Annotated in this window: 45 protein-coding genes and 2 tRNA genes; 25 read left to right on the plus strand and 22 right to left on the minus strand. The window is 49.8% G+C overall.

The window, feature by feature from the left end; translation table 11 throughout:
* Positions 1-68 precede the first annotated feature (68 nt).
* The 4 genes from BOC67_RS24405 to BOC67_RS24420 are packed head-to-tail and all read right to left on the minus strand — an operon-like array spanning position 69 to position 5,196.
* Complete coding sequence (locus tag BOC67_RS24405; RefSeq protein WP_291914713.1) at positions 69-1,136, minus strand: hybrid sensor histidine kinase/response regulator; 1,068 nt, start codon at positions 1,134-1,136, stop codon at positions 69-71.
* A gap of 18 nt (positions 1,137-1,154) precedes the next feature.
* Entirely contained in the window at positions 1,155-3,326 is a 2,172-nt protein-coding gene (locus BOC67_RS24410; protein ID WP_291914715.1) for a 7TM diverse intracellular signaling domain-containing protein, read from the minus strand.
* A gap of 11 nt (positions 3,327-3,337) precedes the next feature.
* On the minus strand, positions 3,338-4,456 hold the full coding sequence (locus tag BOC67_RS24415; protein ID WP_291914717.1) for a ThiF family adenylyltransferase: 1,119 nt from the start codon (positions 4,454-4,456) through the stop codon (positions 3,338-3,340).
* A 17-nt stretch (positions 4,457-4,473) separates the two neighbouring features.
* Complete coding sequence (locus BOC67_RS24420; RefSeq protein WP_291914719.1) at positions 4,474-5,196, minus strand: hypothetical protein; 723 nt, start codon at positions 5,194-5,196, stop codon at positions 4,474-4,476.
* A gap of 501 nt (positions 5,197-5,697) precedes the next feature.
* Between BOC67_RS24420 and BOC67_RS24425 the strand changes: the two genes are divergently transcribed.
* Positions 5,698-6,435, plus strand: coding sequence for a superoxide dismutase (locus BOC67_RS24425; RefSeq protein WP_291914721.1), 738 nt, complete (start codon positions 5,698-5,700; stop codon positions 6,433-6,435).
* 98 nt (positions 6,436-6,533) lie between these two features.
* On the opposite strand, the gene BOC67_RS24430 is transcribed toward BOC67_RS24425, so the two are convergent.
* Genes BOC67_RS24430 through BOC67_RS24440 form a run of 3 tightly spaced genes read right to left on the minus strand, consistent with a single transcriptional unit; the run spans position 6,534 to position 10,313 of the window.
* On the minus strand, positions 6,534-8,162 hold the full coding sequence (locus BOC67_RS24430) for a glycosyltransferase family 39 protein (RefSeq protein WP_291914724.1): 1,629 nt from the start codon (positions 8,160-8,162) through the stop codon (positions 6,534-6,536).
* Between the two features lie 19 nt (positions 8,163-8,181).
* Entirely contained in the window at positions 8,182-8,856 is a 675-nt protein-coding gene (locus BOC67_RS24435) for a phosphatase PAP2 family protein (RefSeq protein WP_291914726.1), read from the minus strand.
* 11 nt (positions 8,857-8,867) lie between these two features.
* Positions 8,868-10,313 (minus strand): LptF/LptG family permease, encoded by a 1,446-nt coding sequence (locus BOC67_RS24440; RefSeq protein ID WP_291914728.1) that lies wholly within the window; start codon positions 10,311-10,313, stop codon positions 8,868-8,870.
* Between the two features lie 81 nt (positions 10,314-10,394).
* Between BOC67_RS24440 and BOC67_RS24445 the strand changes: the two genes are divergently transcribed.
* Positions 10,395-11,009 carry a hypothetical protein gene (locus BOC67_RS24445; RefSeq protein ID WP_291914730.1) on the plus strand — a complete coding sequence of 205 codons (615 nt, stop codon included), beginning with the start codon at positions 10,395-10,397 and terminating at the stop codon, positions 11,007-11,009.
* On the opposite strand, the gene BOC67_RS24450 is transcribed toward BOC67_RS24445, so the two are convergent.
* Complete coding sequence (locus BOC67_RS24450) at positions 11,006-11,386, minus strand: START-like domain-containing protein (RefSeq protein ID WP_291914732.1); 381 nt, start codon at positions 11,384-11,386, stop codon at positions 11,006-11,008. The two genes, BOC67_RS24445 and BOC67_RS24450, sit on opposite strands and share 4 nt — an antisense overlap.
* Before the next feature lie 364 nt (positions 11,387-11,750).
* Between BOC67_RS24450 and BOC67_RS24455 the strand changes: the two genes are divergently transcribed.
* From BOC67_RS24455 to BOC67_RS24495, 9 genes are all read left to right on the plus strand, one after another.
* Complete coding sequence (locus BOC67_RS24455; RefSeq protein WP_073083942.1) at positions 11,751-12,620, plus strand: RNA polymerase sigma factor RpoD/SigA; 870 nt, start codon at positions 11,751-11,753, stop codon at positions 12,618-12,620.
* A 225-nt stretch (positions 12,621-12,845) separates the two neighbouring features.
* Positions 12,846-14,174, plus strand: a complete 1,329-nt coding sequence (ffh, locus tag BOC67_RS24460) for a signal recognition particle protein (protein ID WP_291914733.1) — start codon at positions 12,846-12,848, stop codon at positions 14,172-14,174.
* Between the two features lie 104 nt (positions 14,175-14,278).
* Positions 14,279-14,731, plus strand: coding sequence for a 30S ribosomal protein S16 (gene rpsP / locus BOC67_RS25420; protein WP_073083937.1), 453 nt, complete (start codon positions 14,279-14,281; stop codon positions 14,729-14,731).
* Positions 14,732-14,805: 74 nt separating this feature from the next.
* On the plus strand, positions 14,806-15,327 hold the full coding sequence (gene rimM, locus BOC67_RS24470) for a ribosome maturation factor RimM (RefSeq protein WP_291914735.1): 522 nt from the start codon (positions 14,806-14,808) through the stop codon (positions 15,325-15,327).
* Between the two features lie 14 nt (positions 15,328-15,341).
* Positions 15,342-16,013: a tRNA (guanosine(37)-N1)-methyltransferase TrmD gene (gene trmD, locus BOC67_RS24475; protein ID WP_291914737.1), complete on the plus strand. Its 672-nt coding sequence runs from the start codon at positions 15,342-15,344 to the stop codon at positions 16,011-16,013.
* Positions 16,014-16,131: 118 nt separating this feature from the next.
* Complete coding sequence (rplS, locus tag BOC67_RS24480) at positions 16,132-16,479, plus strand: 50S ribosomal protein L19 (RefSeq protein WP_291914740.1); 348 nt, start codon at positions 16,132-16,134, stop codon at positions 16,477-16,479.
* A gap of 159 nt (positions 16,480-16,638) precedes the next feature.
* Entirely contained in the window at positions 16,639-16,896 is a 258-nt protein-coding gene (locus BOC67_RS24485; RefSeq protein WP_073083929.1) for a twin-arginine translocase TatA/TatE family subunit, read from the plus strand.
* A gap of 59 nt (positions 16,897-16,955) precedes the next feature.
* Entirely contained in the window at positions 16,956-18,401 is a 1,446-nt protein-coding gene (gatA, locus tag BOC67_RS24490) for an Asp-tRNA(Asn)/Glu-tRNA(Gln) amidotransferase subunit GatA (protein ID WP_291914742.1), read from the plus strand.
* A gap of 10 nt (positions 18,402-18,411) precedes the next feature.
* Positions 18,412-19,707: a lytic transglycosylase domain-containing protein gene (locus BOC67_RS24495; protein ID WP_291914745.1), complete on the plus strand. Its 1,296-nt coding sequence runs from the start codon at positions 18,412-18,414 to the stop codon at positions 19,705-19,707.
* Between the two features lie 348 nt (positions 19,708-20,055).
* Here BOC67_RS24495 and BOC67_RS24500 read toward each other — a convergent pair whose 3' ends face one another.
* The 3 genes from BOC67_RS24500 to gap form a co-directional block, all read right to left on the minus strand.
* Entirely contained in the window at positions 20,056-21,474 is a 1,419-nt protein-coding gene (locus BOC67_RS24500; protein ID WP_291914746.1) for a cation:proton antiporter, read from the minus strand.
* 118 nt (positions 21,475-21,592) lie between these two features.
* Positions 21,593-22,786 carry a phosphoglycerate kinase gene (pgk, locus tag BOC67_RS24505; protein ID WP_291914748.1) on the minus strand — a complete coding sequence of 398 codons (1,194 nt, stop codon included), beginning with the start codon at positions 22,784-22,786 and terminating at the stop codon, positions 21,593-21,595.
* A 157-nt stretch (positions 22,787-22,943) separates the two neighbouring features.
* A complete protein-coding gene (gene gap, locus BOC67_RS24510) occupies positions 22,944-23,960 on the minus strand; it encodes a type I glyceraldehyde-3-phosphate dehydrogenase (protein WP_291914750.1) in 1,017 nt (338 codons plus the stop codon).
* A gap of 140 nt (positions 23,961-24,100) precedes the next feature.
* Between gap and BOC67_RS24515 the strand changes: the two genes are divergently transcribed.
* The 5 genes from BOC67_RS24515 (at position 24,101) to BOC67_RS24535 (ending at position 29,096) form a co-directional block, all read left to right on the plus strand.
* A tRNA-Glu gene (locus BOC67_RS24515) sits at positions 24,101-24,172 on the plus strand.
* Between the two features lie 226 nt (positions 24,173-24,398).
* Positions 24,399-24,860 (plus strand): helix-turn-helix domain-containing protein, encoded by a 462-nt coding sequence (locus tag BOC67_RS24520; RefSeq protein WP_291914753.1) that lies wholly within the window; start codon positions 24,399-24,401, stop codon positions 24,858-24,860.
* Positions 24,861-25,442, plus strand: a complete 582-nt coding sequence (locus BOC67_RS24525; RefSeq protein ID WP_291914755.1) for a PIN domain-containing protein — start codon at positions 24,861-24,863, stop codon at positions 25,440-25,442.
* A 235-nt stretch (positions 25,443-25,677) separates the two neighbouring features.
* Positions 25,678-25,749, plus strand: a tRNA-Glu gene (locus tag BOC67_RS24530).
* A gap of 158 nt (positions 25,750-25,907) precedes the next feature.
* The gene (locus tag BOC67_RS24535; RefSeq protein WP_291914757.1) at positions 25,908-29,096 is read left to right on the plus strand and encodes a sensor histidine kinase; all 3,189 of its coding nucleotides are present in this window, start codon (positions 25,908-25,910) and stop codon (positions 29,094-29,096) included.
* A 30-nt stretch (positions 29,097-29,126) separates the two neighbouring features.
* On the opposite strand, the gene BOC67_RS24540 is transcribed toward BOC67_RS24535, so the two are convergent.
* From BOC67_RS24540 to BOC67_RS24560, 5 genes are read right to left on the minus strand one after another with little or no spacing between them, the layout of a single operon-like run.
* Positions 29,127-30,530: an MBL fold metallo-hydrolase gene (locus tag BOC67_RS24540; RefSeq protein WP_291914759.1), complete on the minus strand. Its 1,404-nt coding sequence runs from the start codon at positions 30,528-30,530 to the stop codon at positions 29,127-29,129.
* Between the two features lie 26 nt (positions 30,531-30,556).
* Positions 30,557-31,027 carry a DUF4442 domain-containing protein gene (locus BOC67_RS24545; RefSeq protein WP_291914761.1) on the minus strand — a complete coding sequence of 157 codons (471 nt, stop codon included), beginning with the start codon at positions 31,025-31,027 and terminating at the stop codon, positions 30,557-30,559.
* 45 nt (positions 31,028-31,072) lie between these two features.
* Positions 31,073-31,576 (minus strand): thioredoxin family protein, encoded by a 504-nt coding sequence (locus tag BOC67_RS24550; RefSeq protein ID WP_291914763.1) that lies wholly within the window; start codon positions 31,574-31,576, stop codon positions 31,073-31,075.
* A gap of 24 nt (positions 31,577-31,600) precedes the next feature.
* The gene (ppk1, locus tag BOC67_RS24555) at positions 31,601-33,577 is read right to left on the minus strand and encodes a polyphosphate kinase 1 (RefSeq protein ID WP_291914765.1); all 1,977 of its coding nucleotides are present in this window, start codon (positions 33,575-33,577) and stop codon (positions 31,601-31,603) included.
* Positions 33,578-33,584: 7 nt separating this feature from the next.
* Positions 33,585-34,865: a Pycsar system effector family protein gene (locus BOC67_RS24560; RefSeq protein WP_291914767.1), complete on the minus strand. Its 1,281-nt coding sequence runs from the start codon at positions 34,863-34,865 to the stop codon at positions 33,585-33,587.
* A 71-nt stretch (positions 34,866-34,936) separates the two neighbouring features.
* Between BOC67_RS24560 and BOC67_RS24565 the strand changes: the two genes are divergently transcribed.
* Positions 34,937-35,788, plus strand: coding sequence for a hypothetical protein (locus BOC67_RS24565; protein ID WP_291914769.1), 852 nt, complete (start codon positions 34,937-34,939; stop codon positions 35,786-35,788).
* Complete coding sequence (locus BOC67_RS24570) at positions 35,785-39,432, plus strand: BamA/TamA family outer membrane protein (protein ID WP_291914771.1); 3,648 nt, start codon at positions 35,785-35,787, stop codon at positions 39,430-39,432. Before BOC67_RS24565 ends, BOC67_RS24570 begins: the two co-directional genes overlap by 4 nt.
* Here BOC67_RS24570 and BOC67_RS24575 read toward each other — a convergent pair.
* The 5 genes from BOC67_RS24575 to BOC67_RS24595 all read right to left on the minus strand — a co-directional run bounded on the left by BOC67_RS24575 (position 39,415) and on the right by BOC67_RS24595 (position 45,651).
* Complete coding sequence (locus BOC67_RS24575; RefSeq protein WP_291914773.1) at positions 39,415-41,757, minus strand: GAF domain-containing protein; 2,343 nt, start codon at positions 41,755-41,757, stop codon at positions 39,415-39,417. The two genes, BOC67_RS24570 and BOC67_RS24575, sit on opposite strands and share 18 nt — an antisense overlap.
* A gap of 197 nt (positions 41,758-41,954) precedes the next feature.
* A complete protein-coding gene (gene lysA, locus BOC67_RS24580; protein WP_291914774.1) occupies positions 41,955-43,178 on the minus strand; it encodes a diaminopimelate decarboxylase in 1,224 nt (407 codons plus the stop codon).
* 101 nt (positions 43,179-43,279) lie between these two features.
* Positions 43,280-43,675: an RNA-binding S4 domain-containing protein gene (locus BOC67_RS24585; RefSeq protein WP_291914775.1), complete on the minus strand. Its 396-nt coding sequence runs from the start codon at positions 43,673-43,675 to the stop codon at positions 43,280-43,282.
* A 73-nt stretch (positions 43,676-43,748) separates the two neighbouring features.
* Positions 43,749-45,119 (minus strand): dipeptidase, encoded by a 1,371-nt coding sequence (locus BOC67_RS24590; protein WP_291914777.1) that lies wholly within the window; start codon positions 45,117-45,119, stop codon positions 43,749-43,751.
* Between the two features lie 67 nt (positions 45,120-45,186).
* Positions 45,187-45,651 carry a response regulator gene (locus BOC67_RS24595; protein ID WP_291914779.1) on the minus strand — a complete coding sequence of 155 codons (465 nt, stop codon included), beginning with the start codon at positions 45,649-45,651 and terminating at the stop codon, positions 45,187-45,189.
* Positions 45,652-46,046: 395 nt separating this feature from the next.
* On the opposite strand from BOC67_RS24595, the gene BOC67_RS24600 reads away from it, so the two are divergent.
* The 4 genes from BOC67_RS24600 to BOC67_RS24615 all read left to right on the plus strand — a co-directional run bounded on the left by BOC67_RS24600 (position 46,047) and on the right by BOC67_RS24615 (position 48,913).
* Positions 46,047-46,625: a LemA family protein gene (locus BOC67_RS24600; protein ID WP_073083892.1), complete on the plus strand. Its 579-nt coding sequence runs from the start codon at positions 46,047-46,049 to the stop codon at positions 46,623-46,625.
* 66 nt (positions 46,626-46,691) lie between these two features.
* Positions 46,692-47,147, plus strand: coding sequence for a TPM domain-containing protein (locus BOC67_RS24605; protein WP_291914783.1), 456 nt, complete (start codon positions 46,692-46,694; stop codon positions 47,145-47,147).
* A gap of 39 nt (positions 47,148-47,186) precedes the next feature.
* Positions 47,187-47,966 carry a YgcG family protein gene (locus BOC67_RS24610; protein ID WP_291914785.1) on the plus strand — a complete coding sequence of 260 codons (780 nt, stop codon included), beginning with the start codon at positions 47,187-47,189 and terminating at the stop codon, positions 47,964-47,966.
* Between the two features lie 23 nt (positions 47,967-47,989).
* A complete protein-coding gene (locus tag BOC67_RS24615) occupies positions 47,990-48,913 on the plus strand; it encodes a hypothetical protein (RefSeq protein ID WP_291914787.1) in 924 nt (307 codons plus the stop codon).
* A gap of 59 nt (positions 48,914-48,972) precedes the next feature.
* Here the strand turns inward: BOC67_RS24615 and BOC67_RS24620 are convergent, their stop codons facing one another.
* Positions 48,973-51,516, minus strand: coding sequence for a M1 family metallopeptidase (locus BOC67_RS24620; RefSeq protein ID WP_291914789.1), 2,544 nt, complete (start codon positions 51,514-51,516; stop codon positions 48,973-48,975).
* A 133-nt stretch (positions 51,517-51,649) separates the two neighbouring features.
* On the opposite strand from BOC67_RS24620, the gene BOC67_RS24625 reads away from it, so the two are divergent.
* From BOC67_RS24625 to truA, 3 genes are all read left to right on the plus strand, one after another.
* Complete coding sequence (locus BOC67_RS24625) at positions 51,650-52,147, plus strand: biotin/lipoyl-containing protein (protein ID WP_291914791.1); 498 nt, start codon at positions 51,650-51,652, stop codon at positions 52,145-52,147.
* Positions 52,148-52,184: 37 nt separating this feature from the next.
* Positions 52,185-53,675 carry a DUF4476 domain-containing protein gene (locus BOC67_RS24630; RefSeq protein WP_291914793.1) on the plus strand — a complete coding sequence of 497 codons (1,491 nt, stop codon included), beginning with the start codon at positions 52,185-52,187 and terminating at the stop codon, positions 53,673-53,675.
* A gap of 65 nt (positions 53,676-53,740) precedes the next feature.
* Positions 53,741-54,496, plus strand: coding sequence for a tRNA pseudouridine(38-40) synthase TruA (gene truA / locus BOC67_RS24635; RefSeq protein ID WP_291914795.1), 756 nt, complete (start codon positions 53,741-53,743; stop codon positions 54,494-54,496).
* Positions 54,497-54,993 lie beyond the last annotated feature (497 nt).

Genomic DNA, 54,993 nt, shown 5'->3' on the forward strand with positions numbered 1-54,993 from the left:
TTCTTGTTGTTCCATAAAAAAAAACTGTGTTAAAGGTCTTGTTTTTTTAGCCTTTGACACAGTTTATTTTACAGTCTCAATTGAGTGCCTTCGCCGTATTTGGACTCGACGTTTATCGTGCCGCCGATCTTATTCAATGCTTCTTTTACAATATATAATCCTATTCCACTACCCGGTTTATTATTGTTCTTGGAACGGAAGAACATTTTGAAAATGTTGTTCAGGTGTTCGCTTAATATACCTATACCATTGTCCCGGATGCAGATAGTAGCCTTGTGTGGTTCTACTTTCACTGAGAGATGTACCATTGGGTGGGCCTCTTCCGGTTTTTGATACTTAACAGCGTTGGAAATAAGATTGTTCAATATAACGCTGATCCGGAAGGTATCCCCCCGGAAGTCGATCTCCTGCTCCACCTGCGTCTGGAATCGTATATCCGTGTTCTGCGGCTGGAATACGGTGATACAATCGTTCAGCAGGGTGTTGAAATCGATTTTCTCGTATTCGATCTCCAGCCTGGAATTGCGGTAGTATTCAATGATCTTCTGGATAAAACCGTCCAGCTTCAACACGCAGCTTTCCACCATGTTCAGGTAGCCGTTGGGGTCAGTTACGCTGTTGTCCAGCCGGGAGAGGTTAATGATCCCCAGTACGGACATCAGCGGCGACCTCAGGTCGTGCGAGGTGGAGTAGATAAACCGGTTGAGTTCATCATTGGTTTTCTCCAGCTCCTGGATCTTCTCCTTCAGCTGTCGCCGGGTGGAGTAAATCTCGTAGGCATTGTTGATGGTACGGTGCAGCTCATGCTCATCCCATGGTTTTTTTACATAGGAAAAAATATGGCCTTTGTTGATCGCATCGATGATATCGTCTACATCGGTGTAGCCCGTCAGGAGTATGCGCATAGGGTCCGGCAGCACATCCTTGATTTCGTTGAAGAACTCAACCCCTGTGGATACCGGCATCTTCTGATCGGCAATAATGATATGCACCATTATCTCCTTCAGCAGCAGCTTGCCTTCCTGGGCTGAGGTAGCGGTATAGATTTCATAACTTCTGCGGAAGCTGGCCTTGAACGCATTCAGGTTATGGATCTCATCATCGATATATAATATTCTGATTCGGTTCTCTTTCATCTGGTAGTTATGGTTAAGCTACAGGTGACTGGAAAGGTCGAGTGGTAAATATATAATAAATTCGGCTCCTTCTCCGGGCGCGGAGTTTACAATTATCTTGCCCCGGTGCTTTTCAATGATGCTGAATACGATAGAAAGTCCCAGACCGGTACCTTCTCCCACATCCTTGGTCGTGAAAAACGGATCGAAAATTTTCTCTTTCACCTCGGCAGACATTCCAATACCTGTATCGCGGATAGTAATGACAACAAATTCTCCTTCCTGGCGGGTGGCAATCGTAATAGATTCCTGCCCCTGCTCTTTTTTGCTCTTGATCGCATTCAGGGAATTGCTCAGGATATTCATAAATACCTGGTTCACCTTACCTGCATAACATTCAATTTTGGGCAACTCACTGTATTCCCTGATGATATTGACGTTGGAAGGAATACCGTTTCTCAGCAGCACTAACGTGGAATCCAGCCCTTCGTGGATATCGATGGATTTGACATCGCTTTCATCCAGGCGACTGAAGGTACGCAATCCTTTTACAATTTCTGCCGTTCTGGCGGCGCCATCTTCAATACCTTTTATCAGCGAGGATATTTCTTCGTGGATGTAATCAATATCAATTTCGCGCTTGAACTGTTCAATGCTGGCCAGTTCCTCCTGTACGTTTTCGACGCCTTTCAGTTGTGAATACCGGTTTAGTACTTCCTGGAGGTCCGCTATATCCAGCTTCAGCGGTTTGATATTTGAAGTTACGAAATTGATCGGGTTGTTGATCTCGTGGGCAATACCGGCCGTAAGCTGACCGAGGGACGCCATTTTCTCCTTCTCCACCAGCCTGGTCTGCGTTTCCTTCAGGTTCGTGAGGGCGATGTTCAGGTCCTTGTTACTGTTTTGTAATTCCTCTGTTCTTTCCTGCACCTTAGCTTCCAAAATGATATTTTGCTCCCTTACCAGTTGCTCGTTCTCCTTGGAGATCTGCAGGGCGAGGGCCTGGGAAGCTTCCTTCTCCGCCTTGAAAGTATTGATCTTATCGGCCAGGGCAAAAGACAGTAATACGACCTCCATGCCGGAGCCGATCACAAGGATATGACTGGTGAAAATATTATACGGGATAATGCCGATGTCCTTCAGCACAAAAGTGATCACCGCGAGGATGAAGATCGTCCATGCAAACACGAATATCCGCGCTGGTTTTGAATGGCGGAATGCCTGGGAAATGGCAAACAGCAGGATGAAGCTCACGCCGGTAATCGCCAGGAAGTCGATCATGGCATAGGCGATGGAGTAATACCCTAACAGGCTGAGTACTAACGTGCTGGAATATACGATGATAAACAGGGTGAATATCCGGTAAGCCCATGGGGCTTTTTCCTTTACATGAAGGAAGTTTTGCACAAACAGCAGTACGGAAATGCCGGACAATGCTCCCGCCCAGTTCACGCTTTGTTCGGTAATAAACAGGTTGTCGTGCCAGAAGAAGCGGTAGCCGAACCCGTGGATGATCATCTGCGTCAGCCCTACAAAGAGGATGTACAGGATGTAATAGAAATAACTCCAGTCCCTTACCGAGAAGAAGATAAAGGTATTATAAAACACCATGACGAGGATGATCCCGATGTACAGGGATAGGAGCAGGTCGTCGTTATAGAGCTTATTGTAAATTTCCCGGGTGGTGCCTATGTAAATCGGCACCAGGATGGTTTCCCGGCTTTGGATACGGACGTAAAACGTTTGGGCCGTCGCGTTAGGGATACTGATATTGTAAATAAAGTTCTGGTGGATAACAGGCCTGGATTTGAACGGCCGCAGCTCCCCGCCGGGGATCATCTGGTAATGGCCGTCCGCATCGGGGAAATAGAGGTCGATCAGGTCCAGGATGGGATAGGTGACGTTAAACATCAGGTCATTTTCCCCTGAATTATTGAGCACTGTAAACCGGAGCCAGATGGCGTCTTTGGTGAGGCCGAAGTTGGGGATCTGCTTTTTCAGCTTTTGGAAGCCGTTGCTCTGCACGGCGTCTTTGAACTGCATTTTCCCTGAGGGGTCCAGCAAAAACTCCAGCTGGCCGTATTCTGCCAGCTGGAGCGGATAATTTTTGGATATGTGGATGGTATCTGCCCAAGCTGGTAAACGAAATAGCGTTACTAACAGTAACAGGCATACGAACTTTGAATATACCGGTTGGATCAGATGTCGCATTTAAATTGATGTCACTTTATTTGTTTGAAAATTTGTTCCAGGTCTACATAATATCTGCCTGACTCAATATTTCCACCCAGGCTCAGCTCCCGGCATACATGGCCGATTGCCGCCCCGCCCAGCATCACTGCCGAGGCCAGCTGGGGCCAGGTGGTGATTGTTTTCCCTATTTCCTGCAAAGAGTGCTGCATTTTCGGAGATAACGAACTGAAGTCGACGATACTATCTACCAGTGCCATTCTTTCCGGCCCCTGCATATTGCGTACAGCCGCTGGGGTGAGGGTGGCCGGCACTCGTCCATGCAAGATAGGTAAATCGGGCTGGAGATCAAATCTTTCAACGTCTACCATTCCCCGGTCGCTGGTATCCATCAGCACGGGGATTTGCAGGCTGCGGGCCTGCTGCCGGGCCAGTATCTTCACGTCCAGTCCGTCGCATTCCTCTACTAGTATATCCAGTTTTCCACCTTCGGTGAGAAACCGGTGTATATTTTCTTCCGTGATTCCTTCATCATAACAGGTCACCGGCAGGAAAGGATCGATTTCTGCGATTTCCCTGGCTACGATCACCGTTTTTAAAACGCCTATATTGTGGACGCCGGTGCGGATGCGGTTCATATTGCTGAGGTCCAGCCGGTCGAAGTCGGCTATACGAAGTTCCCCGCAGAGGCGTTCTATGGCTAGTGCCATTGCTACGGACTGCCCTACGGACAAGCCAATGACCCCGATTTTCTTTTTACTGAGTATATCGCGTTGTTCGGTGGTGATTTTTTGCTGGTTCCTGCTGGTGCGCAGTTCAATGAATTCCGCTTCGTCCAGGAGGTGTACGACCTTTGCGGACCAGGGGTAGTACACCCATACGCCATATGCTTCCGGCGGGGTGCTGCCCAGGTGGGCGGCTGCCAGTTCCCGGATCTGCTGATCGGTCAGTCTTTTGGATGGGTGACGGAGCTTCATGAGTTCTGCCAGCTGTGCCTGCAATTCGTCGAACACGGCGATGGCCGGATTTTGCTGCAATAGCGCTGCCAGTGCTGAGGCTTGTCCGGGGTCCTGCAAGCGGTAAAAGGTTACTTTCCTGTCCTGATTTTGTTGCCTGCCTGCTGCTAGTGCCTTAGCTAACGTTGTGTTCATTTCTCTGGTGTTTTATGCTATCGGACCATCGGCATATCGCTGGTGGCGGCGGACATGATGCGGAGATCATAGTCGACCTGCATTTCGCCTTTGGGTCCTTTTTCAATAATCGTCTGAACCGGGTTGTGTCGCAGACTCAACATCCGCTCCCTGTCTTCCGGGTGCGCACTTTTAAGTTCCAGCGGATCTTTGAGGATAAGTGCAGTAGCGATGAGGTCTTCTTTGGGATAATAAAAAGTGCCCTGGTTACCGATATTGGTCATGATCTGGTAACCGGTGCGGATACTGTTACGGAAAGTCGTCTGGGCGCAGAAGCCGAGGAAGGTGGTAACGGGTAACTGGTTCAATACGGCATTGACTACACGGAAGAGTACGATACTGCCGATACCCCATCCTGCCACCTCGCGGGAGTTCCACAATCCGCAAAACTCGCCGGTGCCGCCGGCTGCCGCCAGCTCCTTCACGATATCAAATATCCTTGGGTCCATGGTGTTGATGGCCGTTTCGATGGGCAGCGGTACGGAGCCGCCTGCCAGCTGAATACGGCATCCGCCATACATTTTGGTATAGTCGTCGTTGCTTACGGTGATGATATAAGTATGAGGCTCGTACATCCAATCCACGTTGGCGGAAGTCACTTTTGTAACGCCATACGCTTCCAGTACTTTCCGATGCCCTGCAATGTACTGCAGGCATTCTTCCGGATACTCTATCGCCTTGAATACTCTAACCTTAAGCATGTAACTGGGATGCTTTATAAAAAATTTATAACCTTATTTACCGGGATTGGTCATGCTGCTCGAACAAAACCGGAATAGTTTTTATTATTACAGTTTTCCACTGATATTGGTCATACTAACAACGGAACCCGCCAGCACAGGCTTTGCACTTTACAATTATTGTTGGTCATAGTAGCAAGGGTTGCAATTCTATCTCCGCAGTTAGCAGCGCCCGGGATAAACAGTTTCATTAGCTGAAAAAGATTAAAATCAATTCATCTTCACATGAAGGTAATGGTAAAATAGTATTATTTCCAGAATTATCCATAAAGTCAACCCGTATTTTTCACGGCAGAAACGGGTAAAATCACCTGGGGCGCTGGTTCTCAATAAAATAGAGCGACCGAAATATTTTAAGGAAATCGTAAACGTAACAAGCTGGTGCAAAATTTGATAAATTTTTTTACCGGTTAACAAGTAGATTTGTATGCCCATCAGTTATAACAAATTCAATCTTTTTATATGAACAAAAGAGAATTTATCAAGCTTACCGGCCTTGCCGGCGCCGCGGTGTTAAGCGGCCCGCTTTCAGGTCTGGCTAATACGTCAGCTACCGTGAAAACCAATTACGACGATCCTAAGGCGCCATTTACCCTCCCGCCACTGCCTTACGGTTTCGACGCGCTCGAACCGAATATCGACAAGCAGACCATGGAAATCCACCATGATAAGCACCATGGCGCTTACGTGAAAAATCTCAACGAGGCCATTGCCAATACGCCATATGCTTCGCTCACGCTGGAGCAAATCCTGAAAAAAGTAGGAAATGCGCCAACTGAGAAGGCTATACGAAACAATGCCGGCGGGCACTATAACCACAGCCTTTTCTGGACCTTGTTATCTCCCCAGAAAACTACGCCTTCCGAAAAGCTGAAAGCTGCCATCACCAAGGATTTTGGTTCCTGGGAAGCCTTCCAGCAAAAATTCAACGACGCGGCCAAAACGGTGTTCGGCTCTGGCTGGGCATGGCTCATCGTGACGCCGGGTAAAAAGCTGGCGGTGATCAACACCCCCAACCAGGACAATCCGCTGATGACCAATCTGGTGAAAGACCAGGGCGCGCCCATCCTCGCGCTGGACGTGTGGGAACACGCTTATTACCTGAAGTACCAGAACAAACGCCCTGATTACATCAACGCATTCTGGAACGTCATTAACTGGAATGAAGTAGAGAAGAGATATAAAGCTGCGGTTTCCTGATAACCGGGTAATTAATTTTTTTACGGGGAGATATAAACGCCGCGGCATTTATATCTCCCCGTAATTTTTTAACCCCGTATCAACCCTATGCCGGTGGTCTATTTCCGCTTAAAGAACACAAACCCGTTTTTTTCCCCTATCACTTCCAGGTTCGGATGCTGGCGGTAAGGCGTTGCATCGGTGATCCTGCAAATGAAGTAAGCCGGCTTGTCCAGCTGCCCGTTCAGCAGCCATTCCGTATCGTAATAATTTTTATTACTGTGCGGCATTTCGCGGGAATAATAGTGTTGGGCATAGCTATGATAACTCAGCGCTTTTACATATACATCCTTACCCTGTAAGGATTCAAAGAACTCGATGGCGGCGCGCTGGGAGTAACCTTCTATCTTCGGTACAAAATGCACCACCGTTACCTGTATGGCGAGGATGGTACTCACAAACAGCATGATGAGGCCCTGCTGCATTTTCTGCCTGGCCAGTAATACGCCGCTGATCACCACCAGCAGGGCGTAACCCAGCCCATAAGCCGCTTCCGCTGCGGACCATGGCACATCCGCCTGCAGGTTTGCCACCGCAAACTGATCATGAATGTAAGGGATTAGCTGCTCCTTGTACACGCCCACCAGGGGGAGTGCGCCAATGGCCAGGCCCAGTACGATCCCGATGAACAGCAGCAGGGTCAGGTTCCACCAGCGGAAGGTCGTTTTGCCTTCTGCCAGCCGGTACACCTGCACTGCCGCCAGGAAGGTGAGCGGGAAATAACAGAGCGAGGAGTAGTGGACGATCTTTGTTTTTACGATGGAAAAGAGGATCAATACCACCCAGAAGAGTACCCACATCCATTTGATGAAGTCCTTCAGTTCAAAAGACAGGGAAGCCGAGGTGTATATCGACTTCTTACGATTCCGCTGCAGGTAGTTGAACAGGAACACGCTTGCCGGGAAGCAGCCCACCAGCAATACTATCCAGTGATAGAAGAAGGGGCCGCCATGGCCGGCGTCTTCCGTTGTCAGCAGGCGGATCTGGTATTTTACGAACTCGTTGACAAACCACCAGCCATGCGTCAGGATTTCGTACCCGAACCAGAGCAGCGTGGTGCAGCAGGCGAGCAGGGCAATGATCCCGATATGCGAAAAGCGGATGGCGATGCGGCCTTTGTTGGCTATCCAGTACACGATGAGTACTAAAATAGCCACCAGTATGGCTACCGGCCCTTTGGTCAGTACGGCCAGGCCCAGGAATAATCCGCTGAGGGCGGCCGTTGCAAAGGTCTTTTGCGTATAGGCGATCCGGTAAGCAAAGTAGATGGCCAGGAAAATGAAGAGGTTGAAAGTAGGGTCAATAATGCCCGACTTAAAATAAAAATGCGGCAGCCAGGAGCCGGCGTACACCAGTACCCACCAGAGGCCCAGTTTGGCGTCCCCGTGTTTTTTGCCGATGGCGTAGACAGACAGGAGGGTCACAATACCGATGATGGCATTGGGGAACCTGGCTGCGAAATCGTTGACGCCAAACAGCATCATACTGCCGGCCTGCATCCAGATGAACAAAGGCGGCTTTTCCCAGAAGGGTCTGAAATCAATTTGAACTTGGCTGAAATTGTGCGTTACAATCATCTCCCTGGCAGCTTCGGCAAAGTTTATCTCATCCCAGTCGAAGAGGTGCGCCTCCCCGAGGAACGGTATAAACAACAATGCCGCAAATAGGGCAATCAACAGGTATCTCATTATAGTAGTCTATGTTTTTCTATGCTGGTGCATTGGCGCTGATAACAGCTTCCGGGCAAAGCTCCGGTGCCGATGTGGTGTTCCTGAACCGGAAAATAGCGAACACCGCAACTGCGCTGAGGGTGCCAACTATACTACCAACGTAAACATCAGCAAAAAAGTGCTGCGCGAGGTAGATTCTTGTGTAACCCGCTACCAGTGCCAGTACTGCAAATCCAAATCCCCAGCGCTTTTCCGGCGAAATGAGGGAGAGGAAGCAGAACATGCAAAAGGCGCCGGCGGAATGGCCGGACGGAAAACTGTTGCTACTATGAACAGTTACCCATTTTACCGTATGCACCAGTATGCTGGCTTCATCGCCAAAATAGCTGATGGGCCGGGGTGCATTGAAATAATGTTTGGCTACCTGGACAATCAGCACTGCCAGCAGAAATGACGCCAGGCCGATAAAGAACAGCCTGAATCGTTGCAGGATCAGCATCATTAACAGTAATAAACTGAACATGATGCCATCTCCCAGGTAGGTTAATACAGAAATCAGTACATCAGCCCATGGGGAATGAACTCCATTGATTCCAAGAAAGATCTCCCGTTGGCTGAAGCTGATTATTGTTACTCCGCCTATGACAAGCCATAGGAAGAACGGCAGAAAGAAGTAGGCGTTCTTTCTGAACAGTGTAAACAGCGTTTTCACGTTTGTAGGTTTTAAGTTGTAGGTTGCTTTTTAAGTCTGAATCTTTGTAAGAACTTCTTTATATTTTGATATAAGCGAAAATAAAATTCTTTATTGAAAAGCTGCGAATCATTCATGGCTTTATAGATTAAAAAAGCCGCGATTGGCAACAAGACCATGTTGGAGAGCCACATACCTGACCAGGTTTCCATCACGCCGCTTCTGGCCATCTTTTCTCCCACCATGAAAAATACGTTAAATATTACGAAAAATATAACTGCAAACACCAGTGGCGTACCGAGGCCGCCCTTGCGGATAATGGAGCCCAGTGGCGCCCCGATGAGGAACATCACGATACAGGCGGCTGCCAGCGTGAATTTGCGCTGCCATTCCACTTTGTGCATGAGTACTGATCCATGTTTGCTTTCATAATCTTTTGCGGGTGTTTCGAGCGAAGAAAGCGCTTCGCGGCCTGTTTGCTCTGCTCTTTCCAATACGTTCCGGCGCTGATCATCGGGGATGATGTCCTCGAAACGCTGGGTTTTCAGCGGAAGCGCCTGTGCCAGCCATGCACTGTCTTTCCACTTGGAAAACGTATAGCGGCTGCTCACATAGGCATGAACGGTTTTGCCGTAGCCGGCTTCCACCTTCTTCAGGGAGTCGATGGCAAAGTCGAGCTGCCGGATGTTCAGCATCTGCTGGTTGGAGGCAAACAGGTCCATGTTGAGCCGGTTGAAGGCGAAGGCGCTCAGGTCAAATGCTTTGCTGTACTTTTTAAAGCCGAGGCGGATCATATCCTGCGGCACGCTGAAACCGCGGTTGCCTCTTTCTTCATATCGCCATCCGTTTTCCAGGATGAAGTACAGGTAGCGTTTGTTGGCGGTGAGCACCATCTGGCCTCTTTCCGCCAGGATTACCTTATCGCCGCCACCGCCGGAGGAATGATCGAAGATCATTACCTGGTGGATGGTCTGGTTATCTTTATCTTTCTGCGCTACTTTTATCGTGTAGCCGGGAATGTCCTTATAGAAAACGCCTGCTTTGATATTGAATGCCGGCTTGGCGTTGGTGATATCCCAGAGGAGGGATTTTGCCTGGAGGTTGGCCACGGGGATGACGTAGTTGGCAAACAGGAAGGCGAGTATGGAGATGATAATGGCAATGATGAGCAGGGGGCGCATAAAGCGAAGGAGCGATATACCGGACGATTTGATGGCTACCAGCTCAAAGCTTTCCCCGAGGTTCCCGAAGGTCATGATGGAGGAAAGCAGCACGGCCAGCGGCAGTGCGAGGGTAACCAGGGTGGCGCTGGTATAGGCGATCAGCTGAATGATAACGGAGGTATCCAGACCTTTACCTACCAGGTCGTCTATATACTTCCAGAGAAATTGCATGATCAGTACAAACAAGGTCACGAAAAAAGTGGCAATGAATGGACCCAGAAATGTTTTTATAATGAGTTTGTCGAGTTTTTTCACTGATAATGCTATATTAAACCGTAAAGTTAGTACGAATTCACAAAGTGGCGCAAACTGACGCTGAAATTACCGTTAAATTATATGGAAAATTTTGAATTAACAGCAGCGGAAGCGGCGATCGTTGGCAACCCGGAGCTGCTATTGCTGAAAAACCGGGTGATAGAAAAGGTGGTGGGCCTGCTGGGAGAGGTGCAGCGGGGGCTGGCGGCAACGGACAGCCATCAGCGTTTCCCGTTTGAGGAGGAGTGGCTGAAGCCTTCCGCGAAGATATCAAGAGGGGAGCAGTACCGGCAGTTGCCCTGGGTAATGCTGGATTTTCCCCGGTATTTCAGCGGAAAGGAGGCGTTTGCGTTTCGCACGATGTTCTGGTGGGGGCATTACTTTATCAGTACCCTTCACCTGGGAGGGAGTGTAAAAGCCCGTTTCAGGGATGCGCTGATCGGCAGCCATGCAACGCTGGCCGGTAATGGCTTTCAGGTGTACCTGGGAGATGATCCCTGGGAACATGATTTTGAAGGAGGCAATTACAGGCCCATAGGAAGTATCAGTTTAGCAGATTGGAGAGTAGTGACGGATCGTTATGATTTCCTTAAAATAGCGAAGCCGTTTACGCTGTCGCAATGGGGTGAAGTAAAAGACGAAGTAGTGGCGGCTTATGCGACCCTGCTTGTATTACTTAACAGCAAAGCGGGTTAGTTTCCGATCCTGTGGAATAAATCCTTTACCTGGTATTCCCACAGCTGACTCTGATCTTTAATTTCTTTCTTTTCGGCGAAATCTTTTACGACTAAAATAGTTTCGTTGGTAACTTCTGAGATCTGGATTCTGAATTCGAAATATTCATCTTTAGGGGCATGTTTCCAATGCAGGCGGATAAACTCATCTTCTTCCTGTTCCAGCACTTCAGCTTCTTCTTCTGTGCCATTCCAGGAAAAGGAGAATACATTATCTCTGAAATCAACTTTGTCAGCGAACCATTCCTGTAAGCCGGCCGGCGTAGAAAGAAATTCGTATAGTATTCCGGGTGAGCATCTAACCGGGAATTCCAGCTCGTATAGCACTTTCTTGGACATCTCTTCAATTAATTAGTAAATCAATATCATCAGGTTGCAATTATAGAAAATTATTTATTCTGTCAAAATAATTTACTGTTTTTTTTTAACTATCTCCGGAAAACTTTCTACACTTTAAATAATTTCTACTTATTAATAAAAATAATAATGTTATTTTTTGATATATGGATGTATATTAGCAATGTCGCGCCCATGCGAAATTTTTTCTGATTTTGCAAGCACTTAACCGTCAATCGATTTTGTTTGGAAATGATTTAAAATTGACAGATTTTTTTTGGGTGGTATCTAAAAAAACTTATTTTTGTCAGGCATTCATCAAATCTTAACTTTTTATTAACCTGTAACTGTTCCGACTCTTATGTCAATGCGCCAACTCAAAATCACTAAATCCATTACCAACAGGGAATCACAATCCCTGGAAAAGTATCTGCAGGAGATTGGGAAAGTGGATTTAATTACGCCGGAGGAAGAGGTAAACCTCGCCATCCGCATCAAGCAGGGCGATCAGAGAGCGTTGGAAAAGCTTACCAAAGCCAACCTGCGTTTCGTGGTTTCCGTTGCCAAACAGTATCAGAATCAGGGCCTGTCGCTCAGCGATCTTATCAATGAAGGCAACCTGGGGTTAATTAAAGCTGCTCAACGTTTTGATGAAACGCGCGGTTTTAAATTCATCTCCTACGCCGTATGGTGGATCCGTCAGTCCATCCTCCAGGCTTTGGCTGAACAGTCCAGGATCGTGCGCCTGCCGCTCAACAAGGTAGGATTGAGCAACAAGATCAGTAAAGCTTACTCCCAGCTGGAACAGGAGTTCGAGCGTGAACCATCTCCGGACGAGCTGGCCACCATTCTCGAAATCAATACAGATGAAGTGGAAGCTACGCTGGGTGTTGCCGCCCGCCACGTGTCGATGGATGCGCCGTTTATCGACGGGGAAGACAACTCCCTGCTGGACGTACTCGAAAATCCGAACGCCGTTAGCGCGGACGAGGAGCTGGATCACCACGATTCCCTCCGCCGCGAGATCGAACGTTCCCTCTCTACCCTTACCGACCGCCAGAAGGACGTCATCATGCTGTACTTCGGCATCGCCGTGGAACACCCGATGTCCCTGGAAGATATAGGAGAGAAATTTGGCCTCACCCGGGAGCGCGTACGCCAGATTAAAGACAAAGCGATCACTAAACTGAGAACCACTTCCCGCAGCAAATTGCTCCGCAATTACCTGGGAAGCTGAGTGACTCCATCAGCATATTTCGGGAAGCCTGCCCATTGGGCGGGCTTTTTTATTACGGAATAATGCCAACGCGCCAGGGGATTGTGAACGGGACCCTGTGCCGGCCGGGGCGCTGTATCTTTCCCCCCACCCAACCAAAGGGCCCCGCCCAGCCGCCTTGCGCCCCTTTACGAGAAAAAACTCGCGGAAAAAAACTACATTTGCCATCCGTTTAAAATACCGACAATGTTTGAATCACTATCAGAGCGGCTCGACTCCGCGTTTAAACAACTTAAAGGCGAAGGACGTATCTCCGAGATTAACGTGGCCTCCACCGTTAAGGAAATCCGCCGCGCTTTGGTGGACGCGGATGTGAACTACAAAATTGCCAAGGAATTTACCGACAGAGTAAAAGATAAAGCACTGGGCGAAAAGGTTATTACCTCCATTTCCCCGGGTCAGCTGATGGTAAAGATCGTAAAAGACGAACTGGCCGACCTGATGGGCGGCACCGAAGCTGAATTCGATATTAAAAACAATCCTACCATCGTTCTCATCGCAGGTTTGCAGGGTTCCGGTAAAACCACCTTCTCCGGCAAACTGGCCAACTACCTCAAAACCAAAAAAGGGAAGAAACCTTTGCTGGTGGCGGCAGACATCTACCGCCCTGCGGCGATAGACCAGCTGAAAGTACTGGGAGAGCAGATCGGTGTGGAAGTGTACAGCGAACCTGAAAATAAAAACGCGGTACAAATCGCTGAAAATGCGATCAAACACGCGAAATCCAACGGTAATAACATCATCATCATCGATACGGCCGGCCGCCTCGCGGTCGACGAAGCGATGATGACCGAAGTTGCCAACGTAAAAGCAGCCGTTAAACCGCATGAAATCCTCTTCGTGGTGGATTCCATGACCGGCCAGGATGCGGTAAACACCGCCAAGGCCTTTAACGAGCGGCTGGACTTCAGCGGGGTGGTACTCACCAAGCTCGACGGCGATACCCGCGGCGGTGCGGCGCTGACCATCAAATACACCGTTGAAAAGCCGATCAAGTTCGTCAGCATGGGCGAAAAACTCGATACCCTCGACGTTTTCTACCCGGAACGTATGGCGCAGCGTATCCTCGGCATGGGTGATATCACCACCCTCGTAGAGCGCGCACAGGCCCAGTTCGACGAAGAGCAGGCTAAAAAGCTGGAAAAGAAAATCCGCCAGAACCAGTTCGACTTCGACGATTTCCGCGAGCAACTGCAGCAGATCAAGAAAATGGGTAACCTGAAAGACCTCATGGGCATGATTCCCGGGGTAGGTAAGGCCATCAAGGATATTGACATCAGCGACGACGCTTTCAAAGGCATCGAGGCCATGATCAACTCCATGACCCCTGAAGAAAGGAGCAATCCGGACGTGATCGACGGCAGCAGACGCAAGCGTATCGCCGCCGGTAGCGGAAAGAACATCCAGGACGTGAACCAGTTCATGAAACAGTTCGAACAAATGCGCCAGATGATGAAAATGATGAACAAATTCGGCGCTGGCGGCAAAGGACTGAAAGGAATGATGAAACGCTGATCACCCGGCCAAAAATAATTTTGCAAATGTCAAATGTTGAGGTTACATTTGCATCCCTAATTAAACAATATTTCCTAACTCGCAAAAAATAACTCGACTTATTTATGCCAGTAAAAATCAGACTGCAAAGACATGGCGCGAAGAAAAGACCTTTCTACTTCATCGTAGTAGCTGACGCTCGCGCTCCAAGAGATGGTAAATTCATCCAGAAAATCGGTACTTACAATCCACTGACTGTACCTGCCTCTATCAACATCGATACTGAAAAAGCATTGCGTTGGTTACAGAAAGGTGCTCAGCCTACTGATACTGTAAGAAGAATCCTCTCTTTCAAAGGTGTATTGTATTTGAAACATCTCTTAAGAGGTGTAACCCTGGGTCTGTTCGACGAGCCTACTGCTTACCAAAAGTTTGCACAATGGCAAGCTGAACACGAACAGAAAGTTTCTGCTCGCCGCGATAGCCACAGAAAAGCAAAAATTGCTGCTCCTATCGTTAGAAAAGTAGAAGATACTCCTGCTGCTCCGTCTGCAGAAGGCGAAGGCTCAGAAGCATAAAACGGAAACGTTTTACAAATACCTGAAAAGGAAATATTTGCAACCGCAAATATTTCCTTTTTTAATTTCCAATTATGAGTAATTACTTCAGTATAGGCAAACTCGTGTCGGCGCACGGCCTCCAGGGCGAAATCCTCGTGAAGCACAGCCTCGGCAAGCGCTCCACGCTCAAAGGCGTAGAGGCAGTTTTCCTGGAAGAAAGAAAGAATAGCTTTATCCCGTACTTCGTCAGGGAAGTAAAGGCCAAAGGGCCGGATCAGTTTTACCTGAAGCTGGAAGGGATAGATACCAAGGAGGCCGCCCAGAAGCTGCTGCCGGGCCAGTTGTACCTGCAGGAAGCCGATTTCAAGGAGCAGGCAGCCTCTTCCTCGCCGCTGGCCCTGCTGGGCTACACCGTGGAGGATGCCCGTCACGGCACCCTCGGCGTGGTGGAAGAAGTGATTGAAATGCCCATGCAGGTGCTGGTAAAGGTGCAAATAAAGGGCAAGGAAGCCCTGTTGCCGATCAATGACCAGTCGCTCGTAAAAATGGATAAAAAGAGCCAGGTAGTGCATGTAGACCTCCCCGAAGGGCTGGTTGAACTCTACACCGGCTAAAGAAACGTATAGTTATGCGAATTGATATAATAACCGTGCTGCCTGAATTGCTGGAAAGCCCGCTTTCCCACAGCATTATGAAGCGCGCGCAGGCCAAAGGGCTGCTGGAAGTGCACCTGCATCACCTGAGGGAGTACTCCTCCCTGAAGCACCAGCAGGTAGACGACTACCAGTTTGGCGGCGGAGCAGGTATGGTGATGATGCTGGAACCTATTGTGAATTGCATTGAAACGCTGCAATCCAAAGTGACCTACGACGAAATCATCTACATGACCCCCGACGGGGAAACGCTGAACCAGAAAATGGCCAACCAGCTGTCCCTCAAAGGCAACCTGATGATCCTCTGCGGGCATTATAAGGGAATTGACCAGCGCATCCGCGATCACTTCATCACCAAGGAGATTTCCATTGGCGATTACGTGCTGTCCGGCGGGGAGCTGGGCGCTGCCGTGCTGGTGGATGCCGTAGGGCGCCTCCTTCCCGGCGTATTGAACGATGAAACCAGCGCCCTGTTCGACTCCTTCCAGGACAACCTCCTGGCGCCGCCGGTATATACCCGGCCGGATGAATTCCGGGGCTGGAAAGTGCCGGAGGTGCTTTTAAGCGGGGACCACCGTAAGATCGACGAATGGCGGCACCAACAGGCCCTGGAAAGGACGAAGGCAAGGCGGCCTGACCTATTGTAAATTAATGGATTAGATATTAGTCGGAAGGTATTTTGAGATTTTTGGAGAATTTATGCTGCATTAATTTGGTAAATGCTATTTCTTGACTTACTTTTGCACTCCCATAAATATTTGAAAGATGAACGCAATTTCGTTTGTTCACGAGCAACTGACAGCTAAAAAACAGTACCCGAAGTTTAAAGCAGGCGACAACGTCACTGTCAATTATAAAATCGTGGAAGGTAATAAAGAAAGGATTCAGTCCTTTAAAGGTGATGTGGTGAAAATCCAGGGTACAGGGTTTACTGCGTCTTTCACTGTTAGAAAAATTTCTGATGGTGTTGGTGTTGAAAGATTGTTCCCGCTTTACTCTCCTAACATCGATGGTATCGTGTTAAACAAAGTTGGTAAAGTTAGAAGAGCGAAACTGTATTACCTGCGTGATCGCGCTGGTAAAGCAGCCCGTATCAAAGAAAAAAGGGTTTAGTATAAATACAGGGAAATTAGTAATAAGCGGGGCCTTAACAGCTCCGCTTTTTTCATTTCCTTAAAATGATCTTAAATCTGGCCGGCGGTCATGCCAGCGGGTGAAAAAGCGGATTTAATAGCTTACCTTTGTACACTGGAACATTAAACAACTGAGAAGATGACTGCTGTTTTCGCTAAATCTACTTTTTTATTTCTTTCCGATGTAGGCGGCTCTGAATTGCTGCTGATCGCGATCGTAGTATTACTGCTGTTTGGCGGTAAGAAAATTCCTGAACTGATGCGTGGCCTGGGTAAAGGTATCCGCGAGTTCAATGACGCTAAAAACAATGTGCGCCAGGAAATTGAGGAGGGCATGAAAGAAAAACCTGCCGCTGCCACTCAGTCTTCAACCACTGACACTACTCCCAACGCTTAATTGCCGGAGTAACAAGTTACGATTCGTAAAATCATAATTTCATTTTAACTGGTTTAGCTTTGTCTGAATTCAGCAGTATAAATACTTTTCACAAAGCATTATACGCCGGCAGCATAACCTGTACGGAAAAGGTACGTTATTATCTCAACCGTATCCGGGAGCTAAAACATTTAAATGCCTTCCTGGAGGTATATGAGGAGGAAGCCCTGGAAAAAGCCCGTGAGCTGGACGCCCGCATTAAAAGCGGTCAGCCCGTGGGGGCCCTGGCTGGAGTGGTGGTAGGTATTAAAGATGTTATCTGCTATAAAGGTCATAATGTTACTGCCGCTTCCCGTATCCTGGAAGGGTTTAACTCATTATATTCTGCCACAGCGGTTGAACGCCTGCTGGAGGCAGATGCTATTATTATCGGGAACCTGAACTGCGACGAGTTCGCCATGGGTTCCACCAACGAAAATTCGGCTTATGGCCCCACCCTGAATGCGCTGGATACTACCCGCGTACCGGGAGGGTCGTCCGGAGGGTCGGCGGTGGCCGTCCAGGCCGATCTTTGCCAGGTTAGCCTGGGGAGCGACACCGGCGGTTCCGTAAGGCAACCGGCGGATTTCTGCGGTATCGTGGGGCTGAAACCTACTTACGGCCGCATCTCCCGCTACGGATTAATCGCCTACGCGTCATCTTTTGACCAAATAGGGATTTTTGGCAAGGATATTGCCGATGTGGCCGCTGTTCTACAGGTCATCGCCGGGCCGGATGAGTTCGATAGTACCGCCTCTCAAAAGGAAGTACCTGATTACCAATCCGGTCTGACACACAATAAATCCTACAAATTTGCGTATTTAAGGGATGCATTGTACCACGACGGCCTCGATCCTGAGATGAAGGATGCCTATATCGATTTCTTTGAAAATCTGGTAGACAACGGTCATACAGTCTCCGGTAGCGGATTTGACTATATCGACTACATTGTGCCGGCCTATTATGTGCTCACAACTGCCGAAGCATCCAGTAACCTCTCCCGTTACGATGGCGTGAAATATGGCCACAGAACGGAGCAGAAAAACCTCGATTTGACCGATTTTTACAAAAAAAGTAGGTCCGAAGGGTTTGGGAAAGAGGTAAAAAGACGTATCTTACTGGGGACTTTCGTGTTAAGTTCAGGCTATTATGATGCCTACTACACTAAAGCCCAACAAGTTAGACGTTTAGTAGCTGACAAATTGAACGAAATTTTAGATCAGTACGACGCCATTTTAATGCCAACAGTGCCGTCCACGGCATTTAAATTAGGGGAAAAAACAGATGACCCTATAGCTATGTACCTTGCCGACATTTATACGGTCTTAGCGAATTTGGTAGGGGTTCCGGCAATATCGGTCCCCATGAGAAAGCATTCAAACGGGATGCCATTTGGTGTACAGATCATTACAAAGAAGTTTGACGAGGCTAACCTGTTAAGCATTGCCCATCAGTTGATGGATCGCAACCAGGTAGCGACTGTTTAAAATAAATTGTATGAGAAAAATCTTTTTACTTACGCTGTTGCCAGCATTGAGTTTAGGGAGTGTGAAAGCGGGTAGCAACGGCATACCTAAAGAGATCGGCTTCGCTAATTACGCGGCCGACACAAGTGGATTGAACGCACCCAGGGTAAAAGTAAAATTACCCAAGGATACGCTCGTTCATGCGTCTCCTACCTCACTTGCGGTAAAGAAGGCGGCTCAAAGCCTTCCTAATACTGTTCGTAGCGCTAAAGTGTACGAGCAGATCAATAACAACCTCGTAGCAGGCTATGTGAATAACTACGCCTCCCGCTACAGCCAGCATCTCCAGATCATGATCGAAAGAGGTCAACCGTACTTTGCTACCGTTGAAAAAATCTTCCGTGAGCATGGTATTCCTGAAGAGATGAAATACCTGGCCGTGATCGAATCCAGCTTTAATACCAACGCCCGCTCCCGTGTGGGCGCAGTGGGCGCCTGGCAGTTTATGGCCGGCACCGCGCGCATCTTCGGATTGAGCGTGGGTAAAAAAGTGGATGAACGTAAAGACTTCTATAAGTCCACCCTCGCAGCAGCGCAGTACCTGAACCAGCTGTACGATCAGTTTGGCGACTGGTTACTGGTAGTTGCCGCTTATAACTGCGGCGCCGGCGGCGTACAACGCGCGATGAAAGCCAGCGGCCGTGAGGATTTCTGGGGCATGCAATATTTCCTGCCTGCTGAATCCCGCAACCATGTGTACAAATTCATTGCTACCGGCTACATCCTCGATCGGTTCAACAACTTCTTCGGTGTAAGCCCGGATGAAAATAACGCCGTAGTGACCAACACCGCTGATAATACCGCTACTGCGGCCATCGCAAGAGGCCCGCTCACAGAAGAGGAAATTTTCAGCACCGTGGAAATCAACATCTCCGGTAAATACCGCCTGGAAGCCATCGCTAAATCACTGGATATGGAGGTGGCCGCACTGGACCGCCTGAATCCCGGTTTCGCAAAAGGCCTGGCTTCTCCGGCAAATGCTTATGACCTGCGCATCCCGAAAGAGAAAATGAAGCAGTTCATGGCTGAAAAAGAAGAAATCCTGAAGGAGTCCGTTCAAATGACCCTCGATGATAAGGCAGTAGGAGTGGATAAATCCAGGTTCCCTGCGCCGGCTAAAATGCCTGACGCAAAACCAGCGCCTGCCAAAGCGCCTGCGGCAAAAGCCCCGGCTACCTCCGCAGCCAAGAAGAAAGCGGCTTACAGCAAAAAGAAATCTTACGCTGCCGCCAAAAAAAGAAGCACTGCTAAAAAAGCGAAAGCCTAAAGCTCAAAAAATATAGATGCGAAAGCCGGTTGTACCTACAGCCGGCTTTTTCGTTTGTGGCAGCATCCTGAAATTTTTTTAGGGAGAAGATTTAGTGCTGCATAGGGAAAGTGAAACGGAGAGGAACGTATATACCCAGGCGTTATGCCATTTTCAAAAAGCCCTTAAAAAGGCCAGGCGTTTAGGGTAAACGCATGGCCGGCCTGCCGCGGGCCGGCATTGGCATAAAGCGCTGCTAAAGGCCGGTGAAACCGGCAGCGCGTGGCGGCGCGCAGGTAAATCTCTCCCCCAAAAAATAAAAAAGGCCAGCCGTATTAAGGGCTGGCCTTTTCGATATCCGATAATTTATCAGGCGGTGGCGGCGCGGTGGGCCTTCTTCCCGGAGAAGTCCACCAGGTCGAGTACCGGGCCGGTCATAAACGTGGTGGCCAGCGCCATCAGCACGAGCATGGCAAAAATTTCAGGGGACAGGATGCCGAGGTCGTACCCGATGTTGAGCACGATCAGCTCCATGAGGCCGCGGGTATTCATCAGCGCCCCGATGGAAACGGATTGCCGCCACGTTTGCCCCATGAGGCGCGCGGTGACTGCGCTGCCGCCGAATTTGCCGCCTACGGCTACCAGCATGATCAGGCCGAACGCCGCCCAGAGGTGCCCCTGGGAAAGCAGGCCGATTTGTGTGCGCAAGCCCGTGAAGGCGAAGAAGATAGGCAGCAGTACCATTACGGAAACATCTTCCAGCTTGTCCGTAAACAGCTTGCGGACCGTATCCTGCACGGGCATGACTGCGCCGGCGAGGAAAGCCCCGAACAAGGCGTGGATACCGATGACTTCCGCCACCCAGGCGGAAATCAGCAGGGTGAGGAATACGTAGCCGGCGGCTACTTTTTCGTTATGGTTATCCAGGTGGCGTTTTAATACCTTATGCAGCCAGGGGCGTACCAGCAGTATCATCACGGTGACGAACAGGAGGGCCAGCGCGATGGTAATGATGGCGGAAGCGAGCCCGGAAGCTTTGGCGATGGCTACCACTACGGCCAGTATGCACCAGGCGGTAATATCGTCCGCAGCGGCGCAGGTGATGGCCAGGGTGCCGAGCGGGGTGCCGGTCAGTTTTCTTTCCTGTACAATCCTTGCCAGTACGGGAAAGGCCGTGATGCTCATGGCAATGCCCATAAACAGGGCGAATGCGAGGAAGCTGACGTTTGCCGGGGCAAAGGATTCGAAGATGAAATAGGCCAGTCCTACGCCGAGCGCGAAGGGCACTACGATGCTGGCGTGGCTGATCATCACGGCGTCATGCGCTTTGTTGCGCACTTTGCTCATATCCAGCTCCATGCCTACGATGAACATGAAGAAGGCGAGGCCTATCTGGCTGAGGAACTGCAGGCTTTTCAGGGACTCTGCGGGGAAGAGGAAGCCGGAGAAGGAGGGGGTGAGCCAGCCCAGGAGGGAAGGGCCCAGCAGTACGCCGGCAATGATTTCGCCCACTACGGAGGGTTGCCTTACTTTCTTGGCGAGCCTGCCGAATAAGCGCGCTACGACCATAATCACAACGATTTGCAGCAGCAATAAGCTGAGGGGGTGCCTGAAATTGTCGAGGTATTGCAACCAGGTATCCGGATGGGTTAACGGCGTGGGGGTATGCATGGTATGCTCCACTGCGGCCTGTTTCACGGGCAATGCCTGGCCTTTGTGGAGTATGAACCAGATGATAGCGCCGAAGATACCGATGATGACGGGGTACCAGACGAAACGTTTATTCATAAAAATTCCAGTTAATAATCCGGGGGAAAGATACTCAATTCCGCAGAGGCGTGGTATTATTAAAATAAAAGCGCCTCCGTGTCGGAGGCGCGTGGTGTATCAGGAGGTTATAATCATCTTACTGGATAGCAGCGATGCCTGGCAGTACTTTGCCTTCGAAGAATTCGAGCATGGCGCCTCCACCGGTTGATACGTAGCTCACCTTATCCGCGAAGCCAAACTGGTTAACGGCCGCCACGCTGTCGCCCCCGCCCACGAGGGAGAAGGAACCTTTGGCAGTAGCCGCCACGATGGCTTCTGCTACGCCTTTGGTACCGCCCTGGAAGGCTTCCATTTCGAATACGCCCATAGGTCCGTTCCAGAGGATGGTTTTGGAGTCGGCGATGGTTTGGCTGAAGAGCGCTACGGACTTAGGTCCTACGTCGAGGCCCATCCATCCGGCAGGGATGTTATCGTTGGAAACGACCTGTGTAGCGGCATCTGCGGCGAATTTATCCGCAGCGATGGAATCCACCGGCAGCAGCAGTTGTACGCCGTTGGCTTTTGCTTTTTCCAGGAGGTCGTTAGCGAGGTCGAGTTTATCGTTTTCCACGAGGGAGTTACCGATTTCCTTGCCTTGCGCCTTGAGGAAGGTATAGGCCATACCGCCGCCGATGATGATGTTATCGGCGCGTTCCATCAGCGTTTCGATGATGAGGATTTTATCGGAAACCTTTGCGCCGCCGAGGATGGCGGTGAAGGGGCGTTCTGCGTTGTTCAGTACTTTTTCCGCGTTGGAAACTTCTGCTTCCATGAGGTAGCCGAACATCCTGTTTTCGGGCGGGAAGAACTGCGCGATCACAGCAGTGGAGGCGTGGGCGCGGTGTGCGGTGCCGAAGGCGTCGTTTACGTACACGTTACCCAGTTTTGCCAGTTGTTGTGCAAATTCCTGGTCTCCTTTTTCTTCTGCTTTGTGGAAGCGGAGGTTTTCGAGGAGGAGTACTTCGCCCATTTGCAGGTGTGCGGCGGCTTCTTCGGCAACGGGGCCTACGCAGTCGTTGGCAAATTTAACGGTAACGCCATCCAGGAGGGTGATGAGGTGGTACACGAGGTGTCTTAAAGAGTATTTATCGGTAGGACCGTCTTTGGGCCGGCCCAGGTGCGACATCAGGATAACGGCGCCGCCATCTTTGAGTATTTTTTTGATGGTTGGCACGGCGGCACGCATGCGCGTATCGTCGGTGATTTCGAATTTATCGTTCAACGGCACGTTGAAGTCTACGCGGATCAAGGCTTTCTCGCCATTGAAGTTATGATCGGAAAACTTACTCATGGAGTATCAGTTTATAGAATAAGGAGGGTTGTTGCATAAAAAAACCGCGGAACCGACAGCACAAAGCATTGACATCGGTAAGACCGGTTGGCTGCTGTTATGGTGTAGTTGCGCGGAATTGAAAACAAAGCCCCTGCCGTAGCGGGGGCTTATGAGATTATTTTTGGATCTGCTCGGCGAAGTACTTAACAGTACGCACCAGCTGAGATACGTAGCTCATTTCGTTATCGTACCAGGATACAGTGCGAACCAGTTGGGTATCGCCCACGGTTTGTACTCTGGTTTGAGTAGCGTCGAACAGGGAACCGTAGTGCATGCCGATTACGTCGCTGCTAACGATTTCATCTTCGGTATAGCCGAAAGATTCGTTGGTAGCTGCTTTCATGGCTGCGTTTACTTCTTCAGCAGTAACTTTTTTGCTGAGGATAGCGGTGAGTTCGGTGAGGGAACCGGTGATGGTAGGCACGCGTTGAGCGGAGCCGTCCAGTTTACCTTTCAGTTCAGGCAGAACGAGGCCGATAGCTTTAGCGGCGCCGGTGCTGTTAGGAACGATGTTAGCGGCAGCAGCGCGTGCGCGGCGCAGGTCGCCTTTCGGATGCGGTGCATCGAGGGTGTTCTGGTCGTTGGTATAAGCGTGTACGGTAGTCATCAGACCGTTTACGATACCAAATTTTTCCTGCAGTACTTTCGCCATAGGAGCGAGGCAGTTGGTGGTGCAGGAAGCGCAGGAGATAACGGTTTCAGAACCGTCGAGGATGTTGTGGTTTACGTTGAACACAACAGTTTTCAGATCACCTGTAGCTGGGGCGGAGATTACTACTCTCTTAGCGCCGGCGGTGAGGTGAGCGGAAGCTTTGTCTTTATCAGCGAAGAAACCGGTACATTCGATTACTACATCGATGTCGTGCTCTTTCCATGGAATTTGAGCCGGATCTTTCTGTGCATATATTTTTACCTCATCACCGTTAACGCTGATAGAGTTGTCAGAATGCGTAACCTCTGCATCAAATCTGCCCTGAGCGGAATCATATTTCAGCAAGTGTGCCAGCGTTTTAGGGCTGGTGAGGTCATTGATTGCAACCACATCAATGCCGGGCATTTTGTAAATCTGGCGGTATACCAAACGACCGATACGGCCGAACCCATTAATACCAATTTTGAGAGTAGTTCCCATTTTACATCGTGATTTGAATATGAAAAAATCGAAGGCGAATTTACAATCAATAGAACTAGAAATCAATATATTTTTAGGTTATGAAAGTTTTTTTTGGAAATATCAGAAAAGGTTCTACTTTTGCAATCCCAAAACGATACGCCGCGTTGGTCAAGGGGTTAAGACGCCTCCCTTTCACGGAGGAATCACGGGTTCGATTCCCGTACGTGGTACGAAGAGAAGGCTGCTCGAGGAGCGGCCTTTTTTGTTTTTTGCACCTGCCAGGAGTTTCTCCCACAGCCTATTTCCGCTTTCTTGTTGTTAAAGTCTTTTGCTGCTGCCGGCGGCGGGATATTTATTTGGAACTGTAAAAAAAAGTTGTTTCGTTTGTTTTGTTTGTTTCGTTTATTTCGTTTGTGAGGGGAATTGCGTAACTTTAAGGAAACAAAATCCATGGCAATGGAAACACTTCTTGAGAAAACAAACAAACGGGATCAGAAAATAGTGAAGGCGCTGGAGCCGAAGATGGCAGAGCTGTTGGGCCGGATAGCGGGTTCCAGGTCGGACGTGGTAACCATGTATTTTGCCGGGCATGGAGAGCAGCTGGAAGTGCCCAAATCAGCAGTATTGTTATTTTTCTCCATACTAGAGAAAATGGGTTCCAACAGTTCCTTTGCGATACTGTTTTCCGGGAATGACGAGGAAATTAGTACGCAGCAGGCAGCGGAAATATTGGGTGTATCAAGGCCCTTTCTGGTGCAGCTATTGGAAAAAGGGGAGATTCCTTTTCATAAAGTAGGCACTCATCGGAGAGTAAAAATGGAAGATCTTATTAAGTATGAAAAGAAGCTTAAGAAAACCAGGAAGGAGAGTTTGGATTATCTGGCGGAGCAGGCACAAAAATTTAAAATGGGGTATTAGATGATGGCTGAAAAGAGATTAGTGGTTCTCTTAGATGCTAATGTTTTGTATCCAGCCCCAATCAGAGATTTGCTGTTACGTTTGTCTGAAGTAGGTGTACTCATACCTAAATGGACAGCGAGGATACAGCAGGAATGGACGGAAAGCTTGTTACGAAATAGACCAGATCTGAATAGAAACCTGTTAACCCGTATTTGTCATGAAATGGATAAGGCATTTCCTGATGCCCATGTAAATGGATTTGAGGAGCTGATACCCATGATCGTATTGCCGGACGCAGATGACCGTCATGTGCTGGCTGCAGCGGTTCATTGCGAAGCAGACCTGATTATTACCAATAATAAAAAAGATTTCCCTGCAAAGATCACTGACGATTTCAGCATCGGCGTTGTGACCCCTGATGAGCTGGTGGTGGCATTGCTCCGCATTAGTTTCTCTGCCGTTTTGGAGGCGCTCAGAGCCCAGGTTGGCGGATTAAAAAATCCGCCAATGACAATACCTGATGTCTTGAATGTATTGGAGAAATGTGGTTTAAAACGAGGCGTTGGCGTGTTGCGCGCGTATTTAACCAATATTATTTAGCCTGCTTGCAGTAAGCCTGACGCCTCCCTGGCCTGCCATTCCGGCGAAGTCAAGCCTAAATTTTCACCCCTCAAAAAAGAATCTTTAAAACTTGCTGGTTAATTCAAATTAATTCCGATATTTGCACCCCGGTTCATTGATAGCAAGACAAGTCACCAAAAGAATTTCATAAAATTCTAAAAATAAATTTGGTAGATATAAAGGTTTTCCTATCTTTGCAATCCCAAACGAAAACGCCGCGTTGGTCAAGGGGTTAAGACGCCTCCCTTTCACGGAGGAATCACGGGTTCGATTCCCGTACGTGGTACAAGAAAAAGCTGCAGTAATGCAGCTTTTTTTATTTCCTTCCCAACCGGAAATATCCTACTTTTATTACCTGGCATCAACCGACAGTAACCGAATAAAAAACTTTTCATTTTATCTCTAACCACCTGTTAAACGTGCCTGAAGCACGCCATACTCCAAATGAACCGGCTGTTCGCTGCATTTCCATATTTCTACAAAGCAGTGATATTTACGCTCCTGCTAGTGCCGTTGCTGTACATGCACAGTACCGCACAAAGCCCGTTTTCTCATAAATTCACCCACCTCGATATTACCAACGGCCTCGCCAGCAACCACGTTTCCGCTATCCTGCAGGATAGAAAAGGATTCGTCTGGATCGCCAGCACCGCACTGCAACGCTACGACGGTACCAACCTTATCACCGTCGCCAGCTTCGACCGCGTCCCCGGGTCTATCTATTACGATGATATCTGCCTCTGCGAAGACCGCTCCGGCCGCATCTGGATGGGGACGCCGGATAATATTCGTGTGTACGACCCCGTTACCAGCAAAGTAAAAACCATCAAAATCCCGGAACATACCAACACCGCAGATGGCCTTTCCTGTAGTAATGTGATGGAAGATCATAACGGCGTCATCTGGGCATCTACCACGGACGGACTCCTGTACTATGATGAAAAAAGCAACGCCTTTAAAAAAGCTATCAACATCCCCGAGCCTTTCCGCAAACAAATCAAAGATGCCATCGTGGAAGATGCAGAAGGTAATATCTGGTTCAGCGGGGAGCGGCAGGCGTTTATCCTCAGTGCCGACAGGAGCCGGCTTTACCATAAGGACTTTAATCCCCTTCACATCGCCGCGCTGAACATCAATAATTCATTCAAGAAAATATACATTGACCAGCAACGCCAGGTTTGGCTCGCCGGCCGCGGCGGATACGCGTACAGGTACGACCCCCGCAGCCGGCAGCTGGATACCTTCCAGTTCAGAACGCCGCCAGATCAGGTAACGCCCGCCTACCAGCGGGATGCTATTTTCGATATCCGCGGCGATGCCGCTGGCGACGTGTGGCTGGCCACAGAAAAAGGAGGCATCTTCCGCTATAGCAGGGCAAAACGTAAAGTGGACCTGAATATTTCAGGGAATAACAACGACCCGCAGGGACTGCATTACGACTACGAAGCTAATTGCATTATGAGCGACCGGGAAGGCCATTTGTGGATCGGTACCGATCATGGCGTGAATATCCTCAGCCTTTACAGCGAATCCTTTAAAACGCTCGACCAGCGCACTCCCTTTCTCCCCCAAAATCAAAAACTCCCCCAGGCGGAAGTAACGGGTATCTTCCAGGGTGCTAACGGGAACGTATATATTGGCTATTGGGGCAAAGGCTTTGCCTGCCTCTCGCCGGACCTGGCCACCCTCCAGACTTATTCTTACCGCAAAAACGATCCTTTGCATGCCATCCCAGAGGAGCGCAGCCTGGTATGGAGCTTCGCCGAACTGAAAGACGGGACCATACTCGTAGGCCAGGAAAACGGTAACCTCTCCCTGTTTGACCCGGTGAAAAAACAGTTTATCAAACACCTGCAAAGCGAAGCGCTGCATCAGCAAACCTTGCTGGACATCTATCCCTGCAACGATACCACCGTATTCATCGGCCTGTATAAAAAAGGACTGGCCGCCTGGAACCCGCAGACAGACCGCTTTACCTACTTCAATGCACTGCTCGACAGCCTGAAGCGTCCTGCCTCCGTGATGGACATCGTGCCGCAAACAGACGGTAAACTATGGCTCGCCACCAGTACCTCCGGCTTGCTGTTGTTTAATCCCTACACCAGGCAAATAGAGCATAAACACAGTTTTCGCTGGGATAAACGAAATATCGTAAACGTGACCTCCCTGTACAGGTATAGCGACAGCACGCTCCTCGCGGGTACGGATCACGGACTTTGGATTGTTCATACAAACAGCCGTACCTCTCTCCCCATACTCAACAGCAAACAACTGTTTGATGAATGGATACTGAGCATCGCCGGAGACCGTAACGGCAACATCTGGCTCACGACGCAATACGGCTTTTACAAACTGCAGCTGCAACAGGCCAGACTGCAGGCCTTTGTGCAGGGGGATGATATTATTGACAACGACCGCAAGGTGAGAAGGCGGATAGTGGAGCTGCAAAACGGGACGCTGCTCGTAGGCGCTTCGGATCATGTGGTGACCTTCGACCCCGCACAGTTACAGGTGGCGCCACCGCCCCCGGATGTAACCATTCTGAACATGCGCGTCATGGATAGCATGATCCAGATCGGGCAGGCGCTGCGCGACACCACGCCGATCAGGCTCAATCACCGCCAGAACTTTATCTCTATTGAATTCAAAAGCCTGCAATATCACCACGAAAAAATAAATTATTTCTACCAGCTGGAAGGCGTAGACGAAAAGTGGGTAAGCGCGGAAGGCTTGCTGGTAGCCAAATACACCAACCTTGCGCCGGGAAATTATACCTTCCTCGTAAAAGCGGCCAATGCCACCGGTACTTTCTCGGATAATGTGACGTCGCTGCAAATCCATATCCTGCCTGCATTCTGGCAAACGGACTGGTTTCGCATGCTGGCAATCATATTGATCATCGCTATCATTTACCTGTACATCCGCTTCCGCATTAACATTATCCGGCGGGAAGCCCGCCAGCGCGCCACCATCCAACAGGAGATGGCACAGCTGGAAATGAAGGCCCTCCGCTCGCAGATGAACCCGCACTTTATTTTCAACGCGCTCAACTCCATCCAGATATTCATGATGAAGAACGAAACGGAATCCGCGCTCTCTTACCTCAGCAGGTTCGCGAAGCTGATCCGCAACGTACTGGATAATTCTCAGCTCAATAACATTTCCGTCAGCCGGGAAGTGAGCATGCTGGAAAACTATATGGAGCTGGAAAAACTGCGCTTCACGGACCAGTTTGAGTATAAGATCATCGTTGATCCTAAGCTGGATGCCGATATGGTGGAAATCCCCACCATGATTGTACAGCCGTTCGTGGAAAACGCCATCTGGCACGGGTTAGTGCATAAAAAGGAAAAAGGGCGGCTCACTATTACCTTCGAAGAGGCGCCGGGCCGCATACTATGTACTATCGAGGATAATGGGGTGGGGAGAGAAAAATCGGCCGCTATTAAACAAATGCAAGGTCATTCCCACCATTCCCGGGGGCTGCAGATCACGCGCGACAGGCTCGCGATTTATAACAGCAGGTTCCAGGTACAGGCAGGCTTCGAAATCGAAGACCTGTACGACAAGGAAGGCAAGGCTGCCGGCACCCGCGTCATACTCTGGTTTCCGCAGGACTTGATGACGGAATAAAAAAAGCCGGTTGCCCGGCTTTTCGTTTTATCAGGTAAGACCAATTTCGTAATGACGGTCCGGAATTTCAATATCCAGGAAGCCCTTCTTGAATAACCATTTCTTGAAGATCTGCTGCACGTCATACTCTCCATGCACGAGGAACAGTTTCTTAATGTCCCTCGGATTCTGGCAGGCCAGCCACTGGCTCAGGTCTTCATAGTCGCCATGCGCGCTCATGGACCTGATTACGCCTACCTCCGCCCTCACTTCATAACGGGTACCATAAATAGACACCTCTTTTGCGCCCCGCATTAAACGGCCGCCGAGTGATTCCGGCTCGCAATATCCCACGATCAGGATGGTGTTTCTTTCCTCGTCAATGTTGTTGGCAATATGGTGCTTCACCCTTCCTGCCTCCGCCATGCCGGATGCGGAAATGATCACGCAGGGCTCCCTGCGGAAGTTCAGGTTTTTGGATTCATCCACCGTTTTGATATACCGCAGTCCGGGAAAATCGAAAGGATCGCTGTCTCTTTTCAACAGGTCGGATACCTGGCGGTTAAATACTTCCGGGTGCGCTTTGGTAACGGCCGTAGCCTCGGTGGAAAGCGGGCTATCCACAAAGATGTCCACCTTGGGAAGCTTGCCGGCCAGTTGCGCTTTATTGAGTGTATAAAGCAGTTCCTGGGTACGGCCTACGCTGAATGCCGGAATGATCAGCTTACCCCGTTTCTGCACGCAGGTTTCGTGGATATACCGGAGTAACTCATCGTCCGCAGGAGCGGCATCCGCGTGCAGGGTGCTGCCATAGGTGGATTCCATGAGGATGTAATCCGCCTGTGGAAATACAGCCGGCGATTTCAGGATCGCGTCGTTATACCGGCCAATATCCCCGCTGAAGCTGATCTGCTGGGTTTTGCCATACTCGGTAATACGCAGGTGAATGCAGGCCGCGCCAACGATATGGCCGGCATCAGTAAACATCACCTGTATATCCGGATCAATGGTGATCCAGTCATTGAAGTTAACCGGCTTTAAAAAGTTGATGGCGAACTTGGCATCTTCCACGGTGTAGAGCGGCTGCAGGTAAGGTGCGCCTTCCTTTGCGCGCTTTTTGTTGGAGAATTTGATATCGTCTTCCTGGATTTCCGCGGAGTCGAGCAGGAGGATCTCCGCCATGTCGCGGGTGGCATGCGTGCAGTAGATAGGCCCGCGGTACCCTTGTTTAACCAGTCTCGGAATAAGCCCTGTGTGATCGATGTGCGCATGCGACAACACCATGTAGGTAACCTCCGTAGGGTCAAATCCGAAATCTCTGTTCAGGGAGTCTGTTTCTTTTCCCATACCCTGGAACATCCCGCAATCCAACAGTATCTTCTTTCCATTCTTCAGGGTGATCAGGTGCTTGGAACCTGTTACAGTCCTTGCGGCACCATGAAATGCAATCTTCATAATTAAGGGTATTTGGTTAAACCTTGTTACCTGGCTTTAAACGACCAGGTGATATCAAACGTGGCAATTTGCATGCCTTCTTTATTCTTACCTTCAGAACGTATCGTGAGGGTAGTTGGTTCACCCGTGGCAATCGCCTTTTCAATCGCCGCTTTCATGGCAGGGATATCGGCGCAGGTAAACCAGGTAGTGCCGGTGGCCTTTTTGGTGTAGACAGCCTGCATACCGGTAACGAGCATGGATATACGTTTTTCAGCGCTGCGGGCGTACATCATGGCGGGCAAGCCGGTACTCAGTTCGCCGGCCATGGCCAGGCAGGCAAAGTAGGTGGATTTGAAAGGGTTTTGGGACAGCCATTTATAAGGCACCCGGGTCACGCAGGCCTGTTCCGAAACGGAAACCAGCCGTACGCCCGCCAGCCAGGCTGCCGGCAGCTTCATGAGCAGGAAGGCTGAAAACTTAAACGGATGCTGTGCAAATCTCATAAAAGACTGCACAGCATCCGTTTTAAAGTAAGTGATGCCATTATTCATGGTAAAACCTTATTCGTTTACATAATTGGAAGGCAGTAAAGCCGCTGGGCTCCATTGTTTGAAAAACTCGGCCACCTTCTTCGGATCGTAGGAATCGGCGGATTCCAGCAGTCCGGAGTTTTGGGTATGCAGGCGGTTGCCGTTGGCGTCCAGCACTACAAACACCGGAAAGCCGAAGCGCTGCGGATAGCCCAGTTCCTTCAGGATGGGCAGGTTTTTATTTTCCTTGCTGTAATTCAGGTGGTACACTACATAGTTGTTTTCCATGGCAGCTTTAAGCGTTGAGTCCTCCTCCACAAATTTGTAGAAGCGCTTGCACCAGATGCACCAGTTTCCCCCGATTTGCAGTAATACATGTTTTTTCTCTTTGGCAGCCTGTTTTACGGCGGCTGTAATGTCGGCCTTGGCATTGGCATCAGGATGGTAAATGTGCTGCAAATCCAGCGTTTGCGCGCTGGCGGCAGGTATCATAAATCCTACACTCAATATCAGCATCCATACGTACTTCATCATAATCAAATTTTCTATACTTGTAATTTACTGCATTTTCCCAATATACCCGGTAATGTTGGCCTGCGCATGGGTGGGATCCGCCAGTTGCAGGGCCACTATGTCTTTCAGCTGCTGCCGGATGGCCGGGTCATACACGGGCACGCATACCTCAATGCGGCGGTGCAGGTTGCGGTTCATCCAGTCGGCGGAGCCGATGTACACTTCTTCTTCCCCGTTATTGTGGAAAATGAATACCCTGGCATGTTCCAGGTACCTGTCCACAATCCGTACCACGTGTATGTTCGGGGAGGGTACCAGGCAGCAGATGCTCCTGACGATGAGGTCTATCTGAATGCCCGCATCGCTGGCCTCATATAGCTTGGCGATCATGCCTTTTTCCTGCAGGTTATTCAGCTTGATCGTGATCTTTGCCGGCTTGCCGGCTTTGGCGTTGGCGATTTCACGGTCTATCAGCTGGCTAAACCGGTTGACCATATTAAACTGGGCTACCAGCAGGTGATTGAATTGTATAAACCCGTATTCTCCCGGTTGCTCGCGGCTCTGCAGGTAGATGAAGAGCAGTTCCATTTCCCGGGTGATGCCGGTATGGGAGGTGAACAACACATGGTCCCCGTAGAAACGCGCGGTCGATTCATTGAAATTACCGGTAGCGATCAGTCCTGAATAGTCGTACTGATATCCCCGCTTACGCTTTACCAGCGCGGTTTTAGCATGTACTTTCATGCCCGGTATGCTATATACGATCTTTACGCCGGCTTCCTTCATGCGTTTGGACCAGCGGATGTTATTGGCTTCATCAAAGCGCGCTTTCAGTTCCACAAACACGGTTACCTGCTTTCCGTTTTTGGCGGCGGAAATCAGCGCCTGCGCTATCTGGGAGCTGGATGCAATGCGGTACAGCGTAACGTAAATTTCCTGTACATCCGGGTCTATGGCGGCTTCGTTGAAGAAGCGCAGCACATAATCATACCGCTGGTATGGCACGTGCACCACCAGGTCTTTTCGCTGGATCAGGTCCAGGATATGATCCGTAGCAGCGGCTTCCGGAATTGGCGCCGGCGTGTATTTAGGATAAAACGCATCCGGTATCGGCGCCGGCAGCGGGAGGTCCGCCAGGTCCTTCAGGTTGTGGTACCTGCCCCCGGCCACCATTTCCTCGGGTTTTATATCGAAGATATTGGCGAGGTATTGTTGTAGCGGCAATGGCATGGAAGCGTCGTAAAGGAAGCGGGTAGGCACGCCCAGTTCGCGTTTACGGATGAGCGTTTCCACTTCTTCCAGGATATCGCCTTTGAATTCGTCCATGTCCATTTCCGCATTGCGGGTAAGCTTAAAGCTGTAAGCGCCATTGATCGTGTATCCCGGCAGGATGTATTCCAGGTGATAACGGATAATATCATCCAGCAGCAGGATCTGGTGCAGGTCATTTTCTTTTGGCGGCTGGTAAAACCTTGGCAGTACGGAAGGTATATTCAGCACTACGTAGGTGATCAATTCTGGTTTTTCCGGGGGAGATGCTGAAACCGCGAGGTACAGGGCATTGTTTTCCGGAAAATACTTCTTTGAAGCTGCCTGCAGCCACACGGGTTGCAGATAGGCCAGCACGGTTGTCAGGAGGTATTCGCGGGTTACCGCCAGCTGTGCAGGCGTAAATGCCTCGTTATAGCAAAGGTGAATGCCTTTTTCTTTCAGCAATGGCAGTATCCCGGTAACGAGTGTACGGCCATAGGTTTCCTGCTGGCGGTTGATTTCCGTTAGCACCTGCCGGAGCGTGTCCGCGCTGACGGATTCATCGCCGCCGGCAAAAGGCTCCTGCCACAGCAGTTTGTTCACAGCCAGGATGGCGGGCATTCTCACCCTGAAAAATTCATCCAGGTTGGAAGAGTAGATGGATAAAAACTTAATGCGTTCGTATAGGGGTACCTGTGGGTCCTGCGCCATGGTAAGCACCCTGAAATTAAATGACAACCAGCTGAGATCCCGGTTAAACAAAGGAACCATGATTTACTTATGCTTTTACGGGAAAGAAGATGGCAGCCACCAGGAATGCCAATACAGAGAGTGTTAAACCAAACATGAATACGTTATAGGATATACGAAGCAGGCGGTATTTATGGCCGAGCACTACCCCGAGGTGATATACGTCTTTGGTCATGCTGCCATAGAGGAAGTCCGCATCGTTCATCATCTGTTTCATACCCCATTCGTATTCTTCCAGCGTCATTTTATGGAAGTTGCCGAAAAACAGCAGGTTAGCATCCTTGCGGGCAATATCGTCCCGGGTAAATGTACCGCTGGTCACGTTGGGGCGTGTCGCCAATACGGCAAATATGACGGTGGTAACGGAGGTGATGACGAAGAGGAGGGAAGGGATGATAAAGTTCGGGTAATCTTCCAGCCGGCGGATCAATAAGCTCAGCATGATGGAGAGGATGATGGAGTTCACGGAGATCATGATATGCGCCTTGCTGTCTGCCATGGAGCTGAGGCGGATATGATTGGTGCTCGTGATGCGGAACATGGTTTCCACGCCTCTGTCGGGCTTTTTAGCCTTTTCCTCTTTTTCTTTTTTCTTATGGTCTTTGTCCTTGTGCTTCTCACCGGCTTCCAGGAAGAGGTGAGGGGTGGCGCCATCCGGCGCGGTGGCGCTGGTGGTATTTGCGTCGGCAGCGGAACCTTCTTCAGCCAGTTTCTTGTCTAATTTTTTCTGCATTTGTCGGATGTTCTCGTCTTTCTGTTGTTTCAGTAAAGTCCTGGCATAGTCGGTCCAGTAATGATGTTCGCTAAGGAAGCGGATATTGCTCCTCAGCCATTCTATTTTGTCGATTTCTTTATGGCGTACCATTTCCACCTCGTGGCGGAGCAGTTTACTGCGCTCTGCATATTCTTTGGAACCCAGGTGGAATAAATCAGCATCACAAACAATTTGTTCAATCAAACTGTTGGGAGACTGAGGCATTTTGGTAGCAAGGATACAGCCTTTTACCATTTGCTGTAAAGGCTCCGGTGCGTTTTCCTGTCGGAGGAATTTAACTGCTTCTTCGGCTCCTGCTTCCTCATGGGCGCTGCCGTCCCCTTCCAGGTATCCTTCATCATGGAACCAGGCGGCTACGTACACGGCGGTCAATTCATCGTCCTGGAGGCGATAATGTGCGGCTATTTGAGCAGCGGCATCCACCACGCCCTGCGTATGGGTGAGATTGTGGTAAACCAGCGCTGGTTGCGGATTGTCCCTGTATTTTGCCAGTATATAATCCCTGGCTGCATCTATGAGGGCAGTATTTTGCATATGCTAAGATGATTAAATCCAATCTGAAGTTACTGTATTTTTGAGTTAAATTTAAGCTATAAAGTATCGCTATGGATGTACGAATCCTGCTATTCTTCCTATTTTTTATGCTATCCTGTAACTATTATTCGGACAGGTCGCAGAAAGTTTATTCTTCCCCCGCAGGCTACGACCTGGGGTCGCCGGTGCGCTACCGCGTGCGGGAGTCTATGCAGGAAATCTCCGGTATAGCGCTCTACCCGGACGAGCGCCGTATCCTTGCTATTAACGACGAAGAAGGGAAAATATTCGAAATAGACGTGAAAGCAACCAAAGCCTATCCTACCTGGAAGTTTGGCAAAAACGACGATTACGAGGACCTCTGTGAAACAGACAGCGGCTTTTTTGTGTTAAAAAGCAACGGAAGCCTGTTCCGCATTTTCAACCTGTTTACGGACTCTGTGTACTCCGTGCATTACAAGTTTGGAAAAAAAGGAAAAAAGGAGTTCGAAACTGCCTATTTCGACAAGAACAAAAACCGTATCATAACCATTTGTAAGAATTGTGAAGATGACAAGAAGCTGGGCGTTACCAGCGCTTACAGCTTCCGGCTGGACAATATGGCGTTTGAATCGGACCCGGTTTACCGGTTAGACGATCAGGAAATCACCCGGCTGGCCGGCAACGAGATGCGCTTTTTTAAACCCAGCGCCGCCGCCATACACCCTATTGAAAAGCGGTTGTATATCGTGGCCTCCGTGAATCAGCTGCTCGTCATTGCCGACCTGGAAGGTCATGTACAGGAAGCCTACAACCTGAGACACCGGCTGTTCCTCCAACCCGAAGGCCTGGCCTTTGCACCCAACGGGGATATGTATATCTCCAACGAGGGCGGGTACGACGGAGTGGCCAATATTCTCAAATTCACTTATAAAAAGAAATGAGAGCATTCTACGCACTAATTTTAGCCTGCCTGTTACCGGCGCTGACCTATGGCCAGTCCGGGGTGAAACAACGCATTATTCTCATCGGGGACGCCGGTGAACTCCATGAAAATGGCCGCAACCCCGTGATCGATGCCGTTCGCAGCAAATACGACCTGCAGGATAACCGCAATACGGTACTTTTCCTGGGAGATAACGTATATCCGAAAGGGTTACCGGACTCGCTGGCAAAAACCTACCCTGCCGCCCGGCAGATACTCGATTACCAGATCAACCTCGTAAAAGGCACCAATGCCCGGGGCTTTATCATTCCCGGCAATCATGACTGGGAAAAGAGTAAGCCCAATGGCTGGGCTACCATCCGCAACCAGCAGCGCTATGTGGATTCCCTCCACCTGCCCAACGTCGCCTTCTTTCCCAAGGATGGCTGCCCCGGACCGGAGGAAGTGAAAATTTCCGATGAGGTGACGCTCATTATCATGGACAGTGAATGGTGGCTTTTCCCTTACGACAAACCCGGCTCCGACGACGACTGCGAATGCAAGGAAAAAGATGAAGTGCTGGTGAAGGTATCAGAGATCGTAGCGAAAAACCGCAATAAACTGATCGTATTCGCCACCCACCATCCTTTCAGGAGCTACGGCATCCATGGCGGCTATTATACGCTCAAGCAACATATTTTCCCGTTAACGGACCTCAAACCCTGGCTCTATGTGCCCCTTCCGGTGATCGGCTCCATCTACCCGCTCACCCGCGGTGTATTCGGCACCCCGGAGGATTTGCCGCACCCTATGTATAAGGACATGGTGAAAGGCATTGAAGACGCCATGCGGCAGCACGGCCCCATCGTATTCGTTTCCGGCCACGATCATACCCTGCAGCTGATCAAAGATGCCGGCAACAGCTATGTGGTAAGCGGCAGCGGGGCGAAAAACAACCGGGTTAAACAGGGGAGTAAATCCCTGTACGCTACCTGCGAAAATGGTTTCAGCGTGCTGGAAGTACGGGACGACGGTTCTGTAACCATCCAGTACTACCTGGCGGATAACCTTTCGCAGCCGGCATTTGCCAATACCTTACTGCACTATTCCGATTTCAACCGCCTCGGTATTAAATTTACCCAGCCGGATACGCTGCCGGCGGTAGTTACCATGCCGGCGGATACCCAATACGAAGAGGTGAACAACTTCCACCGCTGGCTCCTGGGCGAAACCTACCGTAAAGTATGGGCTGCCCCGCTGAACTTCCCGGTGATGAACCTCCGCACCGCCAAGCCCGGCGGGCTCGCTATCCTGCAACGCGGCGGAGGTATGCAAACCCGCTCCCTGCGCCTGGCCGATACGGCAGGCGTCGAATATGCCATGCGCTCCCTGAAGAAATATCCGCTGGTCGCTATTCCTCCTTTGCTGCGCGAAACTATTGCCCGCGAGGTAGTACAGGACCAGATTTCAGCGGCAAACCCCTATGCGCCGCTCGCAGTGGCCGTACTTGCGGAAGCGGCCAAAGTGCCTCATACCAACCCGACCTTTGTGTACCTGCCTAAGGATACGGCCCTGGGCATCTATGTGAATGACTTTGGGAATGACGTGTATCTCTTTGAAGAGCGGGAGCCCGTGACCGGCGCAAAAGATAAAACCTATAACACCCTGAAAGTGGTGGACAAGATACAGGCGGATAACGATTACCTCGTGGATCAGAAATCCGTACTGCGGGCCAGGCTCCTGGATAATTTCATCATGGACTATGACCGTCATGACGATCAGTGGCGCTGGTTCCGGGAAAAACACAAAGGCGTGGATTACTACTATCCCGTGCCCCGCGACCGCGATCAGGCCTTCTTCGTCAATAACGGCTTCCTCTCCAAAATTGTGGCTGCGCCTTTCCTGATGCCGCAGTTCTCCGGCTTCCGGCCAAAAACGAAGAACCTGAACCGCTGGAACTTTTCTACCCGCTACTTCGACCGCTCCTTCCTCAACGAACTGGATGAAGCGGAATGGAAAAAGCAGATCGGCAAATTCCTCGAACGAATGACGGACAGCACCCTGGAAGCGGCGGTAAATGCCTTCCCGGATACGGTGAAGCACCTGGTGAGCCCTTATATGCTACCTACGCTGAAAGCCCGCAGAAGCGGCATGGAAGAGGTGATGCTCAAATATTACCGCTTCCTCTCCAAGCGGGTTTATGTACCTGCTACCGCTAAAGACGAGCTGATACAGCTGGACCGGAAAGAAGATGGCGCTGTGGCGCTCAACATCTCCAAAATATCCAAAAAAGGAGAAGTACAACATTCCATTTTTAGCAGAACCTTTGTGCCTTCCGTTACCAAAGAGCTGAATGTCTATGGTATGGGCGGCCAGGACCGCTGGGTGATTACCGGCAATAACAGCACGCCTATACGCATCCGCTTCATTGGCGGGCGTGATGCGGATAGCTATACAGATAGTTCGGCCTCCGCCGGTGGTAAACGGATACGCATTTACGACCTGAAGAGCGGAAAAGATACTTTCAACCTTCATGGGCGCCAGGCATTGAAGCTCTCCGATAACCCGGAGAACATTGCCTATGACCGCAAGTTCTTCAAATACGATAAGTTCCTGCCGATGCTGGCTGTAGGCTTCAATAAGGACGACGGTTTGCTGCTCGGCCTCGGCGCTTCCTACATGCACCAGTCCTGGCGCAAAGAGCCATTCGCTTCCCGCCATACTTTTGCAGCCACCCATGCGCTGGCAACCAAAGCCTGGAACTTCCGCTACATGGGCGAGTGGAATGATGTATTGGGGAAAACCGGGTTAATCACCCATGTAACTGCCAAGGCGCCCAATAATACCATTAACTTCTTCGGGTACGGTAACGAAACCGGGTTTGATAAATCCAAACCGGGAAAGATCAGCTATTACCGGGCGCGGTTCGAACTGTACAGCGCGGATGTACTGCTGCACACCAACTTCGGGGAAAAGCTGTCCCTCTCTTACGGTCCGGCAGTATCCTACTACCAGTTCAATAAAACAGAGAATGACGGCCGGTTTATTACGGACTTTACCAATAACCATTTGGATTCCGCCAGCATCTACCACAATAAGGGATATGCCGGCGGTAAAGTTATCGCGCAGCTGGATACGCGGAACAATAAGCTGATTGCAACAAGGGGCGTATTGTGGACCACTACCCTCAGTGGTTTTGGAGGACTGAATAATTTTAGTAATAACCTGGCTTCCCTGCAGTCGGACCTGAGCGTGTACCTGAGCTTTAACAACCCTGACCGGTTCGTGCTGGTAACCCGTTTTGGTGGGGGAAAAGTATGGGGGAATTATGAATACTTCCAGGCTTATTCCATCGGCGGGGTCAACAACCTGCGCGGCTACCGCAACTATCGTTTCGCAGGCGAGGCAGGAGTATATAACAACACCGAAGTACGTTTAAAACTCTTCGACCTTAAAACATTCCTCCTGCCTGCCGGCGTGGGCCTGCTGGCCTTTAATGATGTAGGCAGGGTATGGGCGCCGGGCGAAAAATCACAGGTTTGGCATGATGGCTTCGGCGGCGGTTTGTACATTGCGCCGGTGAATGCCCTGATTGTGACTGCCGTGATCGGCCACTCCAAAGAAGAAACCCTTCCTTATTTTACTTTAGGATTTAAGTTCTAAATCCTGCAAATTGACTTTTACACGGAGAGCTTTGAGGCCGCTAACGCCTTGAAGCTCTTCCAGGTCAAGCATCTCCATATCTGGCAACAGTACATTCTTGCTTTGCAGGAAATTGATATACTTCTTGTACTCCTCCATTTCCCGCGGGTTGGAATATACGATCGCAATCATACCAGGTTGGGTAAGCCTTTCCCCGGAATCCTTCACATGCACCTTGTCTATCCGTTTCTTGATGATTTCATAGCGGATATTGTACGCCCCTTCCACATCAAACCTGCGCTCATCGTTGCGGAAGCTGATGGTAATAGGGGAGCTGTGCATGAGGATCATCTGCGTGGTTTGCAGCGGATTCTTCAGGGTGGGCGCCATCTTATGCGTTAACCGCGCAATGGTAGCCATCGATGAAAGCTGCCAGAGGCGCAGGTTACGCAGGTATAACTGGTCAAATTTCTTCTCCTGTGCAATGGACTGGCCGATGTAGATCGTGTATTCGACACCGTCAGTACGGTATTTTTCAAAATAGCAGGGAAAAGACTGCTGGATGTATTGTCTTTCTTTTTCCAGGTACTGATTGATGGCAGTATTCACCTGCGCCAGACTCTCTTCATATTCCCGCCTGTGGTGATATACGTGGCCTTCCTTCTTGTCAATCTTCGAATAGTAGTGATCCAGTACGGGGCGCAGCTCCTCGTTGTTGCTGCAGAGGTGTTCCAGCACCGGTTGGATTTCCTGGTCAATGAATTCGTTGATCTTTACATCTTCGCCGGCAGCAAGGCTTTCGTGCAGGTTTTGCAGGATATCCCTGGTTTTGAACTGCAGTTCTTCCAGCAGGTTGAGCTTTACGGATTTGGTAACAACGGAAAGCGTTTCATCGATCAGCTGCAGTTGTTCCTGTAAATCCTCGCGGATGGCGTTGCCCTGTTCGATAGAGGAATTACGTATATCCACCGCGCCATAGAGCGGGTACACCTCATCGAAGCTGATGTTGGCGATATCCTTCCTTTCTTCTTCCGGCGTGAGCAGGTATTTCCAGGCGGCATCCACAAACTTCCATTCTACGGAAGGTTGCAGGGCAGTAAACTGTTCCTTGATCACTTCGTTAATGCGGCCTTCCAGGATGCTGATGCTGCGGTTTAGCATCAGTACCAGCAATGGGTAAATACTTTGCAGTTGCCACAGCGGCCGCTCTGAGAGGGCGTTTGGCCGGGAGGCAGCCAGCTCCAGCACGCCCAGCACCTCGTTTTTGTGCTTGATAGGGAACAGTACAAAGCTCCTGATCTTTTTAAGCGTGAGGTATTTGAGGAAGGGGTAATTGGCGACGCTATCCTCTGTAACCTCCGGAATGATCAGGGGTTGCGGGTTTTTGTACAGGAATTCCACCATCTGGGAAAAGAGGAGTTGTTCCTGTTTTTTATTGCCAATACCCAGCACCGGGTCTACCGGGGTAAACTGGTCTTCCAGTACATGCTTGTTATTCACCTTCGGAAACGGTACCATATGCGCCGTGATATCGAAGATGCCGAGGATGGCCGGCACCATTCTTTCGAGGGTACGGTAACTGTCGATTTCGTTGTGGTCATTCATATTCATGACCAGGCCCTTAATGGTATTAACCGCTTCGGACTGCGTTACGTCTTCAATGGTCCAGATGGCAAAACCCTCCAGGGCAAAATTATCCAGGGGGAGCAGGGTTTCCAGGGTGTCGATAGACATCTGCCTGGTACAAAAACTATTGTAATCCAGCTCCGGCAGTTTCCCTTTTACGCGCACATCCACAAAACGTGCATCGATATTGACTTTCACCTGTTTGCGTACGCCGTCAGGGGTGTCCAGGGTATGAATAATATCGTTCTGATAGCCGATAGGGAAATGATAATGCCTGTCGAGTATCAGTTTATACAGCCATAATTTTTTATCCCGCTTTACCCGGTTGATGCTGATCCCCTGGGGAACGGTGGCCAGCAAGTCGTCTTCCTGGGTAAACAGGCGTTTGAACATCTCCGAATAATAGAAGATGGCGAATTTGAAGGGCACGCTGATGCCGTAGATATCCTTTTTGGTATCTACCGTTACGGGGAAAATGGAGGCGATGACAAGGTCCAGGTATTCCCGGTAGGGTTCCAGGCTTACATTGTCCGGTATCGGTTTGAGCAGTTCCGGTTTTGCGTTGAATCGATCCAGTATATATTGATAAAAGCCGGTCCGGCCGTCATGTTCTCTTTCTACCTTATCCTTCAGAAAGCGTAGAAAAGGGGCAAACGAAATATGTGATTGTATTACCTTATCCTCTTCAAACAGATTCTGGTGTGCAGTTAAAACTTTCATATATATGTATATTATGAACCATATCTCTTGGTTCATGCCAGCCAATTAATAATTCATAACAGATAAACAGTGAAGGTGGTTAGTTCAGGGGGAAGGATAGTAATGAAGACGAGCGGGGAAGGGGAATATTGTACTTTCAAAGGATAGCAGGCCATTATCTTACAAATCTGTGATAACAGCCTGCTGTCTTTTTTTGCTTATGCTAGTTCGATCTGGTTTCTAAGCAGATCGTCAATGGTATCCCTTCTGCGAATGAGCTGCGCTTTACCGTCTTTCACCAGCACTTCTGCAGGTTTCAGACGGGAGTTAAAGTTTGACGACATTTCGAAGCCATAGGCGCCGGCATTATAGAATACCAGGAAATCGCCCTCTCTAACCTCATTAATTTTCCTATCCCAACCAAAAGTATCGGTTTCGCATATATTACCTACCACGGTATAGATTCTTTCCGTGCCTTTAGGATTGGAAATATTCCTGATCAGGTGGAAAGCATCATAGAACATAGGGCGGATCAGGTGGTTGAAGCCTGAGTTTACGCCTACGAATACAGTAGCGGTGGTTTGTTTGATTACGTTGGCTTTTACCACGAAGTAACCGCACTGGCTTACCAGAAACTTACCTGGCTCAAACCAGAGCTGCAGCGGGCGTTCGTGCTTAGCGCTGAATTTATTGAAAGCTTCGGTCAGTTTTTTACCGAGCAGGTCGATGTCCGTTTCAGGGTCGCCTTGCTGGTAAGCTACTTTGAAGCCACTGCCCAGGTCGATGGATTGCAGATCCGGGAAGTGTTCGGCCATTTCGAACATGATTTCCACCCCGCGGAGGAAAACGTCTACGTCTTTGATCTCGGAGCCGGTATGCATGTGCAGGCCGGTCACTTTCAATTTCGTAGATTTTACGATGCGTTCTATGTGGCGCATTTGGTGTATGGAGATGCCAAACTTACTGTCTACGTGGCCTGTGGAAATTTTAAAGTTGCCCCCAGCCATAATATGAGGGTTCAGGCGTATGCAGATAGGGTAGCTGTCCCCGAACTGGTTGCCAAACTGCTCCAGGATGGATATATTATCGATATTGATAATAACACCCAGCTGTTTTGCTGCAATAATCTCCTGCAGGTCCACACAGTTTGGTGTGAAAATGATATTCTTAGGATCGAAACCGGCTTTTAACCCCAGCTGTACCTCCTGGATGGACACGGTATCCAGCCCGCAGCCCAGGGAGTTGATGTACTTCAGGATGTTGATGTTGGTCAATGCCTTACAAGCGTAGAAGAAACGGGTGTCAGACTTCTGAAAAGCCTTCTGCAGCTTTTCGTACTGTGTTTTGATCTTTTCCGCATGGTAGATGTACACCGGGGTACCAAATTCTTCTGCTACTTTCACCAGGTAATCGGCGGTGAGCACGTCACTTTGTTTAGGCATTTTGATCCTTGGATTTATGAATTAGTTGGCAAAATTACTACGCAAATGCGAGAATTTTTAATTTTCTGTAAAGTAAGGGGTTGGGGTGGCTTTTAAGGGGTTTAATCCTCGGACCCGCCCATGAAATCGTCCAGTTCCCGGCGCTCTTTTTTGGTAGGGCGGCCGATCTTACTTTGGCGCTTACCTGTTTGGAATACGCTGGGCATGTAGCTGGCGGCCATTTTATCCTCGTCAGGGGTGTTATCCACATAGTATTTAACTGCTTCGCTATACGCTACCCTGTTGGAAATCAGGCCGGTAACTTCGATCACCCACTTGCGGGTTTCGGCCCTGATCTCGAATTTATCGCCGATGGATACGTGTTTGGCGGCTTTTACGGTGCTGCCGTTCATTTTTACCTTACCGCCATCGCATGCATCTGCGGCCTGGCTACGGGTTTTGAATACCCGGATGGCCCACAGATATTTGTCTACTCTGATTTTTTCGTTGGTACTCATAGTGTGAATTTAAACAGAATGGTCCGATCTGCCATGGGGCGGACCGGACCAACGCTAAAAAAGTCGGGAGAGGCTACTTGCTCAGTTCCGCAAAGTACTTGTGGAAGTAAGGGATGGTTTCGATCCCTTTGTAGAAGTTAGCCAGCCCATATTTCTCGTTAGGAGAGTGCAGGTTGTCGCTGTCCAGACCAAAGCCCATCAGCACGGTTTTCAGTCCGAGTACGGACTCAAACAGCGCTACGATAGGAATACTGCCGCCGCCGCGCACCGGGATCGGCTCTTTGCCGAAGGTGGCGTTGATGGCTTGCTGCGCCGCTTTGAACGCTACGGAGTCCGTTGGCGTTACATAAGGGCTGCCGCCGTGGTGTTTGGTTACTTTTACGGTGACGCTCTTAGGGGCAATTGCTTCGAAGTGTTTGGTAAACAGGTCGGATATCTCATGCCAGTCCTGGTCAGGCACCAGGCGCATACTGATTTTCGCAAAAGCTTTGGAAGGCAATACAGTTTTGGAGCCTTCGCCGGTGTAGCCGCCCCAGATGCCGTTTACTTCCAGGGTAGGACGGATACCGGTTCTTTCGATGGTGGTATATCCTTTTTCGCCCCAGACGTCGTTGATACCCAGGTCTTTTTTATACGCTTCCTCGTCAAACGGCGCCGCGTTGAGGGCAGCCCTGTCTTCCGCGGACAGCTCCTGCACTTTATCATAGAAGCCGGGGATGGTGATGTGATTGTTTTCGTCGTGCAGGCTGGCAATCATTTTCGCCAGGATGGTAGCCGGGTTGGCCACTGCGCCGCCGTACACGCCGCTGTGCAGGTCACGGTTAGGGCCAGTCACTTCCACTTCCATGTATGCCAGTCCACGGAGGCCGGTATCAATGCTCGGATCCTCCAGGCTGATCATGGAAGTATCAGAAATCAACACTACATCGGCTTTCAGCCTTTCTTTATTTTCTTTCAGGAAGATGCCAAGGTTCGCAGAGCCCACTTCTTCTTCTCCCTCAATCATAAACTTGATATTGCAGGGGATGGTGTTGGTTTTCTGCATGGTTTCAAAGGCTTTTACATGCATGTAAAACTGCCCTTTATCGTCTGCACTGCCGCGGGCATAGATGTTACCATCTTTGATTACCGGCTCAAACGGGCCACTGTGCCAGAGCTCCAGCGGGTCTGCCGGCTGCACGTCGTAGTGCCCATAAACCAATACGGTAGGGAGGGAAGGATCAATGATTTTTTCGCCATATACAATCGGATGTCCGGCGGTAGGGCATACCTCCACATTATCAGCGCCTGCTTCTACAAGGCGTTGTTTCACTTCTTCAGCACAACGCTGAACGTCTTTATTAAAGCGGGAATCAGCACTCACGGAAGGAATGCGCAACAATGCCAGCAATTCGTCCAGGAATCGGTCTTTATTCTGTGCCTGGTAATCTTTCCAAACTTGCATGATTGAGGAAGTTAAGTTTCACAAAGGGTGCAAGTTAAGGATTTTGGTTACATCGCTGAAAATCCGGTCAGGAGATTAATTTCTGCCGTACGAGGAACTCGAGCTTTTCATTTACATCCAGCAGCTTGGCTGTCAGCTCTTTATTTTCCTTACGGAGGGAGTACACTTCGTATGCTTTTTCAATGTTGTGTTTCAGCTCCTCTTCGTTCCAGGGTTTGGAGAAGTACTTGTAGACCTGCCCTTTGTTGATAGCGTCTACTACAGCGTTAATATCCGCGTAGCCGGTGAGCAGCATACGGATTGGTTCAGGGTAACGTTCCAGAATAGACTCGAAAAATTCAATTCCGGTCATTTTGGGCATGCGCTGATCGGAAATGATGATGTGAAATTCATGCTCCTGCAACAACTTCTCCGCTTCTTCGGCGGAAGTAGCCGTAAACACATTATAGAGCCGCCTGAAGGAGGCTTTGAACGCATTCAGGTTGTGAACTTCATCATCGATATAGAGTATGGTAATGTGTGGCGCACTCATTTAAGAAGACTTAGATCCAAGTTAGTAATAATAAATGAGTTAGAAACAATGAAACGTAAAAAACGATGTAGTAATCGACTCTGTCCCATTCATTATTGCGGCGACTCTGCCGTTTTAACAGTCACACCGCGGTGTAAAGGTACGTATAAACATACTGTTTTGACATGAAATTTTCAATCAATGGATGAACTTTTTTTAAAATTTATCGTTTCGCTTTCCGTTAGTCTTTTAGTAACTTTCTTTACCTTCATCCGGGTACCGGCTGTTTTTTGACGTTCACCGCCATTTTTGCAGCTTTTACCGGAGAATTAACTACTTACACCGGCCTCAGGCAAAACGGGAATAAGTTTTGCACAGAGTCCGGCAAACCTATAAACAATTAAATTCTAACTCAGATGAGAACAGGTATTATTGTACTTATTGTACTTGCACTTTTGGTAATGTTCGGTTGTGGTAAATACAACGGAATGGTTAAGCAGGATGAAAATGTGAAAAATAAATGGGGTGCTGTACAAAGCGCTTACCAGCGCCGTGCGGACCTGATCCCGAACCTGGTAGCCACCGTGAAGGGCGCCGCCAACTTTGAAACAGAAACGCTGACCAAAGTAATGGAAGCCCGCGCCAGCGCTACCCGTGTAAACGTAAACGTGGACGATCTGTCTCCTGAAAAAATTCAGCAGTACCAGGCCGCCCAGGGCCAGCTGTCCCAGGCTTTAGGCCGCCTGCTCGCCGTGTCAGAAGCGTATCCTGACCTGAAAGCCAACCAGAACTTCCGGGACCTGCAGGTGCAGCTGGAAGGCACTGAAAACAGGATCAACGTAGCCCGTAACGACTTCAACGACGCCGTAAACGGTTACAACAGCGCCATCCGTACCTTCCCGAACAACCTCGTGGCCGGTATCACCGGTTTTAAGGCTAAAGGGTACTTCACCGCCGACGAAGGCGCCAAAGATGCACCGAAAGTTCAGTTCTAATATTTACAGAATTGAGAAGTCCCCGCCCCAAAGCGGGGACAATCTCTCCGATAAATCCTTCCATCAATGCGGATTTTCCCTTTTAAACGAAAAGAAATTTTTTCAGAGTCGGAGAAGAACAGACTTGTGCAGGCAATCCGGGTGGCGGAAAGACTCACCTCCGGAGAAATCAGACTTTTTGTAGAAAGCCATTGCCAATACGTGGACCCCATGGACCGCGCCCGGGAAGCATTCCTGTCGCTCGGCATGGAAAAAACCAAACAGCGCAATGGCGTATTGTTATACGTGGCCATCAAAGACAGGCAGTTTGCCATCCTCGGGGATCAGGGAATTCACGATAAGGTAGGAAACGACTTCTGGGTAAAAGAAGCCAACCTCCTCCTGAAACACTTCAAAGACGCACAAATCATCGAAGGTATCGAAGAATGTATCCGCGAAATCGGAGAGTCCCTCCGTACGCACTTCCCGCATGAAGCCGGCGACGGCAACGAGCTGCCGGACGACATCGTTTTCGGCAAATAGCCTGGGTCCACGCTTTTAAAACGTTTTTAGCTATATACAATGAGGATATTACGTTGGTTCCTACCGGGACTCTTACTGTTGACGGGACTGCTGGCCAATGCGCAGAATATCCCACCCAGACCCAATCCTCCCACCCTGGTGAACGACTTCGCAGGCGTACTCCTCCGCGAAGAAGACGACGCTTTGGAACGCAAATTGGTGGCATATAACGATAGTACTTCCACCCAGATCGCTGTAGTTATCATTAAATCTGTGGGGGAATACGATATCAGCCAGGTGTCATTGAAAATTCTCCGCGATTGGGGAATTGGTACCAAAGGCAAGAACAATGGGATATTGATACTTGTTGCTGTAAATGACAGAAAGATCAGGATCGAAACCGGATATGGAGCTGAAGGGGCGCTTCCTGATGCATTAGCTAATCAGATTATCAGCCAGGACATCAAGCCTGCTTTCCGTGAAGGTCACTACTACCAGGGCCTCGATGATGCGACTACCAGCATCTTCAAGGCGATGAAGGGTGAATATAAAGCCGACCCCCGTAACAGTGAGCCAGGTATAAGCCCTGGCGTGCTCTTTATCATCATTATCCTCATCATCCTGATCATCTCCTTCCTCGGAAGAGGCGGCGGCGGATCGGGTGGCGGCGGTCGCGGTACAACCTACAACCGCAGAGGAGGCTGGATATGGCCGGTGATTGGTGGTATGGGAGGCTTCGGCGGCGGCGGTGGCGGCTGGTCCGGTGGTGGCGGAGGCGGCGGCTTCGGCGGCTTCGGAGGAGGCTCAGGAGGCGGCGGCGGCGCCAGTGGCAGCTGGTAATCTACCATTAAATCACATGAATTATGTCGTCTTACCTGCACGTCTTGAATGGAGATGCTTCGCTTACCTTGTTCCGGCAAAGTAAGCTGCCCGGTGAACCCGTCGTTTGCAGGGAAGTAATGTGCGAAGGAAAAGTGAAGTACACCAAAGACCCCGAAGAATTCTTCGAAAGCAGAGCCAAACACCTCGAATTTCACTACGGTATCGATAAACAGTCTTACCATACACAGGTGGTGCAGGAACTGGAGAAACTCAAACCCTCCGGTTCCTCCCCATCTGAAATCCTCCTCTGGTTCGACCACGACGTCTTCTGCCAGTTTAACCTCCTCTTCATTATCCACCTCATCAGGACCAGGTTCAAAGAGTTACCCCCCATTTCCCTGGTGGACTTTCCCCGGCATCCGGACTTGTCCGCATTCGATCATTACATGGAGACCCGGGTACAGCTTACCCCGGCCGACCTCGAAATGGCCGACGACGCCTGGGACGCCTTCTGCCTTGATACGCCGCAGGCGCTGGAACTCTTTGCCCGCATGAACACAGGTAACCTCAAACACCTCAGCGCCGCTATAGCAGCGCATTTACCAAGGTTCCCCAATACGGATAACGGCCTCAATATCATCCAGGAGTTTTTCCTGCAACGGCTGGCCATGGGTAGCTACCGCTGGTACGACCTCTATAAATTATTCTGGGATACCATGCCCATCTACGGCTTTGGGGATTTCCAGCTGGATATCATGATCAACCGCATGAGCCGGGCGGGCGTGTTGGAGCAGGACGACCAGATGCTGCGCATCACCTCCCTGGGCATTGAAGTACTGGAAAACGAAGAAAATTATATTGACTACACCTCCATGGAACACCGGTGGCTGGGCGGAGTGCGGCTCAAAACAAGCCCCTGGCGCTGGAGTAAAACCCTGAAGCGGCTGGTAGCGATCGACAAATAATAAAAAAAGCAAGCGGTGTACATCCGCTTGCTTTTACTTGTATGCTATAACGTAAACGACTACTCGCCTTTACTTTCTTTAATCACTTTCGCTTTTTCCCTCATATAAGCAGCCTGTTGTTGCAGCGCCTCCTTATCCGCGCCGGTAGCCCGGATGGCAGCCTGGCTCTTCGCCTGGGCAATCTCTTCCAGCCAGTTGGAGATGTATTTATTCACCTGCGCATTTTTAAACTGCTCGGTCATCGCCTGCACCTGGTCTACTCCTTTGGTTACCGCCGGCGTGTTGTTGATTTTGGAGAGGAAGCCGAGGTAATCGAAAGCCGCGTTCAGCTTGTCCTGGCCGCCGGTTTCTTCAAATTTTCTGGCGATGAATTCCAGGTCATCCACATTGCCTTTCTGCGCAAAAAGCAGGGTGATGGCGTTCACCAGCTTGCCTTTGGCATCGTGCTGCAGGGTTTTGGCCGCCTGGTAAGCTTTTTCAGTATCCAGCTGTCCGAGCGCTTCCAGCGCTGCGCCTTCCACCCCGTAGGACGGATCTTTGATGGCGGCTTCAAACAGTGGCAGGTATTGCTGATCCTTCAGGGAGCCCAGCTTTTTGATGGCCGCAGCCCTTGCAAGGGCGTTTTTATCTGTTTTTGCAATGTTCTCCACTTCCTTGATGGTGGCGGATCTGATAGCTTCGTTGTTATACTTCAACCCTTCGATGGCCAGTACGCGCAGGCCGTGATATTTGTCTTTCAGGGCAGCCTGCAATACTTTCAGCGCTTCGGGGTTGCCGGATTGCAAGTCCACCGCCTCTTCGATTGCCAGGCGCCTGTCCATATAGTTACCCGCATGGGCATACTGGTAGGCGTAGGTGCTGAAATCGCGGTGATCGTCCTTCTTCGCGAGCAGTACCTTATCCGCATCCACGTTCACGAGGTCCGGTTTGCTGCTTACGTTGAAGGTAAAGGAGTCGATACGGTTTTGCATAAATACCTCGTGGCGCGTTTTCTTACCGCCGGCATAAATGTCGATCGCCATAGGCAGCTGCCATACCTTCTCGTCTTTCTGGATTTGCTGCAAAACCACCGTTACCTTGCCCGGCGCATATTTATAGCTGATGTCCAGCTGTGGCATGCCTTGCCCGAAATACCACTGGTTGAAGAACCAGTTCATATCCCGGCCGGTAACTTCTTCCACTGCCAGGCGCAGCTGGTGCGCTTCTGTGGATTTGAAGGCATAGGTTTTCAGGTAGAGGTTGAGGGACTTGAAGAAGGCGGAGTCGCCCACGGCGTTGCGCAGCATATGCAGGATGCAGCCACCTTTCTGGTAGGTGATCTGGTCAAACATATCTTCCTTATCCACATAGTGGAAGCGTACGAGGTGTTTATCGCCGCTGTATTGTACCATTTGCATGTACTGGTTGCCGTTGTCGAGCAGGTGCTCATCAGCAGCGTCCTTGCCGTACTTGTGTTCCAGCCAGAGGTATTCGCTGTAATCCGCGAAGGATTCGTTGACGGTGAGGTTGCTCCAGGATTCGGCAGTCACCAGGTCCCCGAACCAATGGTGAAACAGCTCATGGGCAATCACGTTCTCATTGTAGTTGTTATTATCGAGCAGCTCCCGGTCGGTTTTCTGCAGGAATTCCCCGTGCAGGGTAGCCGTGGTGTTTTCCATGGCGCCTGAAACGTAGTCCCGGCCGGTAATCTGGGAGTATTTCACCCATGGGTATTCGTAGTCCAGGATGTTGGAATAGAAGGAAAGCATTTCCGGCGTATTGCCAAAAATATTCCTGGCGTATTTTTCAAATGGCTTTTCCACATAGTAGCTCACTTCCTTGCCTTTCCAGGAATCTTTAACCACGGCATAGTCGCCTACGGCCATCATAAACAGGTAAGGGGAGTGGGGGAGGTCCATTTTCCACGTATCAGTACGGGTGCCGTTGGCGTTTTGTTTCTGGCTGACGAGCTTGCCGTTGGAGAGTGTCACGTACTTTTTATCCACCGTCATGCTGATCTCCTGGGTGGTTTTCTGGTTCGTTTTATCGATGGTAGGGAACCATACGGAGGAGCTTTCCGTTTCGCCCTGCGTCCAAATCTGGATAGGTTTGTTAGGGTCCTTACCGTCAGGATTGATGAAGTACAGGCCTTTGGCGTCGGAAATGGCGGCGCTGCCCTTTACTTTCAGCTCATTGGGCTTGGCCGTATAGCTGATAAACACCGTGTATTTTTCGTTGGCGGTGTAGGTTTTATTCAGGCCAATATGCAGTTGCATATGGTCGTAGGAATATTTTAAAGGCAGGTTTTTACCATTTTGCACCAGCGCTACTTCCTTGATATCCATGCCTTTGGCATCGAGGGTGAGGGAGTCCGTACTGTAAAAATGCGGTTTGAGGGTAATCCATGCTTTTCCATAGAGATAGCATTTGGCATAGTCAAAGCTCACATCCAGTTTGGTATGTACCAGGTCGTTAATTTTGGTAGCGGAGGCGCGATAGATTTTTAACAGGGAATCTTCAGGGGTTAATTGGGCTGACTGGGCGCTGGCCTGCGGGCCATATCCCAGGCAGGCCGCTCCGCCGAGCAGCAGTCCAAGGGCAGACACCTTCAAATGTTGAATCATGCAATAAAGTTTTGTGTGAATATCCGGTTTACTTTTCAGTAAAGAGGGTCAAATTTAAACAAATGGGTGAATAACGAGGTAAGTGGTTAAAAATGCTATTTTTGTTTAAGATAGGGCCTAAAACAGAATTATCATGATCAAAGCAATAGTGAATGGTAAAAGCGCTTTTACCGTCAATAAAGAGCAGGAAATCACCGTAGACGGACAACCGGTGGATTGGTCCGCCGTAGCGCTGCCCGGTGGCGATTACAGCGTTATTATGGACGGCTTTAGTTACCAGGCCCAGGTAATTAAGGTGGATAAAGAGGCAAAAACCGTATTATTGCAAATAAATCAGCAGCAGTACGAAGTAACCATAGAAGAACCAATAGATCAGCTGCTGGCCGCCATGGGTATCAAAGATGCCATGGCTAAAAAGGTAAATGACATCAAAGCCCCCATGCCGGGACTGGTATTGAAAGTACTCGTAGAACCAGGTCAGGCAATCAGGAAAGGAGATCCGGTATTAATACTGGAAGCAATGAAAATGGAGAATGTCTTCAAAGCTGCCGCTGATGCCATCGTCAGGGAAATCAAAGTTTCAGAGCGTACCGCAGTGGAAAAGGGGGAAGTACTGATCGTACTGGAATAATATTTGTTCAGGAGAGATTTTATACCATCAAATAAGTATGCTTTTTAATTACAGGACAGTCATATCCATGTGTATCTGCCTGTTGTTCGGTATCGCTTTGCGGGCACAGAACGAACAGCGGCAGCATTACTATGTGTATATCCAGAGTGAAAAGGGTCAGCCTTTTTACGTGAAACATAATGGCCAGGTACTCAGTTCTTCCGAGCGGGGTTACCTGATCCTCCCAAAGCTCAGTAACGGCACCACCCCCATCACCGTGGGATTTCCGAAGAACGAAGCGCCTGAACAGCATTTCGACCTCAAGGTGGGTGCGAAGGACCAGGGGTTCCTCCTGAAGAAGGCCACTGCCAATGCTTATACGCTGTATAACCTGCAAACTTTCCGGGAACTGAAGTCCGATAACCTGTTGCTCGCCGCCGGCGAAACCAGGCAGGAAGCGGAGCAGGAAGTAGCGGAAGTTACCGATACCGCTAAGGAAACCCTGACCAAAATGCAGGGGGACCTGGAGAATGCCCTCGGCAGCAGCGCTACCATTACCGGCCCTAAAAAGCCCGCCAAAAACGGGAACAGTTTTGCCTCCGCATTGGATAAGGTGGTGGTAAGCGGAGATGACAGGGAAGAGGTGGTGGAAGAAGCGCCGGCTCCGCCAAAGGCTACTGTGAAAAAGCCGATGAAGGAAGTGCAGGAAAAACTGGAACGCGCCCCGCTGACGGACGAGGAAAAAGCCATCCTGGCCCAGGTAATGGCCGAGGAGAGCCGCACTGCCGCCAGCGAAGCCGCAGCGGCGGATGTAGCGAAAGCCGCTGACGCCGCCGAAGAAAGGCGGAACCGTCATAAACGCAAGAAAGAGAATAGCCCTGATTTCATAGACTTCCAGGAGGAAGGGAAGCCGGCAGCCGCCGCCACCGCCCCGGCCGAAGTGCCTGCGGCAGTGGAAGAGCCCTCCACTCCCCGGAAAAAAAGAAGAAAGGAAGAGAAAGAAGTTCGTACAGGCGAGATCGTTACTGATACCAGCGGTTACGGCGTAGCCATATACGAGCAGTCAGAAGAAACCGCTGCGAAAAAGAAACGGCGTAGAAACGCCACCGCTGATGACGCCACTCCTGTAGCGGCGGCCGATGCCACTGAAGCAGCCGCAGCGCCGGTTTCTTCCCCCAAAAGAAAAAAAAGAACTGAAACCATAGCGGAAAATGAAGAGGATAAGCCGGCTGCCAGCAAGCGCCTGATCAATACGGACTGCGGCAATATCATGGACGACGGGACTTTCAAAAAGCTGCTGCGCAAGTTTGTGAGTTCCAGTACGGACGATGGTATGCTGGACGTGTTCCGCAGGCAAACCCGTAATTACTGTATGGAAACCGCCCAGGTGAAAACGCTGGCCCAGCTGGTAGTGGGGGAAGATGCCCGCTATCGCTTGCTGGATATGGCTTACAGTAAAACTTACGATACCGAGAAGTACGGCTCCCTGGAATCTGTATTGACGGACAACTATTATAAGGGCCGTTTCAAGGCCATGCTGCATAAGTAATGAAGCGCCCTGGCGGCGTTTGCGGCTTTTAATATTATCCCTGTTTCGTATTACCTTCGCGCCATATGAAAAGGTATTTTATTGAGGTAGCATACAAGGGGGCCGCCTACAGCGGCTTCCAGGTGCAGGAGAATTCCCATACCGTACAGTCGGAGATCGACCGGGCATTGAGCATTTTGTTCCGGGCGCCGGTTGTTACTACGGGCAGCAGCAGAACGGATGCCGGCGTGAATGCGCAGCAGAACTTCCTGCATTTTGATACGGACCTGCCTTTGCATCCTCAGTTCCTCTATAAGATCAACGCTATTTTGCCGGCGGATGTGGTGTTGCGGCAGATTTACGAAACGCCGGAAACGGCGCATAGCCGCTTCGACGCCCTGAGCAGGTCGTACGAATACACGTTGTACACCCACAAGGACCCGTTCATGCAGGACAGGGGGTACTTTTTCCCTTACAAGCTGGATGCGGGCGCTTTGCAGGAGGCAGCGGCGGTGCTTATGGAGTACAGCGACTTTTCTACTTTCTCCAAGCGCAATACGCAGGTAAAGACTTTCATCTGTAAGATAGCGGAGTCCCGTTGGGATATTGGCGCGGAGCGTTTAGTCTATCACGTTACTGCGAACCGTTTTCTGCGCGGAATGGTGCGGGGCCTTGTTGGTACTATGTTGCGCGTGGGCCGCGGGAAGCTGACCATGGAGCAGTTCAGGCAGGCGATAGAGAGCAGGGATTGTACCAATGCGGATTTCGCGGTGCCGGGGCAGGGTTTGTTCCTGATGAAAGTGCGGTATCCGGAGGGGTTATTGGCCCCGGTTTTCCCATAGAAGCGAAAAAAAATATGCTGCCAAAACGCTTTACTGTAAAGGGTTTTGGCATTTTTATTTTTTGGGGGAAAAGAAAAAGTTGGCAGATTGGAAAATCCGCGTACCTTTGCAGCCCGGTTCAATGAAAGTGCCGGATTTTAAAGTTCTTTACGATAGGGTATCGGTTCCCGTTTTCACCCGTTGAATAGTCCATCAGATGTATTGCCAGTGCAGCGTTTGAAGAGACCGGAAGTGAAAAATAAATTCAGAAAAATTTTGAAAAAAATTTGGAAGAAATAAAAAGTTGATTACCTTTGCAACCCCAACGATAACGGGGCGATAAACGAAAAGCGATTATCGGATTGAAATACTGAAAATGTACGCCTGAAGGGCACAGGGATCGGATCTCTTACATTTACAATAAGCTAAGTAATTAGCGAAGTTCTTTGAAAGATTGGAAACAACAGCACGAATCAAATTAGTGATAGTTTGATTCAAACACAGGTAATGTTTAAGCT

Origin of the sequence: Chitinophaga sp. CB10 (assembly GCA_001870995.2) — a bacterium.
Taxonomy (GTDB): domain Bacteria; phylum Bacteroidota; class Bacteroidia; order Chitinophagales; family Chitinophagaceae; genus Chitinophaga.

Bases quoted from the DNA above. Each gene is read 5' to 3' on its own strand.
- BOC67_RS24445 (WP_291914730.1), top strand. From the start codon at position 10,395: ATGGAAAATTTTGAATTAACAGCAGCGGAAGCGGCGATCGTTGGCAAC.
- BOC67_RS24425 (WP_291914721.1), top strand. From the start codon at position 5,698: ATGAACAAAAGAGAATTTATCAAGCTTACCGGCCTTGCCGGCGCCGCG.
- BOC67_RS24620 (WP_291914789.1), bottom strand. From the start codon at position 51,516: ATGATTCAACATTTGAAGGTGTCTGCCCTTGGACTGCTGCTCGGCGGA.
- BOC67_RS24500 (WP_291914746.1), bottom strand. From the start codon at position 21,474: ATGAATAAACGTTTCGTCTGGTACCCCGTCATCATCGGTATCTTCGGC.
- BOC67_RS24605 (WP_291914783.1), top strand. From the start codon at position 46,692: ATGCGGATTTTCCCTTTTAAACGAAAAGAAATTTTTTCAGAGTCGGAG.
- BOC67_RS24560 (WP_291914767.1), bottom strand. From the start codon at position 34,865: ATGCAAAATACTGCCCTCATAGATGCAGCCAGGGATTATATACTGGCA.
- gap (WP_291914750.1), bottom strand. From the start codon at position 23,960: ATGGGAACTACTCTCAAAATTGGTATTAATGGGTTCGGCCGTATCGGT.
- BOC67_RS24430 (WP_291914724.1), bottom strand. From the start codon at position 8,162: ATGAGATACCTGTTGATTGCCCTATTTGCGGCATTGTTGTTTATACCG.
- BOC67_RS24565 (WP_291914769.1), top strand. From the start codon at position 34,937: ATGGATGTACGAATCCTGCTATTCTTCCTATTTTTTATGCTATCCTGT.
- ffh (WP_291914733.1), top strand. From the start codon at position 12,846: ATGTTTGAATCACTATCAGAGCGGCTCGACTCCGCGTTTAAACAACTT.
- BOC67_RS24600 (WP_073083892.1), top strand. From the start codon at position 46,047: ATGAGAACAGGTATTATTGTACTTATTGTACTTGCACTTTTGGTAATG.
- BOC67_RS24420 (WP_291914719.1), bottom strand. From the start codon at position 5,196: ATGCTTAAGGTTAGAGTATTCAAGGCGATAGAGTATCCGGAAGAATGC.
- BOC67_RS24455 (WP_073083942.1), top strand. From the start codon at position 11,751: ATGCGCCAACTCAAAATCACTAAATCCATTACCAACAGGGAATCACAA.
- truA (WP_291914795.1), top strand. From the start codon at position 53,741: ATGAAAAGGTATTTTATTGAGGTAGCATACAAGGGGGCCGCCTACAGC.
- BOC67_RS24570 (WP_291914771.1), top strand. From the start codon at position 35,785: ATGAGAGCATTCTACGCACTAATTTTAGCCTGCCTGTTACCGGCGCTG.
- ppk1 (WP_291914765.1), bottom strand. From the start codon at position 33,577: ATGGTTCCTTTGTTTAACCGGGATCTCAGCTGGTTGTCATTTAATTTC.
- BOC67_RS24535 (WP_291914757.1), top strand. From the start codon at position 25,908: ATGAACCGGCTGTTCGCTGCATTTCCATATTTCTACAAAGCAGTGATA.
- BOC67_RS24575 (WP_291914773.1), bottom strand. From the start codon at position 41,757: ATGAAAGTTTTAACTGCACACCAGAATCTGTTTGAAGAGGATAAGGTA.
- BOC67_RS24625 (WP_291914791.1), top strand. From the start codon at position 51,650: ATGATCAAAGCAATAGTGAATGGTAAAAGCGCTTTTACCGTCAATAAA.
- trmD (WP_291914737.1), top strand. From the start codon at position 15,342: ATGCGAATTGATATAATAACCGTGCTGCCTGAATTGCTGGAAAGCCCG.
- BOC67_RS24610 (WP_291914785.1), top strand. From the start codon at position 47,187: ATGAGGATATTACGTTGGTTCCTACCGGGACTCTTACTGTTGACGGGA.
- BOC67_RS24585 (WP_291914775.1), bottom strand. From the start codon at position 43,675: ATGAGTACCAACGAAAAAATCAGAGTAGACAAATATCTGTGGGCCATC.
- BOC67_RS24590 (WP_291914777.1), bottom strand. From the start codon at position 45,119: ATGCAAGTTTGGAAAGATTACCAGGCACAGAATAAAGACCGATTCCTG.
- BOC67_RS24540 (WP_291914759.1), bottom strand. From the start codon at position 30,530: ATGAAGATTGCATTTCATGGTGCCGCAAGGACTGTAACAGGTTCCAAG.
- pgk (WP_291914748.1), bottom strand. From the start codon at position 22,786: ATGAGTAAGTTTTCCGATCATAACTTCAATGGCGAGAAAGCCTTGATC.
- rimM (WP_291914735.1), top strand. From the start codon at position 14,806: ATGAGTAATTACTTCAGTATAGGCAAACTCGTGTCGGCGCACGGCCTC.
- BOC67_RS24410 (WP_291914715.1), bottom strand. From the start codon at position 3,326: ATGCGACATCTGATCCAACCGGTATATTCAAAGTTCGTATGCCTGTTA.
- BOC67_RS24525 (WP_291914755.1), top strand. From the start codon at position 24,861: ATGATGGCTGAAAAGAGATTAGTGGTTCTCTTAGATGCTAATGTTTTG.
- BOC67_RS24405 (WP_291914713.1), bottom strand. From the start codon at position 1,136: ATGAAAGAGAACCGAATCAGAATATTATATATCGATGATGAGATCCAT.
- BOC67_RS24630 (WP_291914793.1), top strand. From the start codon at position 52,185: ATGCTTTTTAATTACAGGACAGTCATATCCATGTGTATCTGCCTGTTG.
- BOC67_RS24550 (WP_291914763.1), bottom strand. From the start codon at position 31,576: ATGATGAAGTACGTATGGATGCTGATATTGAGTGTAGGATTTATGATA.
- rpsP (WP_073083937.1), top strand. From the start codon at position 14,279: ATGCCAGTAAAAATCAGACTGCAAAGACATGGCGCGAAGAAAAGACCT.
- BOC67_RS24615 (WP_291914787.1), top strand. From the start codon at position 47,990: ATGTCGTCTTACCTGCACGTCTTGAATGGAGATGCTTCGCTTACCTTG.
- BOC67_RS24485 (WP_073083929.1), top strand. From the start codon at position 16,639: ATGACTGCTGTTTTCGCTAAATCTACTTTTTTATTTCTTTCCGATGTA.
- BOC67_RS24520 (WP_291914753.1), top strand. From the start codon at position 24,399: ATGGAAACACTTCTTGAGAAAACAAACAAACGGGATCAGAAAATAGTG.
- BOC67_RS24450 (WP_291914732.1), bottom strand. From the start codon at position 11,386: ATGTCCAAGAAAGTGCTATACGAGCTGGAATTCCCGGTTAGATGCTCA.
- lysA (WP_291914774.1), bottom strand. From the start codon at position 43,178: ATGCCTAAACAAAGTGACGTGCTCACCGCCGATTACCTGGTGAAAGTA.
- BOC67_RS24595 (WP_291914779.1), bottom strand. From the start codon at position 45,651: ATGAGTGCGCCACACATTACCATACTCTATATCGATGATGAAGTTCAC.
- rplS (WP_291914740.1), top strand. From the start codon at position 16,132: ATGAACGCAATTTCGTTTGTTCACGAGCAACTGACAGCTAAAAAACAG.
- BOC67_RS24495 (WP_291914745.1), top strand. From the start codon at position 18,412: ATGAGAAAAATCTTTTTACTTACGCTGTTGCCAGCATTGAGTTTAGGG.
- BOC67_RS24415 (WP_291914717.1), bottom strand. From the start codon at position 4,456: ATGAACACAACGTTAGCTAAGGCACTAGCAGCAGGCAGGCAACAAAAT.